Genomic DNA, 57671 nt, shown 5'->3' on the forward strand with positions numbered 1-57671 from the left:
ACCCTGGCAAAATAAGGTTCTTATTTCAACGTGCTATTTACAATTGAAGGGTATACGTTCCTGACACCTTCTGTAGCTTCTATTTCCGCTATGCATTCGTTCATTGATTTTCCATATAGCTTTGAAATGACTATAGCTATAGCTGAATGATCTCCAGAAGTTGAAAAAAGGCTCTTGATAAAGGTTAATTTTCTTAATTCTTCCAGTGTCCTTGTATAATGCTCAGGCATAATATCAAGCCCCAGTATTGCTTCTTCCAGGCCGAGGCGTTTCCCCTGGAGCCTTGTTGTATATGCTATAATTTGCTTGTCTGTTTCCATCTTCTGCAGATGGTTTCTAATAGTCCCAGGACTAACATTGCATAATTTAGCAAGGTCACGTATGGACAATTTTGAGTTGTCAATCAGATACCGGGCAATTTCCGTGTCCAGTTTATCAACCATATTAGTATATTATAATAAAGAATAAAAATTTATGTTTTATAATTTAGATTTACTGAACATTTGTATAATTAAATAAGTATAATTGGTAATTATAATTATACATATACACAAAGTATTTATGCAAACATACAATTAAGAGTTGATAAACATGGAAAACAGAATGCCTTTAATTGGAGAGAAATTCCCTGAAATGGATGTTGTTACAACACAGGGAAGCAAGAAGTTGCCTGACGACTACAAAGGAAAATGGTTTGTCCTATTCAGCCATCCCGGAGATTTTACTCCAGTATGTACCACTGAGTTCTTTTCATTTGCACAGAGAAATGATGAATTCACTAAATTAAATACTGAATTAATAGGATTGAGTGTTGATTCAAAAATATCACATATGGAATGGATCAACTGGATACATGACAATTTAAAAATAGATGTTAAATTTCCCATAATAGCGGATCCTATGGGAAACGTTGCAAAATCTCTTGGAATGATACATGCTGAATCTGCAACATCTACTGTAAGGGCAGTATTTATTGTGGATGACAAAGCAGTGGTAAGGGCTATACTTTATTATCCCCTGGAGATAGGAAGAAATATATCTGAAATTCTCAGGATGATCAAAGCCCTGCAGATGGTTGACAAATATAAGATAGCAACACCTGCAAACTGGCCTGACAATGAATTAATGAAAGGGAGGTTTATAATTCCACCACCGGCAACTATGAACGATATACCGGAAAGATTAAAAAAATATAAGGGATATGCCTGGTGGTTAACATACCGTGATGCTCCTGAAGAAGAAGTAAAAGAAGCAAAGGAAGTATCAAGAATGAAGGAGGCGAATTAAATGCCGATGTACGAAACAGAAAATAGTTTAGATGAAAAGACAAAGGATATGTCAAGAGCAAGGCAATCGCTAATAGAAGAAATGCAGGCAATAATGTTCTATGACGAGAGATTGGATGCATCAAAGGATCCTGTATTGAAGGAAGTGATAAAGCATAACAGGGACGATGAAAAAGAACATTTCTCATTGCTGCTGGAATACCTCAGGAGAAATGACCCGGAACTTGACAGGGAATTAAAGGAAATATTATTCTCCAAAAAAGAATTAAAAGAGCTTGGGGATTAAATATTTATTTTTATAAACCCTGTGAGAGGACTTAAATATTTTTAATGATTTTTTAAAAACAATTATAATATCAAATAATTTTTAAAACAAAAGGCAATTCCATGCCATGTATAATATTGTTGTACTTGCATCTGGAAACGGGTCAAATTTTCAGGCAGTGGTGGATGCAATAGATAATGGCGTCATAAATGATGCAAAGATTTCAAAATTAATATGCAATAATAAAAGGGCGTATGTACTCCAGAGGGCAAGGAACAGCGGTATAATGCCTGTCCTGGTAGACAGTAAAAAAGAAGATTATAACAATATTATATCTGAGATTCTCGCTGCAGAAAACCCGGATTTAATACTTCTGGATGGGTACATGAAAATAATTCCAGATAATATAATAGATGCTTATCCTTTCAAAATGATAAACCTCCATCCATCATTATTGCCTGCTTTTGGCGGCAAAGGCTATTACGGGGGGAAAGTCCATGAAGCTGTTATAAAATCCGGCGCAAGGTTTTCCGGCTGTACAATTCATTTTGCTACAAAGGATGTTGACAATGGGCCTATTATAGACCAGAGAGTTGTTGAAGTATCTGACAGTGATACACCGGAGTCACTGGAAGAAAAGATACATGAGGAGGAACATAAAGCACTTGTATATTCAATAAATTTGCTGATTACAAAAAGGTATTCAATTAATGGCAAACGTGTAATCAGGGAATAATTATTTCAATATCAGGTGCAATCCATCGAACAGTATGTATATTGCAAATGCAAATATTATAGCTGCAGAAACAATTTTAATGTATTTTTCATAGCCCGTTCCAAAACGCCACACAACATATGGGAATACTATTGTCCACACCACGATTCCAGAATATAATCCGGTGATGGAAAATATGCTCAGTTCCTTGAGCAGGAAGAATCCAACTGTAAACCACCATATTATCTGAAAAGGGTTTGTCAATCCCATGGTTACTCCTAAAACATAATTGCCTTTCCTTGTTTTTGATGGCATTTTTGACCTGAGTATTGATATGCCCAGGTAAAGCATGAAAATACCACCTATTATGTATATAACCTTCAGAATTGTAGGGCTTATGATTCCATTGGTAAGGAATACTATGGCAAAAAATGTTAAATCCGCGGTCATTGCACCTAATCCTACAAGTGTGCCATGAAGCGGAGATTTAAGCGCTTCGTTTGCAATAATTGAATTTACGGAACCGGGCGGGCCTGCAAGTGATAGCCCCAGCAGGATGCCTAAGCCATAGTCGTAAAGAAACATCTATGGAAATATTATAGGAGTATTTTAAAATTATAGCAATGACATATTTTTAAGGACAATATATCCTGCAGCCAGGTCTTCCAGCCCTATTCCAAGGCATTTGAAAACAGATTTGCTGTTTCTGTATTTATCAGGGTTTAACATAAATTCTCCCAATGTGGTTATTTTGCTCCTATCCTTTATATCGCTTATTTCTGATGATTCCATTGCTGATTGCTTAGAATTTTCCTCTATTACCAGCCCTGAGTTTTCAAATACATCCTTATCTGCTTCCCTTGAACCTAAGACATTTGAGCCGATCAGGTTAATATGGTAATTTTCAGGTAGCATGGAATAATTAAATATTGGCTCCTCTGTATCCGTTGCAGATGCAATGATGTCTGATTCCTTAAGGCATGATAGGTCTTTAACGGGTTCAACTTTAATTCTGGATTTTTCTGCAAATTTCTTTGCATGTTCAAAGTTTCTTGAATATACATGGGCATTTTCCAGTTCGTAGTACTCTGAAATTGAATTCAACTGTGATTCAGATTGAAATCCTGACCCTATAATTGTATAATTGATTCTCTTCTTCTTTACCAGCATTGTTGTAACCATTGCTGAAATAGCACCTGTCCTTATCTGCCCGAGAACGTTTGCGTCCATTGCAAATAGTTTGCCGGGGTTTTCTGTACTGAACAGTATAACAAAAAACCGGTATCCGCTTTTTCCATACATATATGTTTTCAATCCTGCTATGCCACGTTTTTCATAAAGTGCTGGCATGGTGCTGAAAACAAAATCTTTTCCGTATATCCTGTCCCTGGGGCTAGAGTCAGATTCCCCTTTTCCATATGAAATAAAAGCTTCCTTTAACTCATCAACACATTCTTTTACAGGAAGGTTGTTTTTAACATCATTATCATCTATGTAGGTAATCATAGTTTAACATATGATTATTATATTTCAATTTTCCCGGAATAAAATTCATAATAAATTAATAAACAGTGAAGAAATTATGAATTATGATCAGGGTTGGCATGATAGTACCGGCCAACAACGTGGCACTGGAATACGATATGTATAGAATGGCTCCTGAAAATATGAGCTTCCATTCAACCAGGATGAGGCCTTCCAGGAACTGCGAGCCTGATGACCCGGTAAAATTCAGGAATGATTTGAAACAGGCCTATAGCTTATTGAGAAGATCATCAAACGTAATTGTATATGGCAGGACATTTGGAACACATAAAAATGCAGATATTATAAGGGAAGTATTCGGAAGAAATGTCATCATACCTGAGGAAGCTGTTATTGAATACCTCCAGGAATCAGGGAGCAAATACATGTGGCTTGGAACGCCATATATAAAGGAAAGGACAGATGAAGAAAAAGAATATTTTTCAAAGAAAGGTTTTCACATTGCCGGGTCCTATGGATTAAATAAAATATATGCGCTGGACATTGCCAGAACCAGCCTGGAGGAAATAAGATGCATGCTGGATAAAAATATTGGTACTGTAGAAAAAAGTGATTTAATTTACATCTCATGCACCGCAATGCCCACATCAAAAATCCTTGATAAGTTAAGCAGCATATATGGAAAACCGGTATTATCGGAAAACTCGGCTATACTGTGGAAAATATCCAGGATTACCGGAAATCCCATAAGAATACCAGGTTTGCAGGATATTTGATTTATTCCCATATTATTTAAATATGAATAATTATTTATTTTTAGTTACAATATGAATATATGTCAATAGCTTATAATAAGGATTACTGGTTCGATTTTTTGAAGGATAATGAAATTAAGGAGAAAGATGCACATGAACTGCTGAACATGGATATTTATTCGTTGATGTCACTTGGTGACTCCCTGGCATCACGGGAAGTGGGGGATAAGGTTTCATATGCCGTTTCCTACAATATCAATTATTCAAATTTTTGCACGGCTTCATGTCCCATATGTGCGTATTATGTTCCATATAAAATTAAAAAATATAACCCTGAAAAGGGATTCGAGCTTTCGGTAGAGGATGTGCATAAGGAAGCCATGAAGGCAAAGGAACTTAACGTTACGGAAATACATATAGTTGGCGGATTCAATCCTGATTTAAATTTGGAATACTATGAAAACATTTTCCGCGAAGTAAAAAAAGTATTGCCGGATATTACACTGAAAACATTCACTATACCTGAAATAGACTTTATAGCGAGAACCACTGGAAATTCTATTCCTGAAGTTATAGACAGGTTCAGGAAAGCAGGAATGGATGCACATACAGGTGGAGGGGCAGAAATATTCAATGAAGAGGTCAGGAAACAGATAACAACTCCTGAAAAAATTTCCGGTGAAAAATGGCTGGAGGATGCGAAACTAATACACAGCCTTGGAGTAAAAGGCAATTCGACAATGACCTATGGAACAGTAGAAAATTATGATGATATTATAAACCATATGGTTAGATTGAGGGATAACCAGCTGGAGCAGCCCGGATTTTTATCATTTATTCCATTAAAATTCAGCATAGAAAATACACCTTTATATAAAATGGGAAAGGTAAGGATGCCTGCCTCTGGAGACAAGGATATCAGGGTTTACGCACTGGCAAGGGCAATTCTTGGAAAAGCCATAAGGAATGTGAGTGTCTACTGGGTTGCACTTGGCAAAGAGCTTGCACAGGTTGCACTGATGTCCGGTGGAAGCGACCTTGTTGGAACTGCATTCAGTGAGAAAGTCTTCGGTGCAACAAACAGGCATACCTCTGGTAGCGTGGAAGAGCTTAACCATTTAATTGAGGAAATAGGAAAGGTGCCGGCACTCAGGGATACATTTTACAACATAAAGGAGTACTATTAACATGATAGGACTCATCAATCTTTCACATTCTGACCCGCTCAGCATGACATTCTCCCCTGATGAAATTGTAAGGAAAAGTGCGGCGGACAATTACAGGGATCTGGAGGAGGGGAGAACTGAAATAGGCATGGTATCCCTTGTTACATACCTGGAGCACAGTGATAAATTAAACCTTGTAAAAAGCATTAACATACATACAAAGGCAAACAGCATATCAACAATACTCCTTTCCAGATCTGGATATCTCAAAAATAATATAAAAATAAATGTAACATCACTTACAAAAACTACTGAATTTTATTTGAAACTGGTTCTTGAGAAAATGGGAATATCCTTTGAATTAAAGGAATCGGGATATTCTGATTATGAAAACCTCCTTAAGGATGCGGATTATGCACTGGTTATTGGAGATGAAGCAATAAAAGCTTATTCAGGTTCTGCAAATATACTTCTTGATGTTGGGCTTGAGTTCTCAAAGCTATACGGGCTTGAGCCGGTTTATGCCGTTGCGGCATCCCGGAATGCAGTAGATAATGCCAGAATCAGTGATCTTGATAAGCATATAGAAGATTCAAAAAAATACATAAAGGAATCGGCAGAAAAAAACTCATTAAAATTCCATGTAAAGAGAGAATTAATGGAAGAGTATTACAGGGTAATGGATTATTCCTTCAACAATAGCGTAATGAAAACTATTGAATTTGCCCGTAAAATAATCGGATAAATGTATATTTGCAATTAATTATTTTTTTCATAAAAGTTATTTTTAGATACCTATTTATTTTATAATGTGATGATATATTATGATTTCTTACGGTTACATAGATACAATAGAAGATAAAATAAAGAATGGGGAAACACTTGATGAGAATGAAATAGTTTCATTATATGATTCTACAAGCCTCAGGGACCTTGGAAGGCTTGCCAGGGGCATTACTGATAAAATTTCTGGAAACAGGGTTTCATTCGTTTCCAATTTAATATTAAATTATACAAACGTTTGCAATGTAAGGTGCCATTTCTGTGCTTTTTACAGGACACAGAATGACGGCGATGCATACACCCTTTCAATAGATGATGTTGTAAATGAGATAAAGACATATTATGAGCCATATGGCATAAGGCAACTTTTAATACAGGGTGGCGTTAATTCTTTCCTTGACCTTGATTATTATACAGAGCTATTTGGCAGAATAAAAAAAGAATTTCCTGGATTAGGCATACACGGGCTTTCAACAGCTGAACTTCATTTTATATCGCTTAAGGCACACATCCCCATGAAGGATTTATTAATTAAATTAAGGGAAAGCGGGTTAGAAACAATACCCGGTGCCGGTGGCGAAATTCTGGATGGCAGTGTGAGAAAAAGGATGGGCAGGCCTGAAGCAAGTGGAAGGCAGTGGCTGGAGATTATGGAGACCGCGCACAAGCTCGGTATACACACATCAGCAACAATGATGTTCGGGCACCTGGAAACTTCACTTGACAAAGCACACCATCTGCTTTCTATACTGGAATTGCAGAAGAAATACCATGGATTTTTATCATTCACCCCCTGGAATTTTGAACCTGGCAATACAGAGCTTGCAAAGGAAGGCTACAAGTACAGGTCTGGTGGAGTATCTGTACTTAAAAATATTGCAATAGCAAGGATAGTCTTCAATAATGAATTGCCAATCATACAGAGTTCATGGCTTACAAACGGTATGCAGATGGCACAGATGGCCATATTATTCGGTGCAAACGACTGGGGAGGAACAATATACGATGAAAAGGTAATACCTGCAACAGGAAAGCAGGTAGGCAACCTGAGAAAGGAATACATAATAAACTCCATCAAGCAGATTAACATGGTTCCTGTGGAAAGGGATAATATGTATAATCCGGTTAAAACCTATTGATTATTATAAATTATATTATTTTTAGAATTTCTGTGTTTTCCTTATTAATATAGAATGTATAGAAATTTTTCTTAATCCATGTGGAAGACTTCTTCATATGGCGAAGGAATTATATCGTCCCTACCTGTTATAATGCCTTTCATGGATTCCTGCCACTTTTCATTGATCTTGCTCTTATTGATAATTCTCATTGTGGCCTCAAAGTCATCGCATTCCCAGTATCCATATACATCATTTCCTTTTAAGAAGAGGGAATAATTCCTTATGCCTGCCTTTTTTAATTCCTCAAGCATTTCAGGCCATATATTTTGATGCCTGGAAATGTATAATTCTTTATCTGCCGGGTTAATGCTGAGCTTGAAAAAATATCTCATAATAATAAAAATATTTCATTTCTATTTAAAGTTTCCATTGTGGATGAAAGTGTTACTATTGCTTATTTTCCGATAAATTTTGGGCCGCGCTTTTCTCTGAATGCAGAGACACCTTCGCGGAAATCATGGCTTGTTCCAAGATCTGACTGCAACCTTGCTTCATCCTGCAGGAACTCATCAAGGCCGTAATAAAGAGATTGATTAATAAGCTGCTTTGAAACAGAATATGCCCTGTATGGACCATTTGACAACTTTTCTGCAAGTTCAATTGCATCCATAAATGGATCATCTACAACCTGTACCAGCCCCATTTCTTCAGCTTCCTTAGCTGAAAATGATCCACCGTACAGCAGGTATGGCCTGGCTTTAGCTCCTGCAAGGCGCGATAGAATGAGCACGAGCCCTGTATCGGGGGCAAGGGCTATGCCATGGAATCCCATAATGAAGTTTGTTTCACGTGATGCAAAGGATATATCGCATGCCAGTGCAAGGCTCATGCCTGCTCCGGCTGCCACACCGTTTATTGCAGAGATAAATATTTTCCTGCTGTTCACCATCTCTTTCAGGATAGGGTGAAATGAATTTGATAGCTCATCCTTTATATCAACCTCTTTATCTGATGTTGATGTAAGATCAGCGCCTGCTGAAAAAGCCTTGCCCTTTCCGGTTAATATTGCTATTCTCTTAGCTGGATCAGAATTGAAGTCCTTGAAAGCTGCTAATAGATCAGACCTTACATCGTCACCGAGAGCATTTAGTTTGTTAGCCCTGTTGATTTCAATAACAGAAACATATCCCCTATCCTCAATAAGCAGTGTGTTATACATATTAACTGAATATAACGCAGGGGCATTAAAAACCTTTTTGACCGGTACATTGCTGAGAATATTAAAAAATTAAAAAAGGGCAGATACTGGAAATAAATTGGAAAAATTATTTGAAAAGTTCAATATACTGGTATGGCTTGAATTTCCCGAAACAGTATTTCACTTCATTGAATGTGGATTTGAAGTCCCGGACTTTCTCTGCCATAACTTCAGGGTCTTTTTTCTTAATTATTATATCGCTGATTAATTCAGCGAGTTCCTTTATGTCCGCTTCCTTAAATCCAATTCTTGTGACTTCCTGTGTTCCAATTCTGATGCCACTTGGGTTCATTGATTTCTTATTGTCGTCGTATGGCAGCAGGTTTTTGTTCAATATTATATTGCAACTTTCCAGCTTTTCTGCAACTTCCTTACCGCCACCATTCTTGGAAACATCTATGGCCAGTGTATGTGATTTTGTAAATCCGTTCTTTTCTCCAAGGACATTAAAACCCAATTTGCTCAATTCTGAACCAAGTGTCTGGGCATTTTTTATGATCTGTTTGGCATATGCTTCTCCGTAATCCAGATGCTCGGCTAATGTTACACCAAGTGCGGCCATTGCATTGAGGTGATGGTTACTCAGAGTACCAGGGAATACGCCACGCTGGACTTTTTTCCATTTTTCCTCTGTAGTTTCCCCTATTATTATTCCATGCTGTGGCCCGGGAAGTGTCTTATGTGTGCTTCCAGTAATTATCTGTGCACCTTCCCTCAATGGGTCCTGGAATTGTTTTCCACCTATCAATCCAAGTACATGTGCTGCATCGTAGACAACGGTAGACCCTATTTCCTCCAGGGTATCACGCAGCTCTTTAAGCGGTGTTGGGAAAAGGAATACAGATTGTCCGAACCAGGCAAGCTTTGGTTTTGCCTGCTTAAGCAATTTTATAGTTCCATCCACATCTATGTTCATTTCGTCAACATCAAATGGATAATTAAGTGTTTTAAGCCCCCTGAATCCAACTGCACCGAAAGGTGCTGAACTTATATGCCCTCCACCAGAGAGGGCTGGTGTTGTTATTGTGTCCCCGGGTTTTGTAAATGCATAGAGGACAGCCATATTGGAATTTGTTCCTGAAAGTGGCCTCGGGTCTACATACTTTGCGTTGAAAAGTGCCCTTCCTAAATCTGTTACCTTATCTTCAATAATATCAACTATCTGGTTCCCCTGGTAGTACCTTTTGTGTGGCAATCCCTCGGCGTATCTGAATCCAAGGTCTGTAAGCAACATTTCCATGGCCATGGGGCTCATTATATTTTCTGAAGCTATAAGTGGAATGCTTTCTTCAAAAAATTTGTTATGCTTCATTGCTAATTCCCTTATAAAAAGTGCATCTTCAAGAAATTCATCGCTTTTATTTAACATTAAATAGATAATATAAAAAGGTATATTTATCTTTACATTTAAAATTTATAAATTTATAAAATTATTTTCTTTTCTTTATTGCGTATGCTGCAACACCTATTATTGCCAGTACAGCTATTATCCCTCCTCCTATATAGTATTCTGTGTAGTCTGTGTTATGGAATGGAGTATTGGATACAACCATGGTGTGGTTTGAGAAATGTGGAACATACATAAATACATACATCCCGGAAGATGTGTTTGTGTATGAATAATAGGCATGGGTGCTGCTGGTTTCATTTACAAGTGTAGACATTGAAACATATGTAGCAATTCTTCCATCAAATTTAACATAGGCATGGCCAGTGTTCTTTGTCACATTGTTTCCTATGAATACTGCCACTATGGTATGGTGGTTTACTGTAGAGTTTATGTCAAATGATGTTGTTGATGAGCTTTTGCCTGTATACACAAAATGTGTAGAAGAGTTGTAATTTATTGTGCTATTTGCAATTGTTCCATTGACTAAGTTCAGAGCTATTTCTGATGATATCCTTCCGTGTATAATGTTGCTTAAAACCATGCTGTTGTTAGATATTTTCTGAAGTCCGGGTGGAGCTACCATATTGACCAGGACAGGTCCGGAGGATGTATTGCTGCTTATAGTTATTGTATTATTTGTTATTTTGAAGTTACCATTGTGGATAAACAGCATTGCTATTGTTCCATTGTTGTCTATAACAATCATCTGTCTCCCGGCATTTATGGTATTATTGAAATTCACCATGACATGATCTGCCATATTCGCATTACCGAATACATTTGAATTTGCCTGAGCGTTCAAGCTATTGTTTGCACTTATGCTGACCTGTGTATTGTTGGATGTGCTGTATGATATATTTGCGGTGGATGGTACGACCAGGGTTAAATTGCCATTTACCATCATGTTGCTTTCCAGAGTTGGGTTATTGTGCAAAACGTAGAACGATGTGCTATTCATCATGATAAACATATTGCCTATTCTATAGGCTGTACGGGAATTCGTGGAGAAACGCAGAATAGGTGATGAAATGCCCTTTATAGAAGTTCCGTTGGAATACATCTTGCTTATCAAAACTGTTGATGTTAGGTTATATGTCACATTGGAGAACACACCGGTAGATGAATTGAAATCCGCTGTTAGATACTTGCCCATCACCATTCCTGTCGTGCTATTATACATCAATTTGGCACCGTAGTTATTCTTAAAATGCGTATGAATGCTGTCATTAAAACCTGCAGCTGATGGTCCTGATAATGCTGGTGAATTTGCCTGGCTGCCCGAACTAAGGGGAACCATGGCAAATACAGAAAATACCATGACCACAGCTATCATTGTTGCTATGAGTACTTTATACTTCATAAAAACTCAACTGAAATTTAAGTATTTAATCGTTACTTTTTATGGAAATATATTAATATAAATATATGAAAACCGCTGTATTTGCATGTTGGTTAAGCTTTAAGGCTATTTCTTCTAAGTTATCGTATTTTATTGTAGACTACTTCTATCATACTGGAAAGCAGAAGTTTTAAGGAGGGTTTTATACGTATAATTACATTCATGCTTTTAATGTTATTAATGAAATACCAAATATTATAATTGATTTTTTAATAACAATACATGATTTTATTAATTGCCTCGAGAAAAGATGGAGCAAGCATGGAAATGGCATCCAGATTGCTTGAACTTTTCAAATTTGATAAACTGGACGCGAATAGATACACTTACAAAAATTATGAATTAAAATTCATTGACAATTTGCATATATACCAGAACATGGAAGACCTTGAAGAGGAGGTTGAAAAGGTTGTTTTTCTATCAAAGCATTCTTCAAAGGCAGATATAAAATCCTTAACTGTACATCCCATTGGCAACTTCAGGAAAGCTGAACTTGGCGGCCTTGACAATGTAATAGTCCCATCAGATCCACTTGGAATGAGTGCTTCATTGAGGTATATCAAGAACAATTATTCAGGAGACCATTTTGAAATAACATTTGAAGCCACACACCATGGCCCGTATATGGAAAAGCCTGCATATTTCATAGAAATAGGAACCACGGAAAATGAATGGAAACAGGAAGGCATAGCTGATCTGATGGCCAGAGCCATAATGGAAGGCGTTGAGAAGGACTATGGAAATTATGTTGGCGTTGGTGGGGGGCATTATGCCCCGAAACTAAGCAGTTATTTCTTCAGCAATGATATAAACATAGGGCATATAATACCCAAATATGTACATGAGATAATTTCAGAGGATGAAATTGAAAATGCTGTATTAAAAACAATGAATTGCAAAGGTTTTCTAATGGATGCGCACGGGACGAAAGGCAGAGTGAAGGATATGATTGCAGGAATTGCAGATAAACACAGCCTGGAGGTTTTGAAAATCTGATATATAAATGCTCAATGTTTATATATGAAATTAGGTTATATTGATACTAGTGAAAAAAAATGGAAATAGAAACAGAAGATAAACCCCCGGGTAGTCCATTAATAAGGGATTCTGACATAGGCAACTATCTGGAGAGAAGCAATTTTTTTATCAAATATGAAGGGGTAAACCCAACGGGAACCCAGAAAGATAGAATTTCAAGAAAACATGTTGAGAATGCAATAAAACATGGGTATAAGGAAATATCTGTGGCAACATGTGGAAATTTTGGGGCGTCAATTGCATATTATGCAAGGGGAATGGGCATTAAGGCGATCGTTGGAATACCAGCGGAGTATTCAAATTCAAGGCATGCAGAAATAGCTGCATATGGTGCAGACATAATAGAAAAACCACTGAAATATGAAGAAATGGTTGAATATATAAGGGGAGAGGCAAAAAAGAACAACTGGTATGATGCAAGCCCCGGATCACCAAATAAAAGCATAGATGTTTCAGGATACAGCGAAATATCATTTGAAATTTATAACCAGCTTGGCTTTGCCCCTGAATATATATCAATACCGGTAGGGAATGGAACAACATTTTATGGAATATATTATGGATTCCTGAAATTATACAGGGAAAGAAAAATAGATAAAATGCCGAAATTCATTGCAACAAGCACTGAAGGCGGAAACCCCATTGTCTATTCATTCATAAACGGGTTCAGAAACATAGTTGAGCTTGACCCTGAAAATATCGTTGAAACATATGCAAATGAACCGTTGATTGCCTACAGGTCATATGATGGGCAGAAGGCCCTGGATGCACTGTATAAAACACATGGAAAAGCATTATATGTATCTGATATGGAAATGGAAGAGATATCCAGAGGATTTAAAAGAATTGATAATTTATCAGTTCTGCCAGCATCTGCTTCTGCGGCTGCAGGTGCATTAAAATTTGCGGGAAATAATAGTTGCGTCATCGTATTAACTGGAAGTGATAAATAATGGAAAAGGCAGTGGTTCTTTCTGAGGGGTGTTTTGCCACCACATATGGCAAGACGGCCAACGGGCTTGTAAGGTACAGCAAAAGGTATGACATAGTTGCAGTCATAGACTCGAGATACTATGGCATGGATGCAGGGTATGTCCTTATGGGCAGGCAGAATGGCATAAGGATTGTCAGTACAATTCAGGAGGCAAAAGCTCTCGGGGCTACAACACTGATAATCGGTGTTGCAACTGATGGGGGTTATCTTCCGGTGGAATACAGGCAATATGTTTCCACGGCTATCGAAGAGGGAATGAACATAGTAAATGGGTTACACCAGTACATAAGCAATGATAATGAATTCAGCAAGCTCGCAAAAATATACGATGTGGAAATTACTGATGTAAGGAAAATTTTTAACAATTATGAATATTCATTTACAGGAAAAATACAGGAGGTAAAATCGAAAAAAATTGCGGTACTGGGAACGGATAGCGCTATAGGCAAAAGGACAACTGCAGTTTATCTGAATGATGCCATGAACAGGAAGAAAAAACAATCTGAATTAATAGGCACCGGGCAAACATCCTGGATGCAGGGATTTCCATATACAGTTGTAATGGATTCAATCATAAATGATTTTGTTGCCGGGTCTTTAGAATATATAACATATAAAGCATGGCAGGAAAAACATCCTGAATATATGTTCCTTGAAGGGCAGGGGTCTATTCTGCATCCAGCATATCCAGGAGGGTTTGAAATAATAGGTGCAATGCGCCCGGATGCCATAATACTCCAGCATGCGCCAAAAAGGAAGTTTTACGACGGCTTCCCTGAATACCCTATTGAGCCGCTGGAAAAATACATAAAGGTTCTTGAGCTTGTTTCCAACAAAAAGGTAATTGCAATATCATTGAACACCGAAAATATGGAAAAATCAGAGATAGAAGTTGAGAAAACAAAACTTGAAAAAATATACAATATACCTGTATTCGACCCTCTGGAAGAATTTGAAAACATTACCGGCGTTATATCAGATTTATGAACCACCGAAATATATACTTTATGTGGGTGCTAAAAAGTGTATATTGACAATGTAATTTCATTTGACAGTATTGAGGTGAATATAGCCAGTATTGAGAAAAAAAGGATCATAGGAAATATAAAATTTGATGATTTTTCATACAGGTTGATTTTCACATATGCCGAAGATATTGATGTGGACAGGAATATAGCAGGGCTTATACTTACAATGCCTGCAATTAATTTTACCTATTTTGCCCGGAAACTGGTTTTAAATTTCCCGGTATCACCTACAGATATAGAGTTGATAAAAAATTTTATGAAAATAAATGCCCATGAAGTTTTTATTAATAAAATAATAAACAGGAGATATGATTACATCAAACCGGAGTTTATACCGGCTGAAGATGATATTACCGCAGCCAATGCTGATGGAATAACTGAGCTTGTATGCCCTGAAACTTTCAGCGAAGAGAGGCCATGGAATACATCCCCTGATAAGGTGGCTATTATGTCCTCAGGCGGCAAGGAAAGCCTTTTAGCCTTTGGAATTTTCAATGAAATAAACAAACCGGAAAACAATTATTCTTTCTATTTTGAAGAATCCGGTTCACACTGGCTCACAGCAAAAACAGCCTATGACTATTATAAAGAAAATTTTGGAAATGTAATGAAAGTATGGTCAAATACAGACAGGTTTTACCATGAAATGCTGAATCATATAAAAATAGTGAACACAGATATGATAGATATACTATCAGATGATTATCCAATCCAGGTTTTTATTTTCCCGGTGTATATATTTTTGCTGCTGCCTTTGCTCAAAAAATATTCCATTGGAAATATAATCATGGGCGATGAATTCGACGACCCTCGGGAAATGGGTGATTATAAAGGATTGAAATATTACTATGGAATTTTTGACCAGACTTATGATTTCAACCATATGCTTTCTCTATACTTCAATAAGAAAGGGGTAAACGCAGGTGTATACTCTATAGTTTATCCAGTAACCGGATATCTGGAAGAGAAAATTTTAATGGAACGCTATAGGGATTTGTTCCTGCAGCAGAGATCATGCCACTCATGCCATAGAAAAGACGGTGTAATAGAACCATGCGGGAAATGCTCGAAATGCCTTGGAATACTATTGTTCATTGAGGCTTCTGGAGGAAAACCGGAAGATATATTGTATTCCAGCGATGACGTAAGATTATTAAAAAGAAGGCTTTCAAAGGCAAGGCTCCGGCTTGACCCTGATGAGAGGATTTATGCAGAATCAAAAATTGGTTTGTATTCCGGCAGTATTGGAGATGCTGAACATGCCGGAGGATTGCATATTATGCCCTATGAGAATTCTCTATTTTCCGTAATACCGGATAATTTCCGCAGCCCTATTGAAAAGATATTTTCAGCTTACGCAGAAGGGATATTTAAACTGGACAATGGAAAATGGGTAAATATTCAGAAATAGCTGTCCTGGACCTGAATGCACTCTTCATCACTGTTGCATTTCATATAATCATTTAGCGGGTTTATATTAGTTTTGATAAAATTCTGTGCCCATGAGTATTTGGAAATAACATCGCCGGCAAGTTCTGAATATCCCATAATATATAACGCAGCGGCTAAAGCTTCCAGTGATGATAATTTTCCGGGCTTTCCATAATTCACAGGATTTACCGGTAGCAATAGTGGAAGCTTTTTCCCGTTTTTCCCTTTAATATTTTCTATGGTGTTTATCCTGTTCCATGAGCCGTCAATAACAACTATCCCCTTATCCTCAAACAGGATTCTATTTGAATTTAACAGAAAATTATCGGAGTACGGCGTGAGGTAAAGTTTATTGTATATTTTATTAAGAGGTATTTCAATGGCCAGCCCATAGCGTTCCAGTTTTTTCATGGTTGATTTCTTTGGATCGTCCTGGCTAAGATAAACATAAAATATTTTTTCCATAACCTATATAAGACACTGTCAAAATATAAAAGTTGCCATTTTTCCACCTTTGTTATCCGGTTTAAATATTGTTCTTCGCATTATTAAGGCAATCAGGGCACACACAATCCGATGACAGTAATTTAATTGCTTTCAACTGGTTTCCGTTTAATTTTGTTCCCTTGCACCAGCATAGCAATCCGCCACAGTGGAATTCAGCAGAACATATGCCGCATTTTTTTATCACAAGGATATATATACCTGCGTTATTTTATTTTTACGCCATATTGCATTATCATATTGTTTTATGGCTATTTTCCAGATATAATGTATATCCATATAGTTTTTATGTTTTATACTATACGGTGGACAATAAATTTTGATGCATATATTTAAATATTATAAGATATAAAAAGGTTAAGTTTTTAATTTATTAATTTGTCATTAACAAAGTATTAATATAATAGAAAAATCAACTCGAATGGTAGAAAACTTCGATAAAGTTAAGGATATTATAGCCAGGACAAACAGGATTCCTGTGTGGTCTTTACCAACGGCTTTCCTTGGTATTATAGGATTGGGATATTTTTTCACATTCTATGATATATCTGATATAGGGCTTGCAATGCCTGCAATAGACCAGCAGTTCAACCTGCATGGATCTATAATACTGTTTATAGCCCTGTCTGTGGGGCTAATAGGTTACGCAATTGGTTCATACATGATAGGAAGCCTTGCCGATGTATTTGGCAGGTATAGATCAATGATTCTAACTATGGCACTCACAGCAATAGGGTCCCTGGGAGATGCATTGTCTTTTAATGTGCCTGAATTAACAATTTTCAGATTTATAACGGGAATAGGATTGGGTGCAGACCTGAACCTTGTATCCATTTATATCACAGAATTTGCACCGGCTGCAGTAAGGGGGAAAATAACTGTATTCACATTCCTGATTGGAATATTCGGACAGGCAGTGACCCCGTTTATAGGCTATTTCCTTGTACCTGCATTCACAACAGGATGGCGCTGGCTATTCGGAATAGGAGCAATAATAGCCTTCATTGCAGTATTTCTAAGGACAGAGTTGCCAGAATCTCCAAGATGGCTGGCAACAAAGGGGCATAATCTGGAAAAGGCGGAAAAGGTGCTGGAGATGATGGAAGCCACTGCTAAAAAGAAAATAGGCGAATTGCCGGAGCCACATCCAGAGAATATTGTTGTGGAAGAGCCAAAATTCCCAACACTATACCTGTTCAAGAAGCCGTACTCGAGCAGAATGGCTTTATTGATCTCTGTATGGTTTCTGTGGTATATAGGAAATTACGCATTCCTGGGAGATGCTGCATCATTGCTTGAGAGCATAGGGTTTTCGGTGGCTGCCGCCATTCTATACATTGCAATAGGTGCAATAATAGGATATCCCGTAGGTGCATTAATAATGCTTTATACTTCCGATAAATATGAGAGAAAACATGTTATATTCGCCGCAACAGTTGTATGGTTCCTTGGCATGCTATCTATGGCCACCAGAATAACAGACCTTCTGTATTTTGGCTCTTTCCTTGCAGCAATGGGGCTCGGGATGTACCTTCAGGTAGCTTATACATTTACCGCTGAAAATTACCCAACAAGGGCAAGAAGCTCTGGATTTGGAATAACCGATGGAATAGGGCATGGAGGGGGAGCTCTTGGAGCTATATTGCTTCCGATACTTGTAGCAACATATTCCTGGGCATTTGGCTTCACTTTCATTGGAATCACAGGCTTAGTTGCCGGGCTTCTTATATTGATCGGTGGAACAAAGGTTTCAAGGAGGAATCTTGAGGATATTTCAGAATAAGATTTATTTCTCGATATAATTTTTATATCATTATATTTGAAACTAATAATTTTTATGTATTTTATACGGAAATTATCAATAATACAATATTAATTTTCTAAATTTAAGAAGTTAATTGAATTATATGAATTTCATTCAATGAAAAGATTTATTAAACGATTTTTACTATAGAATAATGCATTATATTGTAATAACGGGAGGAGTTATTTCCGGATTAGGCAAAGGTACAATTACATCCGGTTTATCATATCTTTTAAAGAACAGCGGGTTCAAAGTTACCAATATAAAAATTGACCCATACCTCAATTATGACGCAGGAACAATGAATCCGTACCAGCATGGCGAAGTATTTGTCCTCAATGATGGGGGAGAAGTTGACCTTGACCTTGGAAATTATGAAAGATTCCTTGATACAAATCTTTCTTCGGGGAACAACATAACTACAGGAAAAATATATAAAGAGGTTATAGAAAAGGAAAGGCGTGGCGATTATCTTGGAAGTACGGTACAGATTATACCGCATATTACAAACGAGATAAAAAACCGCATAAGGAAGGCAGCTGATGGCTATGACATAACACTTATAGAGGTTGGTGGCACAGTAGGCGATATAGAATCTATGCCATTTCTTGAGGCATTGAGGCAGATGAAATCTGACAGGCACGATTCTGTAATTTTTGGCCATGTAACACTGGTGCCGGAATCCGGGCAGGAACAGAAAACAAAACCTACACAGCACAGTGTAAAAGAACTCAGGGCAATAGGTATCCAGCCTGATATACTATTCTGCAGGTCGCAGCATATCCTTAATGAAGATTCAATAAAGAAAATCTCCCTCTTTACAGACGTGGAGGAAAAAGGAATAATCAGCGTTTACGATGTATCCAACGTATACATGGTGCCAAAGGTGCTGGAAAACCAGGGTATCCTGGAATATACAAGGGAAATATTTGGCTTTGATGACCATACGCTGAATTATACACTTAACAAATTCACTGAAAACATTGAAAACCCTTCTTCTGAGGTGACTATAGGGCTTATAGGGAAATATGTGGATATGCAGGATGCCTATATAAGCCACAAAGAAGCATTTTCACACGTTACCGGAAACACAGGGATTAAGGTAAATATAAAATGGATTGATTCCGATGACCTTGTCAGAAGCAAGGAACAGCTGGAAGACATTGATGGCATATTAATTCCAGGGGGCTTCGGTTACCGTGGCGTTGAGGGAAAAATTATTGCTGCAAAATATGCCAGGGAAAACCACGTGCCATATCTGGGCATATGCCTTGGATTCCAGGCGGCAGTAATAGAACTTTCAAGGGATCTTATAGGGCTTGATAATGCAAATAGCACTGAATTTGAGCCCGATACAGTCAATCCTGTTATTGACATATTGCCGGAACAGAAAAATATAAAGGACCTCGGGGGGACTATGAGGCTGGGGGCCAAGCCAGTTATAATAAATAAAGGGACACTGGCATATGACCTGTATAAGTCTGAAAAGATAAGTGAGAGGCACAGGCATAGATTTGAGGTAAATCCGGCTTATATAAAACGCCTTGAAAATGCTGGTGCAGTTTTCTCAGGAACTGATGAAGAAGGTATAAGGATGGAGATTCTGGAGTTAAATGACAGGGATAACTATATAGCAACACAGTACCATGCAGAATTCCAATCCAGACCGTTAAATCCCTCAAAGGTACATTTATATTTTATAAAAAAATCACTGGAATACAGAAAAGAAAAAAGAGGTAAAATTTATGAAAGAAGTGCTGAATGATTTGGTAAAGAAATTGAACGATAAGATAGCTAGTGACCAGACGTATGCAAAGAAGCTGCAGAGCATAACAAAAAGCATTGACATAGTGTTCGATGATAAGGATTCCTATTATTTCAAAGTTGAAAACGGCCATATTACAGAGCCACAGGAAGGAAAGATAGATGCTGACATTACCGTAACAGTAAGTTCCGATGTTTTCAATAAGATCTTATCAAAAGAAATCAACGCTATGGATGCATATATGAAACAGCAAATAAAAATAAAATCATCGCTGATGGATAAGTTATTATTGAGCGACCTGCTTAAAGCATAAGATGATAGACCACAACCTTGATAAATATAATAAAATACTTGAAAATAAGGTAAGTGAGTGCTATCAAATTGCTGAAGAGGCACGTTCCCTTGGCAAGGATGTTTCAACGGAAGTTGAAATTCCACTTGCAAATGATATGGCGGAAAGGGTTGAAAAATTAATACAGATTGATGGGATAGCAGACGATATCAGGGAACTTAGCAAGACCATGTCAAGGGAAGAGGTCTCACTGGCCATATCCCGGAAGGTTGCAGAGAGATTAAAGGATGATAGGAGGCTGGCACTGGAAAAGTCTGTCCGTGTTGGCCTTGCAATACTTACTGAAGGAATTCTGGTTGCCCCCCTCGAGGGAATTAAAACTGTAGATATTGTTTCCAATGATGATGGGACTGAATATGTGGATATTGTTTATTCTGGGCCGATAAGGAGCGCCGGTGGCACTGCCCAGGCATTGAGTGTACTCATGGCAGATATTGTGCGCAGGGAGCTGAACATAGGAAGTTTTAAGGCCACTGATGAAGAGATAGAGCGTTATATTGAAGAGATACAGGCATACAACAGGTCAAAGCACCTGCAGTATCTTCCCACTCCAGAGGAAATACGCCTGGTAATAGGCAATTCACCGGTAATGATAGATGGTGAGGGCAGTGAGGAAGAAGAAATATCCGGGCACAGGGATATGAGGAGAATACCCACAAACCGTATACGTGGAGGAATGTGCCTTGTCCTCTGTGAAGGGCTTATCCAGAAATCCCGGAAAGTGCTGAAATACACAAGCCTTATGAAAATGGAAGAATGGAATATACTTGAAAACATAGGCAAAAACAAAAAGGAAGAAAAGGGAGACAATTCACAGAAATACCTCCGTGATATTATTGCTGGCAGGCCTGTTTTTGGATATCCAAACCGGCCTGGAGGGTTCAGGCTTAGATATGGTAGATCAAGGCTTTCAGGATTAGCTGCTGCTTCAATTAACCCTGTTTCAATGTATATTGTTGACGAATTCATAGCAATTGGTTCACAGATAAAGGTGGAGCTCCCTGGCAAAGCTGCAGCCATAACTCCCTGTGATACCATTGACGGCCCGACAGTGCTGTTAAAGAGTGGCGAACATAAAAAAATTAAGACCATAGAAGAGGCAATAGCAGTAAAGGAAGAAGTAGCTGAAATAACCGATCTGGGAGAAATACTGATTGCCTATGGAGATTTTCTGGAAAATAACAAAAACCTGGTTACATCCCCTTTTACAGTGGAATGGTGGTCATACTACCTTAAAGGCGATTTACAGAAATATATGGAAAAAAAGCCTGATCAGTTTGAAGCCATTGAAATATCGAAAAAATATGGAATACCATTGTACCCTGAATATGATTATTACTGGCATGACATAACAGAGGACGAATTAAATTCACTTATATCTGTGCTTGAAAGGTCAAGGTTGCATGATGGCAATCTCTATATTGATACCGATGCACAGGATATACTTATTAAGCTTGGAATTGAATTTAAACAGATTTCCGGTTCGCTTGAAATCGCTGAGTACTACCCTCTACTTGTATGCACTGGATTTTCCATTGAAAATAACATACCGGTTAAAACCGGATCATACAGTTCACACAACGTTCTTGAAGCTGTGAACCAGCTATCTGGAATAACCATAAAAGCCAGGTCGCCTATCCGTGTCGGGGCAAGGCTTGGAAGGCCGGAAAAAGCAGGGGACAGAAAAATGAAGCCAAAAGTCCATTCATTATTCCCGATCCTCAATTATGGCGACAACAGGCGTTCAATATTGAATGCTGCAAAGAACAAAAGTGAATATTCAATAGAATTAAATGAGAGGATATGCAAAAACTGCGGAAATGAAACGCCATTGACGGTCTGTGAAAACTGTGGTTCGGTTACATATAACCAGAAACGTTTAAAGAAAATGAATATAGATTTGAGCATGGTGCTTGAAAGAGCGGAATCCAGGCTTAACATAAAGCCCGATCAGGTAAAGGACCTGAAAGGGGTCAAGAAATTAATGTCCAGAAACTGTGCTGTTGAACCTATGGAAAAGGGAATTTTACGATCAATACATGATATAAGCATAAACAAGGATGGAACATGCAGATACGATATGTCTGATATTCCAATAACACATTTCAAAAAAAGTGAACTTAACCTTACGTCTGAGCAATTAATAGAACTCGGGTACCCTGACCGGGAGTTAAATGAAATATATCCACAGGATATTATAATACCGGAAGATTCGGCAAAGTATTTGCTGAATGTTGCAAATTTTGTTGATGACATGCTTGTCAGGTATTACAATCTGCAGCCATATTACTCATGCCATAGCATAGATGACCTCATAGGCGAACTGGTTATAGGACTGGCACCACATACGTCCGGCGGCATTGTATCCAGAATAATAGGATTTTCAAAGGTTAGCGGTTGCTATGCCCATCCATTTTACCATGCTGCAAAGAGAAGGAACTGTGATGGCGATGAAGACAGCATTATGCTACTGCTTGAAGGGCTTCTTGACTTTTCAAGGGATTTTCTTCCCTCAACTACCGGCGGATTGATGGATGCGCCACTTGTACTCAGTGCATTCCTGGATCCGGAAGAGGTGGACAAGGAAGCAATGAACGTTGATACACTCTGGAAATATCCACTTGAATTTTATGAAGCTACTGAACAGGGTTTGCCACCGTCAAAGATTGAGTCCATAATGCTCACAATGAAATCAAAGATTCAAACACAGGGAATATACACAGATTCAGGGTTCTCATTTGATACAGCTAACCTTAATGCGGGAGTGCTTATGTCTGCATATAAATCCATAGATTCGATGCAGGAAAAAATTGAAAAACAGCTGGGGTTGGCAACCAAACTATTATCGGTTGATGAAAATGACGTGGCTGCAAGGGTAATATCATCCCATTTCCTGCCCGATATGTTTGGGAACATGAGGAGCTTCTTCACACAGGAATTCAGGTGCACCAAATGCAACACAAAATTCCGCCGTGTGCCCCTTTCAGGAAAATGCCTTAAGTGCGGTTCTGACAACATAATACTGACAATACACCACGGAAGCATTATAAAATACCTGAAAGAGACAGAAAAGGTTATGGACGAGTATAATTTGCCCATATACCTCCAGTACCAGATCAGGAGGCTCATAGATTCCATTGATAACACATTTGATGTTGCTGAACCTGTTAAGGTTGAAGAAACTACACTGGAATCATTTAAATAAATACAAGCAATAGAGAGCTATGATAGGGTCATTATTTGTTACAGGCCCGGCTGGGACTGGAAAATCAACATTCTGCGGTGCATATAAGGATTGGCTGGTGCAGAATGACTACGATGCAATAATAGTTAATCTTGATCCGGGTGCAGAATATTTGCCATATGAGCCGGATATAGACATCAGGGAATTTATATCCCTGAGTGAGGTTATGTCTGCCTATTCACTGGGGCCAAATGGGGCGCAGGTAGTTGCTGCTGACCTTTTGCTGGACAATGTTGATAAGATAAAGTCAAAATTAGAGTTATATGACGATTATTATGTTATTTTTGACACGCCCGGGCAGATAGAGCTTTTCACATTCAGGCCGGGAAGCCCGTTGCTTGTAAAATCACTTGCAGGGGAGAAAGCCATGATAGCCTTCATAGCGGATTCTATGGTTTCACAGACACCGTCTGGATTCATATCTGAAAAGATGCTTTTTGGTTCCGTGTATTCACGGTTTTTTGTTCCCATGATGTTTGTGCTTAACAAAATAGATTTAATAGGCGAAGACAGGGTAAAGGAAATAACTGCCTGGGAGGAAAACCCGGATCTGCTATATGACAGTTTCAGGGATGAAAATACAGACAGTGTAAAGGATTATTTTTTGAATGTAATAACCGCCCTGAAGGATTCAGATATAATAAACAAAATTGTTCCTGTGTCCTCAAAGGATTCATTCGGTTTTGAAGATATTTATACAGGCATGTCTGATTTCTTCCAGGGAGGCGAGGATACAGACACAATGTACAAAGACGATTAAAAGTATTATTAATAAACCTTTTTTGTATGTGGTGATAAATGAAGTTCAGGGATATAGCCGAGTTTATAAAACTGGAACATACGCTTTTCGATCTGCCATTTATTTATGCAGGCGCCATAATAGCTTCCGGAGGCAGCTATAATTTTGTTAAATATATAATAATATTCATCACAGCTACAAGTGCGAGGGGTGCTGGCATGTCCATTAACAGGATAATGGGGCTGAAATATGATAAAACCAACCCAAGAAAGAAAAACTGGGCACTGGTAACGGGCAAAATGAAAAAAATTGATGCCTATGCGTTGACATTGCTGTTAATAGCAATATTCGAGGTTTCAACATACTTTTTGAACAGGGTTGTCCTTGCACTTTCACCTGTTGTAATACTATTCTTCATTGCAGACCCGCTTATGAAGAGAGTAACATCATGGCGCCACCTCTTCATGGGCTTAACTATTGGCCTGGGCGTCCTCGGCGGTTTCCTTGCAATTTCACCGGTTGCACCGCCATTAATAATATACCTTGTTGTCCTAATATCAACGTTCTGGATTGCTGGGTTTGATATAATATACACAATTCCTGATATAGATTATGACAGGGCAAATAACCTGAAAACCCTGAATGTCAAATATGGCTTGAAGAATGGCATGATAATATCATCACTTTTCCACATATTTACAATAGCCCTTTTTATTTTCATAGCATTCATAGTCAAAAATATTTACTATGATATTTTGCTGGTGCCTATTGTAGCATTGATAATATACCAGCACATAGTTGTAAATCCATCAAATTTAAAAACAATAAGGGTATCGTTCTTCAACGCAAATTCATTTATTGGAATTATATTCCTTGCCGGAATGATAATTTCATTTTATAGATAAATTTAGAGTACTATTCTCACATCGACAGCAAATGCACCCTTTTCGTTGACAATAAGCGGGTTTATGTCCATTTCCTTTATATCAAGGTCAATAAGCATGTTGGATAGTTTAGATATGGCCCTCACGGTGCCATTTATATCATAATCCCTGTTTCTTGATGTTAGCATGCCCAGTACTTTGCTGTCCTTCATCATCTGGTATGCTTCATCCTCCGATACAGGGCAAATTCCATAGCTAAGGCTTTTTATTACCTCCATATAGATTCCACCTATTCCAACCACTATTGCAGGCCCGAATACAGGGTCTTTTATTCCACCAACGAATATTTCAGCTCCGGATATCTGTGCCTGCATGATTGTCCTCGGGTAATTCAATTCGGTAAATGAGCTTTCAACTGTATCCTTTTCAACGTTCATTATAACCCCTTTTACATCTGTTTTATGTACAGGCGTATCAGGAGATATTTTCATAACAAGAGGGTATCCAACAGCTGTTGATTTTTCCACAGCTTCCTTTGCATTTTCAGCAATAGCATATGCAGGAGTCCGTATTCCATATATTTCCATTAGCTGCATTGCTTCGAAATCCTTTATGTAATTTTTTCCCTTTACAAGTTCCCTTGCCTGGTTAATGGGTTCAGCTGTACGGATTTTTTTTACCGGATTTGGGCGTTCAACCATATACTTGATAGATCTCACCGCATCCTCAGGGAAGATGAAAGCAGGTATGGAAACAGAGTCCAGCAGTTTAGATGCTGCATTCTGGTCAAGCCCCATTGTTACCCCTATCACACCCTTTCCACGATAATTTACCATTGCTTTTGCAACATCTGAACATGAAACCATGGGAAGTGACTGGACTATGACTATTTTTGTGCAGTCGAGGTCTTTTATTATTCCCAGTGCCTTATTGTACCTGTCATAGTTGGCATCACCTGATAAATCTATAGGATTCCTCGGTGTGCTCTGTTCCGGCATTACACTGAGCAAATCATGTTTTACCCTTTCAGGCAATTCTATTTCATTAAGCCCCTCCTTATCTATGGCATCTGTTGTCAAAACACCGTGCCCTCCGGAATTTGTAATAATAAGTATATCACTGGAAACAGGTTCTGATGACAGTACGATTTTCGCCAGGTTAAGCATATCTTCTATGTTATCCACAAATATTCCGCCTACTGTCCTTACAGCTGCGCGGAATATATCCATTGAACCGGCAACGCTTCCTGTGTGTGTCTTTACCGCGGCTGCACCGGTTTTGCCCATTCCTCCCTTTAGAAATATTATGGGTTTGCGCCTTATGACATCGGGCAAGGTTGTTAAGAACTTCTGGCCGGATGAAACACCTTCCACATATGAGAAAATTGCCCTTGTTTCCACATCGGTTGATAGGAATTGAAAAGCATCGGTTTCATCCACGTCTGCCTGGTTTCCAAGGCTGATGAAATAACTTATGCCCACATTGGATTCCTGGGCCCAGTTTAACATATAAACACCGAGTCCACCGCTCTGTGCAACCAGTGCAGCTTTTCCCTTTTTAACATCGGCAAATGCAAATGTTGCATTGACATCCGGTGTTATGAGCCCTATTGTATTCGGGCCAAGAACCCTTATTCCGCTCTCCCTCGCTATTGCCATTATCTGATCTTCAAGTTCTGCTCCATGCTGGTCAGTTTCCTTGAATCCAGCGGTTATAATTATTGCTGCCCCTGCCTTTATTGTAGCTGCATCTTTCATTACTCCGGGTACTGCATCCCTTGGTACCACTATAACTACAAGATCAACACTTTCCTTTATATCTATAAGGCTTTTATACGCCGTTAATCCATCAATGCTGGCAGTTTTATTGTTCACCGGATAAACCTTTCCCGAAAATGATGATGTTATATTCCTTAATATGATATTTCCAACCTTCAGGCTGTCAGATGAAGCACCGACAACAGCTATACTTTTTGGTTTAAATAATTGTTCAAGCATAAACTATTATATTCAATATACTTAAAACAGTTTCTAATTGCCGGTATATAATCATACCGGATAATACTGTTCCAGATCCCTCGTGTCGGTAACATCCACGAACTGGCTTATCATTTCCAGACTCTGGAAGTACAATCTTTCAGAATATGTGGATGTAATATCAGATACAACTATAGTATTGTACTCCCTGATATTTGCGTTAGCTGAACTTATGAATATATCAGTATCGGTGAAGAATCCTCCGAGAAAGATTGATCTCCTTCCGGTTTTGCTTATTTCTTCTTCCAGGCTACTCCTGTAGAATATATCTTCCTTCCATGTTTTTACTGTATTATTTACCTTTATTTTTTTATTAAATTCCTCGATAAAACCTTTATCGTAATCCGATGGGGGCGCCATATTTTTCATCCTGTTTTCCTCCTTGCGGGTCCGGAGTTTAAGAAGTTCTGGATTTTCCACAGTGTAATCCAATTCCCTTTCTGTGAATATAACTGGAACTCTATATTTATCGATGAAATTGTTAATGTAATCCATTCCCATTAAAAACTCCATCTTGCTGAAGCAATTCCGGAAAAACTCTGTATTGTAGTTGACAAGTACTATAATGGAATCATCGGGTTTAATCATGATTCAGTATAAATGATGCATATTAGTATTTTGTTTTAAAAAGTTATATATAAAATTCCATAATACAGTTTACGCGGAGATTGCCGAGCTAGGAAAAGGCGATGGATTTAGGGTCCATTTCCGCAGGGATTCGTGGGTTCAAATCCCACTCTCCGCATTATTGTTTTATTTCCATGCTGTTACTTAAAGAGCCATACCGGTTTTAACCGCCTGGTCATGAAAAGCTACATCAGACACCTTAAATATTTATTGAGCATATTTAACCATGGATAAATATAGCAATACAAAAGAATTCTTTTCCAAAAATTCTGAAAATTATGCTAAAAGCCAGTCCCATGCAAAGGACAGAGATCTGGATATCCTTATGGAAATGCTATCTCCACAGGCAGGCATGATAGGGCTTGATGCCGCTACAGGGTCAGGGTTTACAGCCATAAGATTGGCAAAGAAAATAGGGAAGGTTTACGCCCTTGATATGGTTGACAATATGCTACTTGAAACTGCAAAACTGGCTGAAGAAAACGGGTTGCATAATGTATTCCCTGTAAAAGGCTATGTAGACTCCATGCCCTTTGAAAATGAAAAATTTGATATTGTAACATGCAGAAGGGCTGCACACCATTTCGATGATAAGGATGAATTTGCATCTGAGGCTTTTAGAGTTTTAAAGGCAAATGGAATGATAGGCATAGACGATATGACCGTCCCTGATAGCATAATCAATGACCTGAATGAAGTTGAGAGAATAAGAGATCATTCCCACATGTATGCAGCATCCACAGACGGATGGATTCGCATTCTTTCCCGGGCTGGATTTACCGGTTTAAAATATAAGGTATACAGCAGGAGGGTATCCTTTGAACAATGGCTTTACCCTGTTGAAATTAATTCCCCTGAAGGAAAAAAATCTCTAGAGTATTTCCAAAATGCACGTGATGAATTTCTATCCAGTATACAATGGGATGGAAAATCGTTTCAAAAATCATGGGTGGTAATAACAGGAGTAAAAGAGATACAATGACATGGAACAATTGTTATTTTTAAATGATAATGTTTATAAGTGTTTAATGTAATATACATTTTATCCAGTATGCAATTTAATGTGGAAGGAGTGAAATCGTGTGAATGTCAAGGTTAAGATGAAAAATGAAGGTTGTTCCCTTAGCGGGTTATATTCTGAGTATAATATTAATTCAAGGGTCATCAAAAAGGAGATACATGAAGGCCTTCTTTATGAAATTGCAGAAATCTATTATCACAATGGGAATCTTGACAAAATTTTGATATCGTTAAAATCCAGCCAGGGAGTAAAAGGTGTAGAAACCCTATTTGACAATGGAAATATACTCATAATAAAATTAACGACAGCCGAATGCCCTGTGCTTGGAATTTTGAAAAATTATTCAGAAAGTGGAAAATCCGTTTATAAGCAGGAAGAGAAAATAGAAGAGGGAAACAATATCTGGAACATGCATATAGCCAGCATGGAACTGGTAAGGGAACTTTCAGAAAAGTTGAAAGAGAAAACAGGAAGTGATGTGTTTGTTAATATTTACAAAAAATCCAGTGTAGATAAAAAATCCCTCTTTGTTGTAAAAGAAGCATATGACCTTGGATTTTTTGATGTGCCAAAGCGCATTAACCTGCTTGAGCTCTCTGCTATATTGAATATCCCGCCAACAACTCTGGATTTAATTATACGCAAATCATTAAAATATTTTCTTGATACTGAACTTGTTTCAAAGGATAAATCACAAATTTATAATGAATAGAAGTCCCTATGGAAAAGTACAGTGTGCTTATACTGGGTGGAGGCTACGGGGGAATTAATGCATATTATGGAATCAGGGACAAAAGCCACGTAGCAATAATTGATTCAAAACGTAATTCCGTGTACCATGGCAAATCCAGGGACATAGGAATGAATATTCCGGCATCCATAATGGAAAGTATAAAGAAAGTGGATATTGAGGAGCCCTATGTGCAGACGGACAGGCATGAATATTATCCTGAGAAGCTTGTGATTTCAACTGGATGCAACAGGGAAAGTCAGATTGAATTTATGTCAAAAAGCCATCTGTACAACAATATGTACCTTGGCTCAAAAAATGAATATGATGATTATATATTAATACAGTATATTTTAAAGTTGAATAAAGCTGGTATCCATGCAGGTTACAGTGGCAATTTTTTATCATTCCTGGGGAAAGAAGTAAAAATAAAGGTCAGGAAATTTTTAGCTCTTTCAGGCGTTCCGTTATCTCCGGATGCAGATTTTTTGTTGCCTGAATGCAGCCCTAATATATTTGGAAATTATATAAATGTGGATAAAAACTTAATGGTGAACGAAAATACATACGCTATAGGCGATGCACTTGACTGGAATGCAAAGTGTGGTGAGCTCTCAATGAGGCAGGGTGCTTTTGCAGGCAGGCATATGAGTGGAAAGGTCCATGATTTTAAACCAGTATTTATTACAATTCTGGATAATTTGAAAGGAACAGGCATAAGAATTAAAAGCACAGAGCCGTGGAATTCCGGAATAGCTTCTGCACACATCGGAAGGGAATATTCACTCATGGCCGGATTTTTAATGCATTATTACGGATTCAGGAATGGCAATATGGGTTTCCTACAGTATTTCTAGAATACAGCCATAATTAGAATTTAAATAGCTTTTAATAATATTTATTAATATTTCTTTAATATAGCCAGATGTGGGATCCTGGTGGAGCTAAGGATAAAAAGGGAAAACTTTACATAATATTGAGGTTCCTTAGGATGGAACAGACTTTCTTCAGCCTTCCCATGGCATACCTGGGAGCTTTCCTTGCTGTAAGGAAAATACCAGCAATCAGGATTCTTATATTAATTTTCTTCGCCCTGTTTTTTGTCAGGATAGCAGGAATGACAAATGATAACCTTGCGGACCGGTTCATTGATGCTAAAAATCCAAGGACCATGACAAGGCCACTGGTAACTGGCGTGATAACCGTGAAAAATGCCTATGCACTGATAGCAATTGGCCTTGCAGGTTATTTTATTTCTACTTACTTTATCAATATTTTAGCCTTTTCCATCTCGCCCCTGGGTGCACTGGTAATCATGACATACCCGTACATGAAAAGGCATACTGCATTTGCCAACTACCAGATAGCCTCAATACAGGGTTTATCCGTAATGGCAGGGGCTATAGCAGCTGTGGGATTGCATTCACCTGTTTACATAATTTACCATATGCCATGGTTTTTCGTATTCGCCACCATATTCTGGGCCCTCGGCTTTGATCTTTATAACCATATACCGGATATAAAATATGACAGGGAAAATAAATTGCATAGCTTCGCCACACTGCTAGGCGACAGGGCACTGCAATTTGCAGGGTTGAACCAGATATTGTCTGTCTCACTGGCTTTTGCCGGAGATATTGTTTACAGGCTTGGTATCCTGTCATATGCAACAACCACACTGCATGGTGCAATAATGCTTTCTGCTTTTATACTGGCATACAGGGGTAATTTTGGAAAGGCATTTTATTATAATATATATGCTTCGGTAGTTCTCGCCCTTGGAATTATAATAGATGTGGCCCTGGGTTTGCCGGCAATTTAAAAAAATTAATTATGCCTTATACAATATAAGTTTATGTATGAAAATGAAAAAAAAGTTTCTGCCATGGAGGCATTGAAGCATGTACATAGCAATATGAAACTCGGGCTAGGAACCGGGTCAACAACAAAATACTTTCTTGATGGGCTCGGGGAACTTGTTAAATCTGGAAAAATCACAGGTATTACCGGTGTCCCAACATCATTGAGGACTGCTGACCTGGCTAAATCCTATGGCATAAAAATAGAAAACAACCTTGAAGGGATAGAAATAGATTTTGATGGTGCAGATGAATTTGATGGAAGTGGCAACTTAATAAAGGGTGGTGGAGGTGCACTTGTAAGGGAAAAAATTGTTGCTTATAACAGTAAAGAAGTTTACATAATGGCTGACCATTCAAAGTTTTCAGAAAAACTGCATAGTTTTCCATTGCCTGTTGAGGTTTTGCCCTTTATGGAGGATGTGACAAAGAAGAATATTGAAAAAACAGGTTGCAAAGCTACTTTCAGGGATGGAAAAAATTTTAAGAGCGACAACGGCAACTATATACTGGACTGCAGGTTCGATTTTACGGATGTTGCACTGGAAAAAAAGATAAAGATGATTCCCGGAGTTGTTGAAGTAGGCATCTTCAGTGGGATTACAACAAAGGTATTCATAGGCGAAAATGAGAAATGCAGGGTTATGGACTTCCAGAAATCATAATGTTGTTTCATTCTGCATAGATAGAACCATATCCATTGCAAGTTCCGCTATATCTGTTGAGTACAGAGCAATCCTTGATATTTCCTCCGAGGAAAATGATATGGTCGCTATATCTGATGATTTCCCGAGGTCCAGCAATTCCTTCTTCTGGTCCATTATGGTTTTTTTGAATGATATGATATCATTGAGCCCGTTATATTTCTTGGAATAAAAGAGTGCCATTGACTTCTTATACAGGTCAAGTGAAAATGATAGGTTTTCAACTACCTTCTTATACGGTATATCAGTATCATTCCTCTCCAGCCATATTTTGCATATATTTACTGTATGGTCTGCCATTCTCTCAAGTATCCGGGATATAATCAGGTAATATATGCTATTGGGGTCTTCGCAACTTTTGCCTTTTACTTCACGGTAAATGTACCACTGGAAACGATCAATTTCATCGTCTCTTTCAATTACATTTTTTAACAGGTCATTGTCCATGTCATTAATCCCTTTTATCGTGTCGTAAATCATTGATTCAACATTAAGTGACATACGCTTTATAGAATTATAAATCGGGTAGGAATTTGAATTTAATACATTTTGCAGAACAATTTTTTTGGAATTTTCCTCAAATATTTCTATGCCTATAACCAGTTTTGAAAATTTCTTTATGGCTTCCCTTGTTTCATCACTGATATAGTATGAGCTTGTTATGGCCAGTGTATCGTAACCGGAAATGTAAAGAGATATCAATGCCCGTTCGATGCTTTTTGAATCCATCTTTGAATTCAGGATTAAATGTTTTTCTATCTCTGTTTTTACACCAACATCTCCGTAAAGAATAAGCCGGTTCTGTGATTCTTCAATTTTTATCTCACTGCTCCTCTGAAGATTGTTATTTTTTACCCATTTTGAAGGCAGAGAAACTATATATGTTGAACCTCCTGTTAACTGGATCTTTCTTATTGATTGCATGTATATATATCTGAAATAACTATATATAAATATCTATTAAATTTAAAACTATATAATTTATTTTCCAGCAAGGTTTTTCTTGCTGAAGAAATATGCTGCTACTATCCCTGCTATGTACATTACACCTATAGATGCTATATATTTATCTGCCAGTGCAAAAACATAAAACTCATAGAAAGTTAATCTCGGCACATTCACAGGGCCTGCACTTGTTATTGTCAGAGTTTTGTTAATTGTATAATTAGTGTCGTAAAGCCCCGATGGCAGCTTAGTATCGTAGTACATTGTTGTAATATTGCCATTTTTCGTATGGTTTAAATTGGAATAATGTACAGTTTTATTATATATTCCACTGGAATATATGTACAGGTATGAATTATTCAAAGATCCTGTGTAATTTGTGGTGATCGTAATATTGTAGTTATGATCTACACCTGAGAATGGCGTTATAGATGTCTTTAAGGAAGTCCCGTTTATATCACTGGTAGTTACGCCGTTTAGATCATAAACGTAGGTAGAGTATATGCCGGCAGATATCATAAGTACAACAAGTAAGATTACTATGCCCCCGAATAGCCTTGGCTTGAATCTGTACATGCCAAAGAAATGCATCAACAGGAAAATTACAACGGGAATTGAAAAAATAAGCAGAATTAGAAAAGCGTAAAACAAGGATATTGTGAATATCATAAGGGAATAAAGTATTGATATTAATGGTATGAATATTCTATTGTGATCTGTTAGGAATTTTCTTGCCTGCATTATTTTTTTGTAGTGTGTTATAATATAAATATTTTCCATCATTTTTCCACTGTGCATCTATAATGTGGATGAAGCATGCCTCTTAACTATGCAGAAGACTGATATTATCAAAAAAAATCCGGAATATGCCGGTATCGCCAGGCAGAACACAGATAAATTTATATTGCTACAGAAATTTCACCTGATCGGATTGTAATATTGCATAATATCTGGAAAACATAACAGTGTGTAATAATATAAATATCATATTAATATCATTTATTGTGTACGACGTAATTGTTTCAGGAGCAGGACCTTCCGGTTCATATCTTTCATACCTGCTTTCCAGAAATGGGTATAAAGTTCTGCAGCTTGAGGAACACAGGGAAGTTGGCAAACCCGTTGAATGCACGGGGCTTGTATCTGAAAGGGTATTTAAATATGTCAATTCACGGTCAATGGTAAATGAGGTCCACGGAGCAAACGTTTTTTTCCCGAATGGCAAGAGCATACACATATCGAAGGGAGAGAAAACAATAGTTATGTACAGGGATGACTTTGACAAGGATGTTTCTGCAATGGCTATAGGTGCAGGGGCAGACACAAGGATAAATGCAAGGGTGCTTGATGCCAAGGTTAACGATTCATACGGAGAGGTAAAATACAGGGAGAATGGTGAAATTAAGTATGCCAGGGCCAATATAATAGTTGGTGCTGATGGTGCAAACAGCAGGATAAGACTTTCACTCAATTACGAAAGGCCAAAAAAAATAATTTCAACTTACCAGGTTGATTCCTCTTTCCACCTCGATGACCAGGACGATGTAAATGTTTTCATCGGTTCCGAGAATAGCAAGGGGTTTTTTGGATGGGCAGTCCCGTCAGGAGAAATTACAAGGATAGGCGTGGGAGTTGACCATGTGACAGCCATAAAGTATTTCAGGAATATCAATGTAAAATTCAACAGATCCCAGATACTTGGAATAAATGCCGGGCCAATACCCATCAATTATCTAAGCAAAACCTATGGAAACAGGTCATTGCTTCTGGGCGATGCTGCAGGAATAGTTAAGCCATTATCTGGTGGTGGCATATATACAGGAATAATTTCGGCTAAAAACGCATATACTGCAATAGATCAGAGTTTCAATAGAAACAATTTCTCGGAAGATGCATTAAAGGCTTATCAGAAACTCTGGAAGCGTGAAATTGGCAGGGAACTTTTTATAGATGCAAAAATTCAACAATACTTTTCAAAGATAAGCACAAACGATACCCTGCTGAATAAAATATATGATACTATTAACAGGGAAGATATTATACGCAGGATAAATTCCCTGGGTGACATAGATTATCCAGCGAAAGTTGTGTTTTCAATACTTATGAGAAAACCACAGCTGATAAAATATTTCCTGTTCGGCGGATGATAGGCTTTTAGCAAATAGTATTAGAAAACATTGAATTTCCGTATAATTTATAGTTAATAGTCGCCCGCATAAAAAATATATGGCTAAATTAATTAGGCATGAAATATTAAAGTAAAAATGCAGGGCAAAGTGCTATATTTTATGCTTCTAATCTCTGTTGTGGTGATCTGGGGTGCAACATTTCCGATAATGAAACTTTCACTTCAGTATATAAGCCCTGTGATGCTTCTGTCTTTCAGGTTTATCCTTTCAGCTGCACTCATGCTGCCCATAGTGTTTAAAAATAAAATGTTAATTGAAAGAAAGAACGTAATACTTGGAATTGTGGGCGGCATATTGCTTTTTCTGGCATATTATACACAGACAGTTGGCCTTGAATACACAACATCATCCCAATCAGGGCTTATCACAGGCATGTATGTCGTTTTGCTGCCAATCATATCGCTATTATACCTTAAAATCAAATTAAACAAAGTAGATGTTATCGCTGTTAGTATTGGCTTCATAGGGCTTATACTCATGTCATCGCTAAAATTCAGTTCAGCATATACCTTCGGAGACATACTTACCTTCTTCTGTGCCATTTTTTATGGGCTGCAGACCGCATATGTATTTAAATATACAAAATACCTTGACAGCATGGTTTTCACATTTTACCAGTTATTGATGGTTGGAGTTTTATCATCAATATTTGTTCCGTTTAGCTGGGAACCTTCCGGGCTTTTGAAACCCATAGTCATTTTTACAATAGTATTTACTGCCCTCTTCGCCAGTTTCTTTGCCATATTAATAAATACGAGAGTCCTGCAATACATAGAACCAACTGCAGCAGGAGTAATATATGTTGGGGAACCTGTATTTGCAGTTATATCATCCATACTGATCCTCAAAGAAATTCCAACTATGGATATAATACTTGGTGGCATTATCATAGTGGTGGCAATGCTGATTGAAACATTGCATAAATACGTAGAAACAAAGAATTCTATAAATATTCCACAATAGCCTATATATTACTATATAATTTATATGGAAAATATTTATTCATGTAGTGACTATATTTCTATGAGAATATGGATAATAAAAATGAAGGTAATATAAGTGCAATAAACCAGGCACTGGATAATGCCACAGGAAAGTTCCACTTCAGAACTTTTCTGACAGCAGGGATGGGATTTTTCACAGATGCCTATGATTTGTTTATTATAGGAACGGTGCTCGCAATACTTCCAATGATTGGATGGCACCTTACAAAAACAGAAATAGCCCTTATAGGGTCTGTGTCACTGATAGCTGCTGTACTTGGTGCGCTGGCATTTGGCAGATTGCTCGATTATCTTGGCAGAAAGGCTATTTATGGCCTGGAACTGGTATTGCTTGTAATTGGTGCTTTAGGAAGTGCATTCCTATCGTTTAAAAACCCCTACGCTTTAATGGCATGGAGATTTTTGCTGGGAGTAGGCATTGGCGGTGATTATGCAACATCTTCTGTTATAATGGCAGAATATTCCAATATGAAAACAAGGGGAAAATATGTTGGAATGGTATTTTCAATGCAAAGCATAGGTTTAGTAGTTTCTTCATTGCTTGCCCTTACATTTTTACTGAGCACGAAGATTATTCCACTGGCAGACGCCTGGAAAATAATGCTTTCAGTAGGAGCCATCCCCGCTGCAATAGTAATTTACTACAGAAGAAAAATGCCTGAACCACCGAGATATACTGTTGCAAAAGGGCGTGCTGCGGAGGCTTCAAAGAATCTTAAATCCTATACCGGAATAGATGTAGCTGTCTCTAAAAATAAAGAGGAGGTAAATGCTCCATGGTATACCCTCTTTAAGGATAGAAAATTCCTTATTACATTAATAGGGACAGCAGGAGCATGGTTCTTAATGGACTGGGCATTTTACGGAAACTCCATAATGGCAAGCAGAATTTTCGCAACCATAATAACACAGACCGGATTGTCTGGCTTAATAAGATCTACGGAATACTCCGCCATAGTGTTCATTGGATTTGCCCTGCCAGGGTACTGGCTGGCAACATTTACACTGGATAAACTTGGAAGAAAGCCGATACAGATAACGGGCTTCATAATGCTCGCGGTAACATACGGAATACTTGCATTATTTCCTATACTGGATACCCCTTCATTTGTGGTGGAGTTCATTGCAGTGTATGGTATTAGCTATTTCTTCATGATGTTCGGGCCAAATGTTACAACATTTGTCTTCCCATCAGAGGTGTTCCCTGTAACAACAAGAGGGTTTGGTACAGGCATATCTGCGGCTGGAGGAAAAACCGGAGCTTTTATAGGCACATTTGTTGATGTGTTTATAATAGCCGCTGGGCTTTCATCACTCATGACTGTACTTGCAATATTTTCAGTATTAGGCGTTATAGTAACAATACTGTGCCTGCCAGAACCGAAGGGAAGGGCAATGGAAGAGATTTCCAGGGAAAAGGAATATACTAAAACTATAAATTAAATATATATTTTAATTTGAATATTCATGATATTTAATTTTTAACGCCTCAAAAATTTCAACACATATTTTATTTATTAATACAGCGAGTTTTGATTGCCCTAATCCGGAAGCGGGCAGGGATAATTTATAAACCTAATATTTTAGGGATGATACTTATAAGGGCATAACAACTCATCTGGTATGCCTGATCCTATAGCCTTGAAAAAGAAGGGGGCAGGATTGCCAGTACAGCATCCGCCACGCATAGTATACATTGGAATATTGCTTTCCGCACTTTCGCTTGCGGCCGGGTTTTTAACTGGCATTGCTGCACTGGCGGTAAATAATGGTTATCCATCGATTATACCGCTGGCAAATGGAATTACTTTCCATCCTGATTTGATGGTATTTGGAGCAGTGGGCGGGCTGCTGATTTCAGAAAAACTTGAACTTATGGAAAAGTTTCCACTCATAAGAAACATTCCAATTTCCAGGCCAATCGTAGCTTTTCTTTTCGGTGGAGTTTTTATATTGTCCTTAGGAATTTTATCCAGTTATGCAGTAGCAAGATATGCAGGGCTTCTGCTGGTGGTTGCAGCATCTCTCCTCTTTTTGCTGTTTATGTCAAGCAATGTAAATCATGGCGATAAACGGATAAAGCTGGTGTTCGCTGCGGCTATTGCCTCCATGTCTCTGGCTGCCATAGGAAACATGAACTCCCTGCTATACAGTGATGTGAAGCTTACCTTTCTTGCCCTGCTGTTCCCTATTCTTTATATTCTCGCAGAGAGGATGGAACTTGGATTTGTACGGGGAATGGGTGCCCGTATAATGGCACTGCAGGCATACATAGCATGGTTTGCAGTCGGCATGGCATTTGTTTCAGTTGAGGTTCCGGACAAATTTATCAGCCGCTTCGCCATGGTTCTTTCTATCATTCTTGTAGCTATACTAACCGGTATTTCTATCAAATTTGACCCTGCTTTCAGAAAAATAAAGAGAAATGGCAGATTCCAGCATTTCATGCGTGCCGGGATACAGATTTCATTTTTCTGGCTTGCACTTGGCCTCATCCTTTTCATGTTGCAGGCAATCATCGGGCATGGTTATCTTGACCCTGCCACACATTCCATAGCCATTGGCTTCATCGGAAGCTTTATTGTGGCACACAGCCCGGTAATATTTCCGCTAACATTCAAGAAAAAAGCAATTCAGGAAAATGTTACATTCCTCCCCCTGATTATGATAACCATTGCAAATGTATCACGGGTTTTTGGCGATTTAGCTATACCCTACACTTCATTGGGTGAAACATTTTCCTATGTCTCTGGCTACCTGCTCCTGTTTGCAATTCTTTTATTTGTTTATAATATCAAAAAAATTATGGTTAGCCCTGACTGAGCCGGGATGCGCGCAGTGTGCATAAACCATAATAATTTATTTCTGAATTTCACCCTAAAAATACAGGGATTTTGTTATTATGGCATCATTTAATTGGGGAATATGGGAAATATAAAAAATAATTACATAGAAATTGATATCAGGAATATAGCTCCAGGTGAGAGGCGTAGCAAAATTTTTGAACGGTTCCTTGCACTAGGGCAGGGGCAGGAACTGCATGTTATTGCAGACCATGATCCGGTACACCTTCTGGGAAGCATGAAAAGCCATAAATTGCCTGTAGATGTGGCAGCTTACAGGACATTAACAGATAAAGATGGTACATTCACAGGAATTTTTAAAAAACTTGAACATGAAAATGTCAATGAAAACTTTCTGGCAACAGACATTGACCAGGAAAGAAACTATCTTCCAGATAGGTTTAATCCCGTTACCGTATACACAGGGGAGAATTACAGGGTTATTATAACCTATATTAAGGCAGGCCAGTTTATTCCTGTGCATTCTCCATCCACAGACCTCATATTCTCTGTATTTAAGGGAAACGGGAGCATGGTTGCTGGAGACAGGGAAATAAACATACACCCCGGCAGCATTGTAATAGTACATGCCGGAGAAAAGCGCGGGGTCTTCGCAAACACCGATATGGAAGCTTTTCATGTAGTCTCTCCAGTACCGGATGAAAAGGACCATCTCGAGGTAAAAGAAAAACTGGAATCGAAGAAATATATTTGAACATGTTCAGGTTAATGAGGTAATTAATTATGAAATCAAGTGTGGAAAAGAGAATGCAGGAGAGAATAGACGTGAAACTTGTGCTGAGATTTATTGCAACCAGTTTCGTCTATTTTCTAGCAGGATTGGTAATTTTTGCCGTGAATCTAATATTTTCGCTTAACATGCATCGTGATCCTATTTTCGTTATGTGGCTCTTTGGCGGTGTGGTGATGATAATATTTGGCCTTTCATACATGTTTTCATCCGGAATCGCAAAAAATAGTGCGATGGCCAACAATACTGTGCATATAGAGTATATACTGTTAAATATAGGTGTAGTGCTGTTTTTTCTAGGGTTCTCGCTTTTCCTTGGATTTTCAGGGGTAGGAAGCTATGGGATCGGAAAACCACTTGCCATAACAGGCCTTATGGCTATCATTGTCTCCATGCTGATCCATCTGATCAACATATTTGTAATGATTTCCAGAGACCCGTATAAAAACAAAAAACATGGTTCTCCATGATTAATTGTTACTGTGGATACCTGTAACCTGTTATCTCTCTTTTCCCTTAAAATAAGATGAGATAATATTCTTTTCAGCCCGCCTTAATATTTCAGCAAGTGTGACATAAGAGACATTGAGCCGGGTGGAAAGCCCTTCCAGGTTAATTTTTTTAGGATATTCAAAGAATCCAAGTTCAAATGCTGTTCTTACTACATACTCCTGCCTGGCTGTTATATCATTCTTTTTTGATAATGCCCTTTTTCTGAGAATTTCAAATTTAATGCCATCAGATTCCAGCCTGTCAGTAAAACCATTTATTGTTGCCTCGTCGGGGACGAGCAAATTCATTCTGATATTGCCTGAATCATTGCTATATGCGGCTGTAAGGAACAGATCCCAGTTCAATATTGTACTGCATATGCTGCATTCGTGTGCATCAACAATTGCAGTTGCATGGCTGGTATCAACTATGGCAAAGTTATTTCCAGCTGTTTTTGTCCTGCTTTCCATTTCATGTGAAAAATTTTCCATCTTCCCTTCAGGAAGAAATATTTCTAAAAGGTCCATTGCCCCATTCCTGCCCATGCGGATATCCCTGATTTTAATGCTGGCTGAATGTGTTTTAACAATATCCTTAATCCATTCCACTGGCTCCCTGAATTCTATATCCAATTCTATCAAAACTGTCCCGCGATTAATTTCAAAATAGGTAATAAATTTATACTAAACTCCTAATCCTTTATAAAATTTTCAAATATTGTTTTATCTCCATTTATTTTAGTATCTATATTTGTGAATACATTTGAATTGTAAAGTGATTCTATATAATTTTTAAATTTAAGTTTGTCGGGTTCCCTTCCATAGAGTTCACCATACTCTTTCCGGAGGTCTTCACTGCTTATCTCCATCATATGCCCTGCGAGGCTGCACAGGGAATAATATGAATATGCTGTCCTGAGGTATGGCTTCAATGATGAAATGCCTGATATATATAAAATCCTGTGTGACATGACGTATGAAAGCAGATTTTCTATGCCTTCGCTGGCTACTGCATCGAATTCCGGGCCCGGTTCTATTATGCATGCACCGTATTTGTATTCGTAACTAAATATTGCAAGGTCTCCTACTTCATTGAAATATTTCAGGCGTTTCGCATCACTTTTTTTATCAGATACCAGTATCAGCCTTTTCTTTTCCACCAGTTCCCGGAGTATTTCCATGACAGGCGTAAGCGACATCTGTACTTCCCCGATTCTTGAAAGATTGGACGCTATAGATTCAAGCAATTTAGCCTCTCCTGCTGCTGTCAGGGATGATTTAACATCCTCAAGTAGTTTAATCGCAGTCTTTCTGTCCGGGCCGGTAAAATTTGCCCTGCCATTAACCTGTTCTGCAGAGATATAAAATATGTGGCTGAATTTTCTAATTAATAATGTGTTTCCAAGTATTTTTTGCTGGAAAACATCAATATAAGCATGCAATTTTTCTATATTTTCAATGGAATCCGGGTCCACAGCAACTGAACTCCCGTAGATTTCTGACACAAATGTATTCATGAGCGAAATTAAAGTTTCAATATTGTCATTTCCCTGTTCGTATTTTTTTGTTATATAGTTTTTTATTTCAAGCATTAACACACCTAATACTCGTTCAATGAACGCAATTCCTCTCCATTCCTTGCAAGCACATTCGCATACACTATCTTTATCCTGCTTCCCAATTTTTCACAGTATCCTGTAAATTCATCTATTTCCATAGCCTTTACTTTATCTCCAGTGCGTTTGTAAAAATCATTAATGCCAGTTTTTAATTCCACACCCTCAAAGCCAGGAATTAATAGTATTTTATCCCGGTAAATAAAGGCAGTAAAATAATACATGATATTTTCCGGAAGGTTATTATTGATAACCTCATATTTAACCAGTGGGCCTATAAATTTATATGGAAATCCCATAACAACCGGCCTTCCCTTCTCCATATAATTTATCGCTTTGCCAATGTCATTGTCCTCACTAAGAGAAAAATAAAACTCTTTTATTTTCATTTTCCGCAAATTCCTATTTAATATTGCAGATATGCCTGAAAGGGTTGTATTATCTGCCAGAAATCCAAAATATTCATTAAAAGATAATATGCTATTTATGTTGTTTATTCTCATAATGTAGTTATTCGCATGTGTATATTTGTATATTTGAGTGTGCATAGTTATCCATAGGCTGGCTGCGAATGAAGCCTGGGGGTCCTTATTGCTTTTAAACCATATTACTGGAAGTTCGTCTGGCATATTTATATTAATATTGTTTTTGAATATTTAAAATGTTTCATAAAATTAAGGCAAATCCCGATAGGAAAAATCAGTTTTTCAATATTTTCATTTTTACTATTTCCATTGCATCGTGATATGTTTTTGTTGTTTTCCAGATATTTATAAAAACTATATCGCCTATATTCTTCCTTATTGCCTCCATATGCAGATCCCTGTCATCAACATATACAACCCTCTGCACCGGAATTTCAACACCCTCTTTCTTCAGCAGGCTTATAAGCTTGAGCAACCGCTGGTCCTTGTCCGGGGTCTGGTCTGTGGAGTTATAGTCGAAAAGGTTGCATATGCCAAATGTTTCAAGTGCTTCCTGGGCATAATCCTTTCTGTTCCAGCTCAATGTTGTCGTTATAGCACCATTCTCACGTGCCCATCTTATAAAATCCAGTGCTTCCGGAAACAACGTTACTGTAACATTATCCTGATTTCCTATGCTATTCGAGTCCAGGCGTGTATAAGGCGGGTTAACTCCTGAGATATTTAAATGATCCCATACTGTGCCATCCAGATCCATAGCCAGAATCCATGGTCTAATCATCCATTAGGTATTGCAATAATTAAATAAATATATCGTAAAAAATATTGAAAATATGCGATAAATTTTAAGGGAAAATTGAAATTATATGTGATAGATATAACCCGGGTTAGTGGATTATCGGAAAATATCTAAATTCAGGTTATGCCATGCCTTTATGATACCCCATGCATTCTGAAGTTTTATTAAATATTAAAATTGATAATCAGGGAACTAAAAACTACCGCAAAATTGAAAATAAAAACCCATAAAAACCGCAATTTAGATATAATAAAAGCGAATGTTTTGTTATGATAGAAAATATAGATGTATCAGAAGTTAAAAGTGATACTGAATTTAAAGAAGCTATAGAAATATATGAAGAAGCTTTTCCTGAGGGGGAGAAAAGGCCGGTGGAAGATATTAAGCGGAATATTGAAGAAAATAATGAAAAAATGTTTATCGCCAGGCATAATGGAGATCCTGTATTATTTTCAATGATCTGGCCTGTAGAGAATACCGATTTTTTATTTCTGGATTACATAGCTGTTGGTAAAAATTACAGGGGGCAGGGCGTAGGTTCCATTTTTCTACAGAAAATATTCGATATAAGTGAAAACGTAAATTATAACCATATGATATTTGAAGTTGAAAATCCTGAAGAAGGCGACAATAAAAAACAGAGAAGTGAAAGGATTAAATTTTACAGGAGGGCTGGCGCAAAAACTATGACAGGATTCAAATACTTTTTGCCTCCAAGGAACGGCAGTAAATCCCAGGAAATGAAATTGATGATGATTTCAAGGAAAAATATAGGGAAGGTGAATGGAAAAAGGATTCAATCCACACTTTCACAAATTTATACACACATATACAACAGGAGCAGCAACGATAAAACCCTTAACGGGATACTGGATGATATACCTGAAAATATCACCCTTGAATAATCATAGCTTATTAATGCCTTCGTGAACTTTTACCGCTATGCCATTCCTGTAAAATCCCATCTCTTTGCCAGACACAGTTGCATGCCCTACTGCATAAAGATCGCCTGAAGCGCTGGTTACCATTACATCATTCCCGGCTATTATTTCCCTGTCGCAATCTTCTACAAATTTGAAAAATACGTTATATCCCTGTGAATTGAATTCCCCGCTGTCATCTGTGACTATTACACGGGATGCAGGAAAATCCAGCATATCATTCAATAATTTGCCACCATAAATTGAGAGCGTTAAAAATCCATCGTTTCTCATTGTTGCTATTATTTTTTCACCGCGTTTTATATTCCTTATATGGCCTGTAGCCTTTGATTTTATTATTTTATCTGAATTTACAAAAAGATTTTTCCGGGCTTTGAACTGTAAATGGAAAACCTCATTTATTTTTGAATGACTGTAATTTCTGATTTTTTCGCTGCCGGTTATTGAAGGGTCATAAAATGAGATATCATTGTTTATGGATTTCAGCCATGCTATATAGTCATCACGGTAAATTTTATCCAGTACCCCTGACGGCACCATCTGGCTAACCGGATATGTGTTTTCCAGCTCCATGGGTATAAAAATATCATTCCATTCTATGAGAAAGTTATAGTCTGTGGTTTCATATGACCTAAGTATATCATCAGAAACAGGGAATCCATGCCTCCACTGGCGGTAACTTACAAGAACTGTTTTTTTACCGTTGCTTATATAGTCCTCTGTGAATTTTACAAGGCGTTTTATGAACGTATTTTTATATGTAGAAGAGTTGAAAAAATATAAGGGGGATTTAAGGGAAATATTCCAGAACGGCTCTAAATTGTGATCAAGCATTTCCAGATAAGCCCTGTAAAGTGCAGGGTGCGCCATAGATTTTTCTTCCACATACTGGTAAAGGGTGTTTTCATATATCCTTTCCTTTATTTCTGTTATTTCGTTGAAAATAGCTTTAAGATTATGGAGCGATAACAACTTTAGCCGGGTTTTTTCATCGGCTTTGATCAATTCGACAGGAGAATATTTATTAAAAAGCGGGCTCCATTCAGGGAAGTCACGTATTTCCTTCAGGTTCCTTGTACCTTCTGTATAAAGCACCCTGTTGTCCTTTGCATATTTAATATAGGAAGCTGAATCGAAAATATCAACGCCCAGCAGAACAGAAAATGCAAAAAACATGGGATGCCCCCCGCCAAATAGATGCACGGGTTTTGAAAAGTCTGAATTTAGCTTTGAATTTATTATTATATTTACAAGGTCGCTATATCTGTAAGATTCAAGGAGTGGAACAACTCCGCCAATAGGTAGGTAAGAGGCTTCTGACATGAGTCTGGCTGATTCCCTCCTCAGGTCAGGGTATATTGAACCCTGTATTGGCCCGGCAATTATGGAATCCGGTGTGTTTACCTCCTGTAGCCTTCTGGATGTTTCGTATACTGCTGCCTTTGCCTGTTCATAGCTATCCTGGGGCTTGGTAAATATATCAAGTATGGTTATTATATCGCTTCCAATATCCTTCTGGAACTGCACAATTTCTTTGTTGCCATATTCTATATCACCGTATACATAACTCTGAAACGTGCCTGAATCTGTCATAATCGGGCCATCAAAATTTATTAGCCTGTGCACTCCGTGTTTAAGCGCATCCTGTTCAAGTGATGCTGTTCTTTTAATAATGTAACTATTTGTAATAACTGCCTGGACTCCAATAGATTTTAATTCTTCTTTGGTCAGGAAATTTAGATTTGGATTTATTACGGGCATTACGGTTGGAGTTTCTATATCTCCATGAGGAGTTGAAAATTTACCTATTCGCGCAAGCCCTTCCCTGAAAAACATCTGCATTATGGCTAATTTTTACATGATATTTAACTATTGGTCGATATTTGCGTGGTACTATAATCACGGGAAAAATTATAATAAATATTAAACCATTAAAAATAATGAAAGCTTATGTTTTAAAAGAGCCAGGGGTGCTTGAATTAATCAATACAGAAGCCAGGAAGCCTGATACTGGCGAAGTTCAGATAAAGACCAGGGCATGTGGCATATGTGGTACAGATTTTCATGCATACAATGGAAAACACCTTGCTGTCAAATATCCGGTGATCCCGGGGCATGAGTTTAGCGGGGTTATCACATCAATAGGTGAAGGTGTAAAATCATTTATGCCCGGAGACAGGGTAGTTGTTGATCCAAATATAACATGCGGGCAATGTGAATACTGCAAAGGAGGGAAGGAAAATTTCTGTGAAAATATAAAAACTGTTGGCATAAACTATCCAGGAGGATATGGCGAGTATGTCACTGTTCCGGAAAAGGTAGTTTATAAAATTCCTGATACTATGAGTTTTGAAGCCGCAGCAATTGTTGAACCTGTAGCATGCATAATACACGCTTTTGATAATACACATGTCCCCCTTGGCGGGTCAGCTATAATTTCAGGCACTGGTTTTATTGGCCTTGCATTTTTACAGATATTGAAGGGCATGGGATATTATCCTGTATACACCATGGACACGAATCCTACCAGAAACTTGCTGGCTAAAAAATATGGTTCTGATAAAATATACACGGGCATAGATGATTTAATGGAAAGCGATATTATAGGAAAGGCAAACGTTGTTGTTGAAGCTACAGGGTCCAATAGCATACTTTCTAAAACAATTGATATGGCTTCGCCTTCCGGAAAGATCTTCGCATTTTCTGTGTATCCGCCCGGTGAAAAAATTGAAATTGAGTCAAATAAAATATATAGCAAGGAGATATCAATCTTCGGAGATTTCGTAAATCCGTATACAATGAGGAAAGCAATTAATATGATAAGCTCCGGGCTTATAGATTATTCAGGGATGGAAGACCCTGTAATAAAAATTAACGATATTGGAAACCTCTTCCAATCCGGAAAGAGAAATTTTATAAAACCTTTGATATCCTATGAATGACAGTGCATATTCTGGCTTATTTTTTCCAGTATGGTAGATAATTTTTCTACATCATCCTCTGGCAGGGAGGAAATAGAATCGCCGATAATCGTTTTAATCATTTTTCCCACCTTATTATAAATTTTTAGCCCTTCATCTGTTATCTCTATGTTTATTACACGCCTGTCCTGGCTGCTATGTACCCTCTTTACAAGGTTCCTTTCTTCCAGGCCATCCGTTATATCTGTGACCCACCCCTTTGCAAGTGATAGGGTATCGGCCAGATATTTCATATTTTTTGGTTCAGAATGGACAAGATGAAGTATTTTATAATCTACCATGCTGAGGGATAGAGATGAAAGATGGGATTTTATTCTTACTGCGTATTCTCCCAGTATGCTGTCAAACAGAGACCATATATTCAGTGCATTATCCATGAATTCATCTCTTCATTTTTACTGCCTTGTCTGGCAATTCAGACTGATCTTTTGCTGATTTCTTATCGGCTTTCGTTTTCTTTGATTTGCTCAAGGGTTCACGTAGTATAGATATAATGGCACCTGCAAATACTATTGCAGCTCCAACGTAGAACACAATATGGAGCGACTTGATGAATGCCGGAGCAAAGATTGTGGGGAACCATGTCCTTGCCTCTATAATATGCTGTGCACTGGTTGGTATAGAGGACACAACATGCGCTGGCAAAAGCCCCAGAATAACTGTACCTGGATTTATTCCAAGAAGAGCAGCGAATATTGCCTCTGTCGGTGGGAGTTTTGACATTTCTCCAGCCAGTGTACTCCCGCCACCGGCAGATATCACAGCAGATGAAAGTGTGTGTGGCAGTGAAGTTGTTAAACCAAGTATAAGAATGGTAAAGAATATTCCCATACTGGCAGTTGTGCCTACATTTCTGAGGGTTGTTAGCATTCCTGATGCCGAACCCCTGACATCAGGAGAAACAGATGACATGACTGCGGCTGTATTTGGTGCCGTGAACATGCCCATTCCAGCTCCGAAAACAAACAGGAGTATGCCCATGAATATGTATATGAAATCGGCAGGAAGAAGAACAAGCAACAGAAGAGCTATTCCGGAAACTATTAAACCAAAAGATGCAAGCCATCTCTGGCCGTGTCTGTCAGAAAATCTTCCTGCTATGGGCCCGAAGATACCCATTGCAATGGTCATTGGAAGCATGTATATTCCTGCCCAGAATGGCACTGATGCATAGTGATAGCCGTGTATTGGAAGCCATATGCCCTGGAAGAGAATAATTATCATAAACATAAAGCCCATCATTCCCATGCTTGATATCATTCCGGCGAAACTTCCTGTAGCAAATCCCCTAATCTTGAAAAGGCTCAGATTGAACATTGGCTGCTTTACCTTTCTCTCCACGAAGGGGAAAAGTACCAGCAATACGGCGCCTATTATCAATGCAGCAATTACCCATGGATTTCCCCATCCCATAGGGCTTGATTTATAAGGTGCAATACCATAGGTGACACCGACCAGCAGTATAATTAGCCCTCCGGCAAATGTAATATTTCCGGGAATATCAAGCTTCTGCTTGATTTTTGGTGAGGTTTCCTTCAATTTCAGGTATGACCATACTGTTCCCAGAATGCCAACAGGGACGCTCACTAAGAATATGTATCTCCAGTTAATTGTAGCAAGTATTCCACCTACAACTATGCCTATGCTCATCCCGGCAGTAGCCGCTATGGCGTTTATTCCCAGTGCAAAGCCACGTTCCTCTTTCTTGAAATTATCTGTTATTATAGCGTAACTGTTTGCGAATATGAAGGAACCTCCAACAGCCTGGACAATTCTAAAGAATATCAGTTCCAGTGCTCCTGTATCTCCCTTTCCAGGAGTTAAATAAAGCAGTATAGAACCTATAGTAAATATAAGAAATCCTAAATTGAATAATTTTACCCTGCCGAATATATCTGATAATCGCCCTATAGTAACAAGCAATACGGCCGTTACTATCATATAACCCATAAGTATCCATAGTAAATAGACAAATGAATTTGATTTTAAAGGATCAAGATGAATGCCGCTAAAAATTGCAGGCAATGCTATGATTAGAATGCTCATGTTAATTGTAGCCATCAGCACGCCTATTGTGGTGTTTGATAACGCTACCCATTTTTCTTCTACCATGACAGTGAATTATTTTTAATTATTTAAATGTTATTTTACGAAATTATTTACCAATAAATGTTTGCTTATTAAATTAATAATATGTTCTGTATTTGATAGTATATACAGTGTTACTTAAATTATATAGAGAATAAACATTATGGATCTTGGTATAGCATGCATCATATACAACTTGCTTATCACAGCTTGTCATGGTTAAAAATCATTTCATATAGTAATATTCCCCGCTGGCCTTCTGTTGCCGGTCCAGTGCACTGTTTAATTTGTTTATTCTCGGGCGCCTTGTTGTTTCATCACGCCTGAATGTTATTCCCAGGTCTTTCAGGAACATGTTCATGCCATCTCTCATTTCCATGGGCCCTCTGGAGTTTCCGTATACCCCCTGTTCTCCCTTAAAAACTATAAGTGCATCAGAAATAAGGTCTATGAGGTAAATATCATGGTCAACCACTATTGCGCTTTTCTTATTGTTTTCTATTACACGCCTGATTATCCTTGCCACATTCATCCTGTATGAGGAATCCAGGTGTGCAGAGGGCTCATCAATTAGATAGAGGTCTGCATCGGTGGCAAGTGTCAATGCTATGGATGTCCTCTGGAGTTCACCGCCGGAGAGGTCTCCTATATAGTTATCATATAACTCTGAAACGTTCATAGGCGAAAGGATTTCATTTTTTATGAATACATCCTCCATTTTTTCCTTCAATGCGGTTGATAGCAGTTCGTATACAGTACCTTCGTAATCAGTAGATATGTACTGTGGCTTATATGCTATTTTGAGTTCGTTTTCAACTGAGCCTGAATCCGGTTTAATAACACCTGAAAGTATCTTAACAAAGGTGGTTTTTCCAAGTGCATTCTGCCCGAGGACACCTATGATTTCTTCCCTGTTAATGTAACCCTCTCCGATATTCAAATTAAAACTGCCGTAGCTTTTTTCCATTGCAGTCCAGGATGTAACCTTGGTTGTTACTGAAGTCCTTTTGCTTGATTTTACTGTAAAATCTATGGATGTCGGCCTGACCCTTACATTTTCCTCACGGAGATATCCTGATAGAAATGCGTTTATAGCCTTATTTGTGCTCTTTTCCTTTGTTATTACACCGTATGCACCCGGGCTTCCGTATACAAGGTTTACCTGGTCGGCCATCTTGTCCAGTATGGCAAGGTCATGTTCAACTACCATGACAATTTTTGATTGTGAAAGCTTTCTTATTATATCTGAAACCCTTATTCTTTCATTAATATCAAGATATGATGAGGCTTCATCAAAGAGATATATGTCAGCATCTTTCATAAGCGTAATTCCGATAGCAAGCTTCTGTAGTTCACCGCCGGAGAGCTCTTTTACATCCCTTCCAAGGAATGTTTTCATTGAAAGGTCATCTACTATAATATCCATATTGCCATGGTCATTGTCCTTCATTATGTCCCTTACTGTGCCGCTGGCAACGCGCGGTATGAGGTCTACATATTGATTTTTCAGGACAGCTTTTTTTGTCCCATTATAGAGGTCCCTGAAATACTGCCCCATGATGCTTTTCGAAAATCTTTCTATAACGTAATCCTTATCGTTCTTTTTGCTTATATTTCCAAAATTTGGTATAAGGACACCTGAAAGTATATTCATTGTTGTTGTCTTTCCAAGGGCGTTCTGCCCGAGTATAGCATTAACCCTGCCTGTTCCGAGTTCTGGAAGTGAGTATAGCCGGAATGAATCTATTCCATATTGATGTACTATATCCTTGTTTAATTCGTCCGGGACACTTACAATTTTAATTGCACCAAATGGGCACCGGTTCACACAAATACCACAGCCTATGCAGAGTGATTCAGTAATTACCGGAAAATCATCGGATTGCCCTGGAAACTCTATAGTTTTAGCACCACTTCTAACAGGAGGGCAGTAATATCGGCATTCATGGTTGCACTTTTTCGGGTGGCACCTTTCCCTGTCTAAAATCGCAATATGCATTGGTAATCATCCCGGCCTTATTCGCCTGGCTTCCAGTATTCGTCAGGTATCTCACTGTAGATATCAAACCTGCTGTCGTGTTCCACTTTGTTGCTTATATTCATTTCAGCAAGCTCCAGGACACGCAAGACGTTAAGGAGCCAGTAATGGATACGCCATTCCCTTCCATCGAAAAGTGTTGTTTCTTCCCTTTCCGTTTCCAGGATTCCAAGATCTTCCATTGTATAGAAAACATCCCGGTCTTCCGGTTCCAGCATATTATCAATTACCCTTGTGCTATAACCGAAGAAGTTAATAATATGCTCTGCAGATGATTGCGATTCTTCAATACCCATCTTCCGGTTTTGCAAACTTAGCCCATTGCTAATTGCTTTTGAAAGTTCGTCTATTTTCACATATGCCCTGCTTCTTAATTTTGCTATTTCCATGCTACTTGTTGCCATATCAATTCCTCTTTAAAGTAAACATACCTTATTGTACCGCAACTTATAAGGTTATTCAATTTATAATATTGCCATTACTATATATTAATTTTATGTAAAATATAGTGCAATTTACTATATACTCTATATATTGTATATAGGTAATATTTATAATATTTAGGTGACTAATTAGACAAGTGATTCAATGAGTTCAGCCATAGACAGGTCAATGGATGAGGCAAAAACATCGAAATTTCATTATAAAGTATTATTTATTTCAGGGCTTGGATTTTTTACAGATGCATATGACCTTTTTATTATAGGTGTGGTGATACTGCTTTTGCCATATGCCGGTTGGCATAATATCAGCATATTTTACAAGGGTCTCGTTACCTCTACAGCACTGCTTGCTGCTGTTATAGGTTCCGTTGTGTTTGGGAGGCTTCTGGATTATTCTGGAAGAAAAGCAATATATGGGTTCGAGCTGGTAGCACTCATAGCCGGGTCTCTTGGTAGTGCCTTCCTTACTCCTGTAAACAACATATTCATGCTGCTTTTCTGGAGGTTCCTCTTAGGGGTAGGAATTGGTGGTGATTATGCAACAAGTTCCACCATAATGACTGAATATTCCAGTACAATGAACCGGGGTAAATTTGTGGGTATGATATTTTCAATGCAGAGTTTCGGGCTTATAGCAGGACCACTTATATCCATAGCATTTCTTTCAAACTATGTTTCACCTTACATAACATGGAGGCTTCTACTGGCAATAGGGGCGATACCGGCTATTATAGTAATATATTTCAGGAGAACCATGCCGGAGCCACCAAGATATACTGCAGATGTCAGGGGCGATTACAAACTGGCTGCTAAAAATCTAAAAACTTTCGCAGGTTTAGACTCAACAGGCAGCAAAGGCAAAACAATCAATGCACCATGGTATGTGTTATTCAGGGACAGGAAATTTCTGCTCACCCTTATAGGCACAGCAGGTGCATGGTTCCTGATGGACTGGGCTTTTTATGGAAATTCCATAATGTCCAACAGCATATTATCGTTCCTTGTCCCGTCAACGGTATCTGGCATACACTCCATAATTATGACAAATGAATATTCTGCAATAATATTCGGCGTTGCTGCATTTCCCGGTTACTGGATTGCTGCTTTCACAATAGACAGGATCGGGAGAAAGCCTGTGCAGATTACCGGCTTTGCAATGATGGCAATTTCCTTCGGAATTATATCGGCATTTAGCTTCCTGACCACCTACAGGTTCCTTGATTATTTACTGCTCCTGTATGGAATAAGCTACTTCTTTATTATGTTCGGGCCCAATGTAACAACCTTTGTATATCCACCTGAGGTATTCCCGATTTCAACAAGGGGGCTCGGCACAGGAATATCAGCAGCTGGCGGCAAAACTGGCGCCTTTATAGGCACCCTGGCAGATACTATTATATTATCCATAACAGGATTGCATTTCCTCATGGGAATGCTTGCCATAATAGCGGCAATTGGATTGATACTCACAATAGTGCTTCTTCCAGAAACAAAACGCAGGGATCTTGGGGAAACATCCGGCGAGGCAAGATATGCTGAATGGAAATAAATTAAAGTTATTAATAGATGCAGTGTGAGATTTATGGAATTGATATTTCCCGACAGTATAAATAAGAATTATTTAAATATTTACGAAGAATCAGAAAATGGAAAGATTGTAATTGAGGGGAAAAAGTATACCTTTAGTTCTGTTAAATTTGAAAAAAGCATTTTAAAGGAATTTTATATTAAAAACCATATTTTTGAAGGGTATGAGGATGAAATTTCAGCAAAGGCAGAAAACAAAATTACAAACAAAAAATCACTTATAATGGGAATACTCAATGCAACACCGGATTCGTTTTTCGAAGGCTCAAGAATAAGTAATAAGGAAATAGTGGATAGTATGCTTGACGCAAAGCCTGACATTATAGACATAGGTGGCGAGAGCACCAGGCCAGGAAGCAAAATGGTAGACCCGGAGACAGAATTCAACAGGATAAAAGATGTGCTTGAGTATATAAAATCATGTTCAAACATACCTGTTTCTGTTGATTCCAGGCATTTATACACCATATCCCGGGCTATGGAGTATGGGATAGAATATATCAATGACATTTCTGGATTTTCAGATCCCGGGATGATAGACATCGCTGCCGGAAGCAACGTTAAATGCATTGTAATGCATATGAGGGGAAACCCGGAGAATATGGGAGAATACACAGATTACGATAATTTATATTTCCAGCTCAACAGATATTTCTATAACAGGGCAGATGAGATGGTTAAGAAAGGCATTAACCCTGAAAATATAATCCTTGATCCTGGCATTGGCTTTGCCAAGGATTTTAATGGAAATATGGATATTTTAAGTTCTCCATGGTCATTTTTTATTGGATTTGACACACTTTTTGGAACATCAAGAAAGGGATTTATAGGTAAGATAACAGGGAGCACTGTAAAGGAAAGATTGGGAGGAACCATAGCATCATCGATTTATCTTAACAGCAATGGAGTTGACATATTAAGGGTACATGATGTAAGGGAAAACAGGGACGCTATTAATATGTATAATTATATCAAAGGTTATATAAAAGATTATTAAATTACAGTATGCTACTCATCTTCTATAGAGTATATTGCTAATGTTTATTACACGAAGTTTATATATTTTTTACCAATAGATGGACTATGATGAGGGTCCCATATAAGGTGAATCTGCCAACCGGAGAGAGGTATTCATTTATAAAAAATACCATAAACTCAAGGCAACTGAATACAGTATGCGAGGAAGCCCATTGCCCGAATATAAGCGAATGCTGGGAAAGTGGAACAGCAACGTTTATGGTCCTGGGCTCCAATTGCTCGAGGGGTTGCAGATTCTGCGCAGTAACACATGGGAATATGCTTCCGCTCGACCCTGATGAGCCGCAGAAGGTTTATGATTCAATAAAACTTATGAACCTTGATTATGTAGTAATTACTTCAGTTGACCGTGATGACCTTCCAGATAAGGGATCATCAGCTTTTGCAAGGGTAATTGAAAAGGTAAAGGAACTTGGAATAAAAATAGAGGTTTTGATTCCGGATTTCGGCGGGGACCATGCTGACCTGGATAGAATAATAGCTGCGGAACCGGATGTAATAGCCCATAATATAGAAACTGTAAGGAGGCTTACTCCATCAGTGCGTGATCCAAGAGCAGGATATGACCAGACACTTTCAGTGCTGAAATATATAAAGGGCAGCATGAAAGGTGTAATCACCAAATCTTCTATTATGGTCGGGCTCGGCGAAACAGATGAAGAAGTAGAAGAAACAATGATGGATCTCAGGAATGCCGGTGTTGAAATATTGACAGTGGGGCAGTACCTGAGGCCAACGAAAAAACAGCTGGAGGTGGTGGAATACTCACCTATGTCCAGATTCAAGCACTTTGAAGAAGCTGGATATGAAATGGGATTTTCCTTTGTGGCTTCCGGGCCGCTTGTGAGGACGTCCTACAGGGCAGCTGAAGGATATATAAAAATGAGGGATAAAAAATGATTGAGGAAACTGATATTAGTAAGGAAGGCTTGTTGGCCGCGTATAAAAATATTGTAATGGAAAGGCTATTTGACAAAAAAATGCTGAATGCAAGCAGGCAGGGATTTTTGCCCTTTTATATTCCGCTTATGGGGCATGAAGCTATCCACATAGGAATGGGAATGGCAATCAGGGATGAGGATTTCTTTTATCCATATTACAGGGATTTTGGTGTTCTCATCCAGATGGGCATACCTATAGATACTATATTGTCACAGGTATTTGCCACTGCAACAGACAATGAAATAGGAAGGGATATGCCTGACCATTTTTCACTTAAAAAGTACAATATAGGTGCAGTAATAACACCTGTAGCAGGGCATCTTACATCTGCAACAGGAATTGCATATGCAAAGAAATACAGAAAAGAGAGCGGTTCCGTTATAACAACATTTGGAGATGGTGCAACTTCAACCCCGGATTTCCATGTTGCCATGAATTTTGCAGGAGTTTACAAACTCCCGATGGTATTTTTCTGTGAAAATAACCAGTTTGCAATTTCTGTGCCAACATATCCAACAGATGATAAGGCATTTAACCAGACCTATGAAGAAACCAGAGGTGCAATTTACAAGAAAGCAGAATCATACGGATTCTCCGGAATAAGGATAGACGGCACAAACTTCATAGAAGTATATAGGGCTACAAGGAAGGCACTGGAAAACGCTTCTGAAGACCCTATCCTTATAGAGGCAATGACATACAGGATGGGACCACATTCCACAGCTGATGACCCGAATAAATACAGGACAGATAGGGTGCCCGAAGGAAGCGAGAAAGACCCCCTGATAGTAAGCCAGAAACTTCTAAAGGATATGAAAGTGATAACGGATCTGGATATAAAGCAGATAAATGATGAAATGGAAGAAACTACATCAAAACTTATAGATACCTATGAAAAAGCACCTAAACCGGATAAGGAAACAATGATGGGAAACCTTTACGAAGAAGAGCCATGGTACATAAGTGAGGAAAGAGGTGATATACAATGACGCAGATGACAATGGTAAAGGCTTTAAATAGCGGGCTTAACAATGCAATGGAAAAAGACGATTCTATAATACTCCTCGGTGAGGATGTGGGCACTGATGGAGGTGTTTTCAGGGTAACCGATGGATTACTGGCTAAATATGGAAAGGAAAGGGTTATGGATACCCCCTTGGCAGAACTGGGAATAGTGGGATTTGGCATAGGAATGTCAATGGCCGGGCTTAAATCCATACCGGAAATACAGTTCCAGGATTTTATTTACACGGCTATGGACCAGATAATAAACCAGATGGCGAAGCTAAGGTACAGAACTAATGGAGATTATACACTTCCCATGGTGCTGCGTACCCCCTATGGAGGGGGTGTACATGGAGGGCCTTACCATTCTCAGAGCGGTGAAGCCTATTTCACACATACACAGGGATTAACGGTTGTAACCCCGTCAAATCCATATGACGCAAAGGGATTGCTATTATCATCTATAGAGCTGAACGATCCTGTAATATTCCTTGAACCCAAAAGGCTCTATTATGCGGGCAAGATGGATGTTCCCGATGATTATTATAAGGTTGACCTGAGAAAAGCCAGTGTGATAAGGGAAGGCGATGACCTTACAATAATTACATATGGGCCTGCTGTGCCGGTTGTGAAAAGCACGGTTGAAAAAAATAACGTAAATGCCCAGATAATAGATTTACGGACCTTGAGCCCCTTCGACCTTGATACCATACTTGCTGGGGTTAAAAAAACAGGGAAAGTGCTGATAGTCCATGAATCACCCAAGATGTTTGGTGTTGGTGCAGAGCTCTCAGCAACAATTTCCGAGAAGGCAGTGGATTACCTGGCCGCCCCAATATTGAGGGTTACAGGGCTTGACATACCTATTCCATTTGCCCTTGAGGAGTACTATGTCCCGAACGAGAGAAGGATAATGGCTGCTATAGATAAATTATTAAAATATTAATTTGGTGATAAAAGATGTATACAGTTAGTTTGCCCCCAATTGGAGAAGGCATTCAGGAAGGAGAAATAGTTAAATGGACAGTAAAACCGGGAGATTCGATCAGGAAAGATGATGAACTGGTTGAAGTAATGACAGATAAAATAACGGTAAAGATACCCTCCCCAGTTGCAGGAAAAGTATCAAAAATATTGATAAAGGAAGGAGAAACGGCTATGA

The 57671-nt window shown here is 38.3% G+C and carries 58 protein-coding genes and 1 tRNA gene (1 of these 59 cut by a window edge); 37 read left to right on the top strand and 22 right to left on the bottom strand.

Annotated elements, in window-relative coordinates:
• Window positions 1–20: 20 nt before the first annotated feature.
• Complete coding sequence (locus fad_RS08390) at window positions 21–443, bottom strand: Lrp/AsnC family transcriptional regulator (RefSeq protein WP_081143036.1); 423 nt, start codon at window positions 441–443, stop codon at window positions 21–23.
• Between the two features lie 148 nt (window positions 444–591).
• On the opposite strand from fad_RS08390, the gene fad_RS08395 reads away from it, so the two are divergent.
• The 3 genes from fad_RS08395 (at window position 592) to purN (ending at window position 2287) form a co-directional block, all read left to right on the top strand.
• Window positions 592–1287, top strand: a complete 696-nt coding sequence (locus fad_RS08395; protein WP_009886843.1) for a peroxiredoxin — start codon at window positions 592–594, stop codon at window positions 1285–1287.
• Entirely contained in the window at window positions 1288–1572 is a 285-nt protein-coding gene (locus fad_RS08400; protein WP_081143037.1) for a ferritin family protein, read from the top strand.
• Between the two features lie 106 nt (window positions 1573–1678).
• A complete protein-coding gene (purN, locus tag fad_RS08405; protein ID WP_081143038.1) occupies window positions 1679–2287 on the top strand; it encodes a phosphoribosylglycinamide formyltransferase in 609 nt (202 codons plus the stop codon).
• Here the strand turns inward: purN and fad_RS08410 are convergent, their stop codons facing one another.
• On the bottom strand, window positions 2288–2851 hold the full coding sequence (locus fad_RS08410) for a LysE family translocator (protein ID WP_081143039.1): 564 nt from the start codon (window positions 2849–2851) through the stop codon (window positions 2288–2290).
• Window positions 2852–2881: 30 nt separating this feature from the next.
• Window positions 2882–3772, bottom strand: coding sequence for a Rossmann-fold NAD(P)-binding domain-containing protein (locus fad_RS08415; protein ID WP_081143040.1), 891 nt, complete (start codon window positions 3770–3772; stop codon window positions 2882–2884).
• 83 nt (window positions 3773–3855) lie between these two features.
• Between fad_RS08415 and fad_RS08420 the strand changes: the two genes are divergently transcribed.
• The 4 genes from fad_RS08420 (at window position 3856) to fad_RS08435 (ending at window position 7594) form a co-directional block, all read left to right on the top strand.
• Window positions 3856–4527 (top strand): aspartate racemase/maleate isomerase family protein, encoded by a 672-nt coding sequence (locus fad_RS08420; protein WP_081143041.1) that lies wholly within the window; start codon window positions 3856–3858, stop codon window positions 4525–4527.
• 59 nt (window positions 4528–4586) lie between these two features.
• Window positions 4587–5693 carry a radical SAM protein gene (locus fad_RS08425; protein ID WP_081143042.1) on the top strand — a complete coding sequence of 369 codons (1107 nt, stop codon included), beginning with the start codon at window positions 4587–4589 and terminating at the stop codon, window positions 5691–5693.
• Window position 5694: 1 nt separating this feature from the next.
• Entirely contained in the window at window positions 5695–6417 is a 723-nt protein-coding gene (locus tag fad_RS08430) for an MqnA/MqnD/SBP family protein (RefSeq protein ID WP_081143043.1), read from the top strand.
• A gap of 79 nt (window positions 6418–6496) precedes the next feature.
• Window positions 6497–7594, top strand: a complete 1098-nt coding sequence (locus fad_RS08435; protein ID WP_081143044.1) for a CofH family radical SAM protein — start codon at window positions 6497–6499, stop codon at window positions 7592–7594.
• A gap of 71 nt (window positions 7595–7665) precedes the next feature.
• Here fad_RS08435 and fad_RS08440 read toward each other — a convergent pair whose 3' ends face one another.
• The 4 genes from fad_RS08440 to fad_RS08455 all read right to left on the bottom strand — a co-directional run bounded on the left by fad_RS08440 (window position 7666) and on the right by fad_RS08455 (window position 11584).
• Window positions 7666–7968, bottom strand: coding sequence for an L-rhamnose mutarotase (locus tag fad_RS08440; protein WP_081143045.1), 303 nt, complete (start codon window positions 7966–7968; stop codon window positions 7666–7668).
• A 62-nt stretch (window positions 7969–8030) separates the two neighbouring features.
• Window positions 8031–8795 (bottom strand): enoyl-CoA hydratase-related protein, encoded by a 765-nt coding sequence (locus fad_RS08445; RefSeq protein WP_081143046.1) that lies wholly within the window; start codon window positions 8793–8795, stop codon window positions 8031–8033.
• Between the two features lie 106 nt (window positions 8796–8901).
• Window positions 8902–10203: a serine hydroxymethyltransferase gene (locus fad_RS08450; RefSeq protein ID WP_081143047.1), complete on the bottom strand. Its 1302-nt coding sequence runs from the start codon at window positions 10201–10203 to the stop codon at window positions 8902–8904.
• 61 nt (window positions 10204–10264) lie between these two features.
• Window positions 10265–11584, bottom strand: a complete 1320-nt coding sequence (locus fad_RS08455) for a hypothetical protein (RefSeq protein ID WP_081143048.1) — start codon at window positions 11582–11584, stop codon at window positions 10265–10267.
• 261 nt (window positions 11585–11845) lie between these two features.
• Here fad_RS08455 and fad_RS08460 point away from each other — a divergent pair, with 261 nt between their 5' ends.
• Genes fad_RS08460 through fad_RS08475 form a run of 4 tightly spaced genes read left to right on the top strand, consistent with a single transcriptional unit; the run spans window position 11846 to window position 16094 of the window.
• Window positions 11846–12619 carry a D-aminoacyl-tRNA deacylase gene (locus fad_RS08460; RefSeq protein WP_155951152.1) on the top strand — a complete coding sequence of 258 codons (774 nt, stop codon included), beginning with the start codon at window positions 11846–11848 and terminating at the stop codon, window positions 12617–12619.
• A gap of 59 nt (window positions 12620–12678) precedes the next feature.
• Complete coding sequence (locus tag fad_RS08465) at window positions 12679–13614, top strand: pyridoxal-phosphate dependent enzyme (protein WP_081143049.1); 936 nt, start codon at window positions 12679–12681, stop codon at window positions 13612–13614.
• Window positions 13614–14642 (top strand): DUF1611 domain-containing protein, encoded by a 1029-nt coding sequence (locus tag fad_RS08470; RefSeq protein WP_081143050.1) that lies wholly within the window; start codon window positions 13614–13616, stop codon window positions 14640–14642. Before fad_RS08465 ends, fad_RS08470 begins: the two co-directional genes overlap by 1 nt.
• Before the next feature lie 36 nt (window positions 14643–14678).
• The gene (locus fad_RS08475) at window positions 14679–16094 is read left to right on the top strand and encodes a metal-binding protein (protein WP_081143051.1); all 1416 of its coding nucleotides are present in this window, start codon (window positions 14679–14681) and stop codon (window positions 16092–16094) included.
• Here fad_RS08475 and fad_RS08480 read toward each other — a convergent pair.
• Both fad_RS08480 and fad_RS09360 read right to left on the bottom strand, forming a co-directional pair.
• A complete protein-coding gene (locus fad_RS08480) occupies window positions 16085–16579 on the bottom strand; it encodes a DUF367 family protein (protein WP_081143052.1) in 495 nt (164 codons plus the stop codon). The two genes, fad_RS08475 and fad_RS08480, sit on opposite strands and share 10 nt — an antisense overlap.
• A gap of 61 nt (window positions 16580–16640) precedes the next feature.
• Window positions 16641–16805, bottom strand: coding sequence for a cysteine-rich CWC family protein (locus fad_RS09360; protein ID WP_196795599.1), 165 nt, complete (start codon window positions 16803–16805; stop codon window positions 16641–16643).
• 234 nt (window positions 16806–17039) lie between these two features.
• On the opposite strand from fad_RS09360, the gene fad_RS08485 reads away from it, so the two are divergent.
• The 6 genes from fad_RS08485 to fad_RS08510 all read left to right on the top strand — a co-directional run bounded on the left by fad_RS08485 (window position 17040) and on the right by fad_RS08510 (window position 25427).
• Entirely contained in the window at window positions 17040–18401 is a 1362-nt protein-coding gene (locus fad_RS08485; RefSeq protein WP_081143053.1) for an MFS transporter, read from the top strand.
• Between the two features lie 172 nt (window positions 18402–18573).
• Complete coding sequence (gene pyrG, locus fad_RS08490) at window positions 18574–20187, top strand: glutamine hydrolyzing CTP synthase (protein WP_394334736.1); 1614 nt, start codon at window positions 18574–18576, stop codon at window positions 20185–20187.
• Window positions 20168–20500 carry an SCP2 sterol-binding domain-containing protein gene (locus fad_RS08495; protein WP_081143055.1) on the top strand — a complete coding sequence of 111 codons (333 nt, stop codon included), beginning with the start codon at window positions 20168–20170 and terminating at the stop codon, window positions 20498–20500. Before pyrG ends, fad_RS08495 begins: the two co-directional genes overlap by 20 nt.
• 1 nt (window position 20501) lies before the next feature.
• On the top strand, window positions 20502–23744 hold the full coding sequence (locus tag fad_RS08500; protein ID WP_081143056.1) for a DNA polymerase II large subunit: 3243 nt from the start codon (window positions 20502–20504) through the stop codon (window positions 23742–23744).
• Window positions 23745–23763: 19 nt separating this feature from the next.
• Window positions 23764–24543, top strand: a complete 780-nt coding sequence (locus fad_RS08505) for an ATP/GTP-binding protein (protein WP_081143057.1) — start codon at window positions 23764–23766, stop codon at window positions 24541–24543.
• Between the two features lie 38 nt (window positions 24544–24581).
• Window positions 24582–25427, top strand: a complete 846-nt coding sequence (locus tag fad_RS08510) for a UbiA-like polyprenyltransferase (RefSeq protein ID WP_081143058.1) — start codon at window positions 24582–24584, stop codon at window positions 25425–25427.
• Window positions 25428–25429: 2 nt separating this feature from the next.
• Here fad_RS08510 and fad_RS08515 read toward each other — a convergent pair whose 3' ends face one another.
• On the bottom strand, window positions 25430–27403 hold the full coding sequence (locus fad_RS08515; RefSeq protein WP_081143059.1) for an acetate--CoA ligase family protein: 1974 nt from the start codon (window positions 27401–27403) through the stop codon (window positions 25430–25432).
• A 51-nt stretch (window positions 27404–27454) separates the two neighbouring features.
• The gene (locus fad_RS08520) at window positions 27455–28030 is read right to left on the bottom strand and encodes an isochorismatase family protein (RefSeq protein ID WP_081143060.1); all 576 of its coding nucleotides are present in this window, start codon (window positions 28028–28030) and stop codon (window positions 27455–27457) included.
• Window positions 28031–28103: 73 nt separating this feature from the next.
• On the opposite strand from fad_RS08520, the gene fad_RS08525 reads away from it, so the two are divergent.
• From fad_RS08525 to rpiA, 6 genes are all read left to right on the top strand, one after another.
• Window positions 28104–28187, top strand: a tRNA-Leu gene (locus tag fad_RS08525).
• A gap of 108 nt (window positions 28188–28295) precedes the next feature.
• Window positions 28296–29051 (top strand): class I SAM-dependent methyltransferase, encoded by a 756-nt coding sequence (locus fad_RS08530; RefSeq protein ID WP_081143061.1) that lies wholly within the window; start codon window positions 28296–28298, stop codon window positions 29049–29051.
• Between the two features lie 100 nt (window positions 29052–29151).
• Window positions 29152–29802, top strand: a complete 651-nt coding sequence (locus fad_RS08535) for a helix-turn-helix domain-containing protein (RefSeq protein WP_155951154.1) — start codon at window positions 29152–29154, stop codon at window positions 29800–29802.
• 8 nt (window positions 29803–29810) lie between these two features.
• Complete coding sequence (locus fad_RS08540) at window positions 29811–30677, top strand: hypothetical protein (RefSeq protein WP_081143063.1); 867 nt, start codon at window positions 29811–29813, stop codon at window positions 30675–30677.
• Between the two features lie 68 nt (window positions 30678–30745).
• A complete protein-coding gene (locus tag fad_RS08545) occupies window positions 30746–31642 on the top strand; it encodes a 4-hydroxybenzoate octaprenyltransferase (RefSeq protein WP_081143064.1) in 897 nt (298 codons plus the stop codon).
• A 33-nt stretch (window positions 31643–31675) separates the two neighbouring features.
• Entirely contained in the window at window positions 31676–32344 is a 669-nt protein-coding gene (gene rpiA, locus fad_RS08550) for a ribose-5-phosphate isomerase RpiA (RefSeq protein WP_081143065.1), read from the top strand.
• Here rpiA and fad_RS08555 read toward each other — a convergent pair.
• Together fad_RS08555 and fad_RS08560 are read right to left on the bottom strand one after the other, a co-directional pair.
• Entirely contained in the window at window positions 32339–33307 is a 969-nt protein-coding gene (locus tag fad_RS08555) for a phosphate uptake regulator PhoU (protein ID WP_009886876.1), read from the bottom strand. The genes rpiA and fad_RS08555 overlap by 6 nt on opposite strands.
• A 57-nt stretch (window positions 33308–33364) precedes the next feature.
• Window positions 33365–34069: a hypothetical protein gene (locus tag fad_RS08560; protein ID WP_148285726.1), complete on the bottom strand. Its 705-nt coding sequence runs from the start codon at window positions 34067–34069 to the stop codon at window positions 33365–33367.
• 263 nt (window positions 34070–34332) lie between these two features.
• Between fad_RS08560 and fad_RS08565 the strand changes: the two genes are divergently transcribed.
• From fad_RS08565 to fad_RS08590, 6 genes are all read left to right on the top strand, one after another.
• Entirely contained in the window at window positions 34333–35475 is a 1143-nt protein-coding gene (locus fad_RS08565) for a geranylgeranyl reductase family protein (protein ID WP_048074044.1), read from the top strand.
• 141 nt (window positions 35476–35616) lie between these two features.
• Window positions 35617–36480: a DMT family transporter gene (locus fad_RS08570; RefSeq protein WP_236940570.1), complete on the top strand. Its 864-nt coding sequence runs from the start codon at window positions 35617–35619 to the stop codon at window positions 36478–36480.
• Window positions 36481–36548: 68 nt separating this feature from the next.
• Window positions 36549–37964 (top strand): MFS transporter, encoded by a 1416-nt coding sequence (locus tag fad_RS08575; RefSeq protein ID WP_009886880.1) that lies wholly within the window; start codon window positions 36549–36551, stop codon window positions 37962–37964.
• Window positions 37965–38144: 180 nt separating this feature from the next.
• Window positions 38145–39344 (top strand): NnrS family protein, encoded by a 1200-nt coding sequence (locus fad_RS08580; RefSeq protein WP_081143066.1) that lies wholly within the window; start codon window positions 38145–38147, stop codon window positions 39342–39344.
• A 102-nt stretch (window positions 39345–39446) separates the two neighbouring features.
• Window positions 39447–40079, top strand: coding sequence for a DUF2249 domain-containing protein (locus tag fad_RS08585; protein ID WP_081143067.1), 633 nt, complete (start codon window positions 39447–39449; stop codon window positions 40077–40079).
• Between the two features lie 29 nt (window positions 40080–40108).
• Window positions 40109–40585, top strand: a complete 477-nt coding sequence (locus tag fad_RS08590) for a hypothetical protein (RefSeq protein WP_009886883.1) — start codon at window positions 40109–40111, stop codon at window positions 40583–40585.
• Window positions 40586–40615: 30 nt separating this feature from the next.
• Here fad_RS08590 and fad_RS08595 read toward each other — a convergent pair whose 3' ends face one another.
• From fad_RS08595 to fad_RS08610, 4 genes are all read right to left on the bottom strand, one after another.
• Entirely contained in the window at window positions 40616–41248 is a 633-nt protein-coding gene (locus tag fad_RS08595) for a helix-turn-helix domain-containing protein (RefSeq protein ID WP_009886884.1), read from the bottom strand.
• A gap of 50 nt (window positions 41249–41298) precedes the next feature.
• Window positions 41299–42198 (bottom strand): hypothetical protein, encoded by a 900-nt coding sequence (locus fad_RS08600; RefSeq protein ID WP_009886885.1) that lies wholly within the window; start codon window positions 42196–42198, stop codon window positions 41299–41301.
• A gap of 8 nt (window positions 42199–42206) precedes the next feature.
• Window positions 42207–42851, bottom strand: a complete 645-nt coding sequence (locus tag fad_RS08605) for a hypothetical protein (protein WP_009886886.1) — start codon at window positions 42849–42851, stop codon at window positions 42207–42209.
• A 70-nt stretch (window positions 42852–42921) separates the two neighbouring features.
• Window positions 42922–43428, bottom strand: a complete 507-nt coding sequence (locus tag fad_RS08610; protein WP_081143068.1) for a magnesium-dependent phosphatase-1 — start codon at window positions 43426–43428, stop codon at window positions 42922–42924.
• Between the two features lie 287 nt (window positions 43429–43715).
• Between fad_RS08610 and fad_RS08615 the strand changes: the two genes are divergently transcribed.
• The gene (locus fad_RS08615; RefSeq protein WP_081143069.1) at window positions 43716–44351 is read left to right on the top strand and encodes a GNAT family N-acetyltransferase; all 636 of its coding nucleotides are present in this window, start codon (window positions 43716–43718) and stop codon (window positions 44349–44351) included.
• On the opposite strand, the gene tgtA is transcribed toward fad_RS08615, so the two are convergent.
• On the bottom strand, window positions 44352–46229 hold the full coding sequence (gene tgtA / locus fad_RS08620; protein ID WP_048074045.1) for a tRNA guanosine(15) transglycosylase TgtA: 1878 nt from the start codon (window positions 46227–46229) through the stop codon (window positions 44352–44354).
• 98 nt (window positions 46230–46327) lie between these two features.
• Between tgtA and fad_RS08625 the strand changes: the two genes are divergently transcribed.
• Window positions 46328–47329: an alcohol dehydrogenase catalytic domain-containing protein gene (locus tag fad_RS08625; protein ID WP_019841519.1), complete on the top strand. Its 1002-nt coding sequence runs from the start codon at window positions 46328–46330 to the stop codon at window positions 47327–47329.
• Here the strand turns inward: fad_RS08625 and fad_RS08630 are convergent.
• The 4 genes from fad_RS08630 to fad_RS08645 all read right to left on the bottom strand — a co-directional run bounded on the left by fad_RS08630 (window position 47320) and on the right by fad_RS08645 (window position 51898).
• Window positions 47320–47745: a MarR family winged helix-turn-helix transcriptional regulator gene (locus fad_RS08630; protein WP_009886891.1), complete on the bottom strand. Its 426-nt coding sequence runs from the start codon at window positions 47743–47745 to the stop codon at window positions 47320–47322. The genes fad_RS08625 and fad_RS08630 overlap by 10 nt on opposite strands.
• 4 nt (window positions 47746–47749) lie before the next feature.
• Window positions 47750–49480: an MFS transporter gene (locus fad_RS08635; RefSeq protein WP_009886892.1), complete on the bottom strand. Its 1731-nt coding sequence runs from the start codon at window positions 49478–49480 to the stop codon at window positions 47750–47752.
• Window positions 49481–49682: 202 nt separating this feature from the next.
• Window positions 49683–51455: a ribosome biogenesis/translation initiation ATPase RLI gene (locus fad_RS08640; RefSeq protein ID WP_009886893.1), complete on the bottom strand. Its 1773-nt coding sequence runs from the start codon at window positions 51453–51455 to the stop codon at window positions 49683–49685.
• 17 nt (window positions 51456–51472) lie between these two features.
• The gene (locus fad_RS08645; RefSeq protein ID WP_019841520.1) at window positions 51473–51898 is read right to left on the bottom strand and encodes a DUF6015 family protein; all 426 of its coding nucleotides are present in this window, start codon (window positions 51896–51898) and stop codon (window positions 51473–51475) included.
• A gap of 184 nt (window positions 51899–52082) precedes the next feature.
• Between fad_RS08645 and fad_RS08650 the strand changes: the two genes are divergently transcribed.
• The 6 genes from fad_RS08650 to fad_RS08675 form a co-directional block, all read left to right on the top strand.
• Window positions 52083–53486 carry an MFS transporter gene (locus fad_RS08650; protein ID WP_081143070.1) on the top strand — a complete coding sequence of 468 codons (1404 nt, stop codon included), beginning with the start codon at window positions 52083–52085 and terminating at the stop codon, window positions 53484–53486.
• 33 nt (window positions 53487–53519) lie between these two features.
• Window positions 53520–54521: a dihydropteroate synthase gene (gene folP, locus fad_RS08655; RefSeq protein ID WP_009886896.1), complete on the top strand. Its 1002-nt coding sequence runs from the start codon at window positions 53520–53522 to the stop codon at window positions 54519–54521.
• 86 nt (window positions 54522–54607) lie between these two features.
• Window positions 54608–55462, top strand: a complete 855-nt coding sequence (gene lipA / locus fad_RS08660) for a lipoyl synthase (RefSeq protein WP_009886897.1) — start codon at window positions 54608–54610, stop codon at window positions 55460–55462.
• A complete protein-coding gene (locus fad_RS08665) occupies window positions 55459–56493 on the top strand; it encodes a thiamine pyrophosphate-dependent dehydrogenase E1 component subunit alpha (protein WP_009886898.1) in 1035 nt (344 codons plus the stop codon). The genes lipA and fad_RS08665 overlap by 4 nt, the downstream gene beginning before the upstream one ends.
• Complete coding sequence (locus fad_RS08670; RefSeq protein ID WP_009886899.1) at window positions 56490–57455, top strand: alpha-ketoacid dehydrogenase subunit beta; 966 nt, start codon at window positions 56490–56492, stop codon at window positions 57453–57455. The genes fad_RS08665 and fad_RS08670 overlap by 4 nt, the downstream gene beginning before the upstream one ends.
• 14 nt (window positions 57456–57469) lie before the next feature.
• Window positions 57470–57671, top strand: partial view of a dihydrolipoamide acetyltransferase family protein gene (locus fad_RS08675; protein WP_081143071.1) — the 5' portion only. Its footprint extends 953 nt past the window's final position; 202 of the gene's 1155 nt are visible here — the first part of the coding sequence; it begins with the start codon at window positions 57470–57472; its stop codon lies beyond the right edge, outside the window.

This window comes from Ferroplasma acidiphilum, assembly GCF_002078355.1.
Taxonomy (GTDB): domain Archaea; phylum Thermoplasmatota; class Thermoplasmata; order Thermoplasmatales; family Thermoplasmataceae; genus Ferroplasma; species Ferroplasma acidiphilum.

Coding starts and splice junctions, on each gene's coding strand:
- fad_RS08455 (WP_081143048.1), bottom strand. CDS start 11,584: ATGAAGTATAAAGTACTCATAGCAACAATGATAGCTGTGGTCATGGTA.
- fad_RS08640 (WP_009886893.1), bottom strand. CDS start 51,455: ATGCATATTGCGATTTTAGACAGGGAAAGGTGCCACCCGAAAAAGTGC.
- rpiA (WP_081143065.1), top strand. CDS start 31,676: ATGTATGAAAATGAAAAAAAAGTTTCTGCCATGGAGGCATTGAAGCAT.
- fad_RS08570 (WP_236940570.1), top strand. CDS start 35,617: ATGCTTCTAATCTCTGTTGTGGTGATCTGGGGTGCAACATTTCCGATA.
- fad_RS08480 (WP_081143052.1), bottom strand. CDS start 16,579: ATGGAAAAAATATTTTATGTTTATCTTAGCCAGGACGATCCAAAGAAA.
- fad_RS08425 (WP_081143042.1), top strand. CDS start 4,587: ATGTCAATAGCTTATAATAAGGATTACTGGTTCGATTTTTTGAAGGAT.
- fad_RS08435 (WP_081143044.1), top strand. CDS start 6,497: ATGATTTCTTACGGTTACATAGATACAATAGAAGATAAAATAAAGAAT.
- fad_RS08500 (WP_081143056.1), top strand. CDS start 20,502: ATGATAGACCACAACCTTGATAAATATAATAAAATACTTGAAAATAAG.
- fad_RS08520 (WP_081143060.1), bottom strand. CDS start 28,030: ATGATTAAACCCGATGATTCCATTATAGTACTTGTCAACTACAATACA.
- fad_RS08495 (WP_081143055.1), top strand. CDS start 20,168: ATGAAAGAAGTGCTGAATGATTTGGTAAAGAAATTGAACGATAAGATA.
- fad_RS08530 (WP_081143061.1), top strand. CDS start 28,296: ATGGATAAATATAGCAATACAAAAGAATTCTTTTCCAAAAATTCTGAA.
- fad_RS08670 (WP_009886899.1), top strand. CDS start 56,490: ATGACGCAGATGACAATGGTAAAGGCTTTAAATAGCGGGCTTAACAAT.
- fad_RS08390 (WP_081143036.1), bottom strand. CDS start 443: ATGGTTGATAAACTGGACACGGAAATTGCCCGGTATCTGATTGACAAC.
- fad_RS08540 (WP_081143063.1), top strand. CDS start 29,811: ATGGAAAAGTACAGTGTGCTTATACTGGGTGGAGGCTACGGGGGAATT.
- fad_RS08515 (WP_081143059.1), bottom strand. CDS start 27,403: ATGCTTGAACAATTATTTAAACCAAAAAGTATAGCTGTTGTCGGTGCT.
- fad_RS08580 (WP_081143066.1), top strand. CDS start 38,145: ATGCCTGATCCTATAGCCTTGAAAAAGAAGGGGGCAGGATTGCCAGTA.
- fad_RS08450 (WP_081143047.1), bottom strand. CDS start 10,203: ATGTTAAATAAAAGCGATGAATTTCTTGAAGATGCACTTTTTATAAGG.
- fad_RS08440 (WP_081143045.1), bottom strand. CDS start 7,968: ATGAGATATTTTTTCAAGCTCAGCATTAACCCGGCAGATAAAGAATTA.
- purN (WP_081143038.1), top strand. CDS start 1,679: ATGTATAATATTGTTGTACTTGCATCTGGAAACGGGTCAAATTTTCAG.
- fad_RS08555 (WP_009886876.1), bottom strand. CDS start 33,307: ATGCAATCAATAAGAAAGATCCAGTTAACAGGAGGTTCAACATATATA.
- fad_RS08645 (WP_019841520.1), bottom strand. CDS start 51,898: ATGGCAACAAGTAGCATGGAAATAGCAAAATTAAGAAGCAGGGCATAT.
- fad_RS08560 (WP_148285726.1), bottom strand. CDS start 34,069: ATGCAGGCAAGAAAATTCCTAACAGATCACAATAGAATATTCATACCA.
- fad_RS08605 (WP_009886886.1), bottom strand. CDS start 42,851: ATGCCAGACGAACTTCCAGTAATATGGTTTAAAAGCAATAAGGACCCC.
- fad_RS08575 (WP_009886880.1), top strand. CDS start 36,549: ATGGATAATAAAAATGAAGGTAATATAAGTGCAATAAACCAGGCACTG.
- fad_RS08445 (WP_081143046.1), bottom strand. CDS start 8,795: ATGTATAACACACTGCTTATTGAGGATAGGGGATATGTTTCTGTTATT.
- fad_RS08635 (WP_009886892.1), bottom strand. CDS start 49,480: ATGGTAGAAGAAAAATGGGTAGCGTTATCAAACACCACAATAGGCGTG.
- fad_RS08610 (WP_081143068.1), bottom strand. CDS start 43,428: ATGATTAGACCATGGATTCTGGCTATGGATCTGGATGGCACAGTATGG.
- folP (WP_009886896.1), top strand. CDS start 53,520: ATGGAATTGATATTTCCCGACAGTATAAATAAGAATTATTTAAATATT.
- lipA (WP_009886897.1), top strand. CDS start 54,608: ATGATGAGGGTCCCATATAAGGTGAATCTGCCAACCGGAGAGAGGTAT.
- fad_RS08545 (WP_081143064.1), top strand. CDS start 30,746: ATGTGGGATCCTGGTGGAGCTAAGGATAAAAAGGGAAAACTTTACATA.
- fad_RS08650 (WP_081143070.1), top strand. CDS start 52,083: ATGAGTTCAGCCATAGACAGGTCAATGGATGAGGCAAAAACATCGAAA.
- fad_RS08415 (WP_081143040.1), bottom strand. CDS start 3,772: ATGATTACCTACATAGATGATAATGATGTTAAAAACAACCTTCCTGTA.
- fad_RS08665 (WP_009886898.1), top strand. CDS start 55,459: ATGATTGAGGAAACTGATATTAGTAAGGAAGGCTTGTTGGCCGCGTAT.
- fad_RS08590 (WP_009886883.1), top strand. CDS start 40,109: ATGAAATCAAGTGTGGAAAAGAGAATGCAGGAGAGAATAGACGTGAAA.
- fad_RS08600 (WP_009886885.1), bottom strand. CDS start 42,198: ATGCTTGAAATAAAAAACTATATAACAAAAAAATACGAACAGGGAAAT.
- fad_RS08625 (WP_019841519.1), top strand. CDS start 46,328: ATGAAAGCTTATGTTTTAAAAGAGCCAGGGGTGCTTGAATTAATCAAT.
- tgtA (WP_048074045.1), bottom strand. CDS start 46,229: ATGCAGATGTTTTTCAGGGAAGGGCTTGCGCGAATAGGTAAATTTTCA.
- fad_RS08460 (WP_155951152.1), top strand. CDS start 11,846: ATGATTTTATTAATTGCCTCGAGAAAAGATGGAGCAAGCATGGAAATG.
- fad_RS08465 (WP_081143049.1), top strand. CDS start 12,679: ATGGAAATAGAAACAGAAGATAAACCCCCGGGTAGTCCATTAATAAGG.
- fad_RS08505 (WP_081143057.1), top strand. CDS start 23,764: ATGATAGGGTCATTATTTGTTACAGGCCCGGCTGGGACTGGAAAATCA.
- fad_RS08430 (WP_081143043.1), top strand. CDS start 5,695: ATGATAGGACTCATCAATCTTTCACATTCTGACCCGCTCAGCATGACA.
- fad_RS08630 (WP_009886891.1), bottom strand. CDS start 47,745: ATGGATAATGCACTGAATATATGGTCTCTGTTTGACAGCATACTGGGA.
- fad_RS08510 (WP_081143058.1), top strand. CDS start 24,582: ATGAAGTTCAGGGATATAGCCGAGTTTATAAAACTGGAACATACGCTT.
- fad_RS08420 (WP_081143041.1), top strand. CDS start 3,856: ATGATCAGGGTTGGCATGATAGTACCGGCCAACAACGTGGCACTGGAA.
- fad_RS08410 (WP_081143039.1), bottom strand. CDS start 2,851: ATGTTTCTTTACGACTATGGCTTAGGCATCCTGCTGGGGCTATCACTT.
- fad_RS08485 (WP_081143053.1), top strand. CDS start 17,040: ATGGTAGAAAACTTCGATAAAGTTAAGGATATTATAGCCAGGACAAAC.
- fad_RS08470 (WP_081143050.1), top strand. CDS start 13,614: ATGGAAAAGGCAGTGGTTCTTTCTGAGGGGTGTTTTGCCACCACATAT.
- fad_RS08615 (WP_081143069.1), top strand. CDS start 43,716: ATGATAGAAAATATAGATGTATCAGAAGTTAAAAGTGATACTGAATTT.
- fad_RS08395 (WP_009886843.1), top strand. CDS start 592: ATGGAAAACAGAATGCCTTTAATTGGAGAGAAATTCCCTGAAATGGAT.
- fad_RS08585 (WP_081143067.1), top strand. CDS start 39,447: ATGGGAAATATAAAAAATAATTACATAGAAATTGATATCAGGAATATA.
- fad_RS08400 (WP_081143037.1), top strand. CDS start 1,288: ATGCCGATGTACGAAACAGAAAATAGTTTAGATGAAAAGACAAAGGAT.